Origin of the sequence: Neobacillus sp. OS1-32, assembly GCF_030915425.1 — a bacterium.
Taxonomy (GTDB): Bacteria; Bacillota; Bacilli; order Bacillales; family Cytobacillaceae; genus Neobacillus; species Neobacillus paridis.
Map to the genome: position 1 here is coordinate 3,458,854 of NZ_CP133263.1, position 57,671 is coordinate 3,516,524.

The window sequence follows — 57,671 nt, forward strand, 5'->3', positions numbered from 1 at the left end:
AACTATTCACTTGAACCGGGTTCTGTCAATAAATTATATCAAGAAGTTGGCATGGATTACCGTACCCGCGTGGTCGAGCCTGCTATTGCGGAAGCATTAAAAGCGATCACAGCTAAGTACACAGCCGAAGAATTGATTACGAAACGCCCCGAGGTTTCAAAGGAAGTAAAAGACTTGTTGACGACAAAGCTATCCAAGTATTATATGAAACTAGAGGATATCAATATTAAAGAATTTGCATTTAGCGAAGAGTTCAATAAAGCCATTGAATCGAAACAAACCGCCGAACAGAATGCTTTAAAGGCCAAAAGAGACTTAGAAAGAGTCAAAATTGAAGCACAGCAGCAAGTCACCCAAGCCAGTGCCGAAGCCGAAGCATTAAAGTTGAAAAAACAAGAAGTAACGCCAGAATTAATCAAATTAAAACAAATTGAAGTTCAACAAAAGGCTGTGGAAAAATGGGATGGCAAGCTGCCAAGTGTCACAGGCGGTGCAACACCATTCATCGACCTTAAAAAATAACGGTGCTAGGCACGCCTCAAATTTTGTCGAAGATGCCTAGAAAAACTGAAACGGAAAGTCCTGTGGAGCATGATTTTTCTACAGGGCTATTTCTTTTGCCCGCTAATTTCTCTTGATGTGTATGAAGATGGATGGGTTCTTATTTTGGGAGAATATGATAGAATGGAGGTAAAGTTATTTTTAAATAGTCTTCTGCATTTTTACTCTTCTGTTTTTCCGCATTTTTTCATCATGCTTTTCTTTATGATTTATTCCCATTTTCAATCAAAACATTCAGGATGAAGCAGCGTGAATGCTGTTCATTATAGTAAATACTGCTTTTTGGAGGTTGCCTTATGACTAAGAAGGTATCTAGTATTGGTTTAAAGGGCCTGGAAGGCTATCGAGTACAGGTTGAGGTAAAGATATCTCCTGGAACGGAGTCGATGATGATTGTGGGCTTGCCGGACGCATCTGTGAAGGAGTCAAGGGAACGGGTAATTGCTGCATTGAGTTATTTTGACATGGATGTTGCTGATCAAAAAGTGGTCGTCAACCTTTCCCCGGCTGAGCAAAAGAAAAATGGACCATTATTTGATCTGGCCATTGCAGTTGCCGCATTAAAGGAATTGAATGCAATTAAGGCGGAGATTCCCCTTGATACAGCCTTTATCGGGGCGTTGTCGCTTGATGGAGAGGTGGTGAAAGCTGAGGGGATGCTGCCGGCTTTAGTTTCTGCCCAATCATTAGGAATAAAGAAGGTGTATTTTCCTTATGATCCTTTGATACCGATTCATATGCTGCAAGGATTGGAGTGTATTGTTGTGCAACATATTGAGGAGGTAGTCCAGCATTTGGAAGGGCAAGAAAGCCTTCGTTTACAATCCCGCTTGACTACAGAAGAACAAAAGCCGATTTTTTCTGTACCACCACAAAAAAATTTCCGACATGTCATTGGCCACGAACAGGCAAAGCGGGCATTGGAAATTGCTGCTGCAGGCGAGCATAACGTCCTAATGAGTGGTCCTCCTGGCTGTGGAAAAAGCTTGCTGGCTGAAACCTTTCCCTCCATTTTACCGGCGCTGACCAATCAAGCCCAGCTCGAAGTGATGAGCCTCTACCAACTGGTAGGTGAGAAAAGAATTGCCCACCACAACGTTCCTTACCGACATCCCCATCATTCTGCATCCTCCGTTGCCATTATTGGCGGCGGTTCCACTCCAAGACCTGGTGAGATTTCCTTAGCACATCATGGGGTTCTGTTTTTAGATGAAATAGCAGAGTTTACCAAAAAGACATTGGATATGCTGAGGCAGCCATTGGAATCAGGGAAAGTGACGATTAGTAGAGCCCATTCAACGATAACTTACCCATCCTCATTTATTTTGATCGGCGCAATGAATCCCTGCCCGTGTGGTTATCTCGGCTCTAACGATCATTATTGCACATGTACACCAAAGCAAATACAAAGTTACCAAAATCGCTTGTCAGGGCCAGTTTACGACCGGATCGATATTCTTTTATCATTAAAATCTGTCAATCTCGGTCAACCAACCGACTGTCAAGAATCTTCAGAGGTAATCAGAAAGCGTGTTGAAGCGGCACGCAGAATGCAGTATCAACGATTTCAAGCAGAAATCACAAATGCTAAAGTACCATTTGAAATCATGACAGCATCCAGCCCCTTAACAAGTGAGCAGAAGAAAATGCTCATGACTGTTGCAGCAAAGCAAAACTGGAGCAATCGCGTTCAAATTAAAATTATTAGGCTGGCAAGAACAATCTCCGACTTGGTCGGAGAAAATAGGATCACAGATAAGGCAATTTGGGAAGCGATGACATTGCGACGCCGGGGAATTCATAAACAGCAAATGATAGCGAAGGAAAAGTTATAATGCCACGGCAAAAGAGGATTTGGGGGCCAAACCGCTATTATCACATTGTTTGCAGAGGAAACCGCCGTGATCCCCTTTTTCGAAATGCCAGCGATTTTCAAGCTTTCTTGCATATTCTTCAGCAACTCCATGCAAAGTTTCCCTTTCAGCTTGCCTCATATTGCTTAATGAATAATCATTACCACCTGCAGATCCGCTCAGAGGAAGTTTCGCTATCCAAATTGATGTCATTGATCAACAAGCGTTATGCTAATTACTATAATACGAAGCATCGCTTATCCGGTCATGTGTTTGAGAAACGCTTTTATGACAACCTCATTGAGGATAAAGAGCGAATGCTCGAGGTTAGTCGCTATATTCATTTAAACCCGGTAGAGGCCAAAATGACGAGAAAGCCGGAGCATTATCCTTGGAGCAGTTGTTATTTATATAAGTATCCCCACTCTGCAGCTCCTTGCTTTATGCATGTAGATAGCCTCTTGGGTTATTACGAAGGTACAAGAGAGCAAAGGAGTGAGAAGTATTGTAGGAGCTTAATGATTCAATAACCTGGTGCCGGACCATTTACTATTGGGTAGTGTCTGTGGCACCCATTTGCCCGCTAGCACGGTCAAGCGTGGGGCTGGCACTGTTCTACTGTTCTAAAACAAAAAGAAAAGCCAAGCAGAGATTTCTCTCCACAAGGCTTTTCCTGTATTTCTATAAGATTCAGTTCCATTCATCCCTCGTGAAACAACCCTGTGAAACAAGATTAATCCGGGAGTGCCAGGCACCCATCCTTTTGGTAAAGAAGTGTATCTCGTTGATTTCCTCCGAAACACTAAAGGCATTCAAGATGGTTTTGGTGTGTATGCAGATATAAAAAGCGGAAAAATTGTTGGTTATGGATAGAGTGATTAATTGAAATAAAGTAAAAACTCATTCTCAAAGAAAAAAGCACCTACAAAGGTGCTTTTTTGTACGCTAAAACAGTTGCTAATTTATACTCCAAAAATCTGTGATTTTGGTGTATTTTTATATTACTTTTTTAATTTTTCTACTTCATAACTGAACTGCTTACTATTTACGATGGCTTTTTTATGTCATATTAGGAAGAAAATGCGACGTAAGCGAAAGAAATTCCTAACGTATTTGATGCCTTGCAATGATCATCTTTGCTGCGCATAAGGCGGATTATGTGCAATATACAACTTCCAACAAAAGAATCTGTAATGAGAGGTGGGGTCTGACAACCAGATCTCTAATCTCTTAAAACCAAAAGAAAAAACTTGTAGAGATTTCTTTCCACAGAGCTTCCTTTAGCACTTTTCAGTGCTTGGGGATTGATCCCAAATCTTATCGACAAAATTAGGGGCGTGCCTGTGGATTGCGCCGTTCTACGCTGGCACCGTTCTATACAAAAAGAAAAGCCAAGCAGAGATTTCTCTCGACAAGGCTTTTCCTGTATTTCTATAAGATTCAGTCCCGTTCATCCCTTGTGGAACAACCCTGTGAAACAAGATTATTCGGGGAGTGACAGGCATCCATCATTTAGTATTTTTAACTGTAACACTGATAGGCTTTGTGTCAGCTGTTTTACCTGAATCGGTGTTAGTTACTGTAAATGTAAGGTTAGTTGTTCCATCTTTAACAACTTTACCAGCTGCATCAATTACTCCAGTATCAGAAGAGGATTTTAATTTAATTGTAAATCCATTTCCAACTGTCGGTAAAGTAATTGCGGTTCCAGCAGTTAATCCATCAACGTCTGCGAAAGAAGTGATTTTAGCAGCTTCATCATTAACTGCCTTTTGGTTAGCAGCATCAGTATCTGAAGTAGAATATCCACCAGTAACAGTTACTTTAACTGGTGCTGCGCTTACTGCTCCTAAAGATAAGACTGCATTAAATACAGAATCCTTTGGAAGTTCTGTAACTGTTGCTTTATTTGTTCCGTTACCTGTAAACACAAGGTTGCCAGAAACTTTTGATAAAGTTAATGTTGTTTGTGCTTGCGATACAACTGCAGTACCATCAGCAAATGTATCTTTGCCATCCGCACTAGTTAATTCAACTTGTGCACCATATTGGTCAGTTACAACTACATTTACATTCGCAAGGTAACTAGCAAGTGTAAACGGTTCAGCTTTAGCATAGTCAAATTTATCAACAACTTTACTAGATGTTCCAGCAATGAAAGCATCTGCATCTTCAACTACATCAATTTTTGTTACTTTTGGAGCTACTTTAGAAATTGTAACTTCTTGAGTAAGTTTCTGACCGGTTGCATTGATTGTGACAGTTAAAGGAAGTTTAATTTCATTATTGTCACCATAAGAAGTGTAGGCAGCTGCAACATCAATAGTACCATCTGCTACATCAGAATTAAACGTATCGTTTGTAGACGAAACAGTGTAATCTCCATCAGCTTTATTAAGCAACACTTTACTTCCATCCGATAAAACACCATATACTTTTACTACTTTGTCATACGCATCATTATCTGATTTCCCAGCAGCTACTTCATCATATACAGTACCAATTGGTGCTACTTCATATGAAACGTATTCAGAGCCATTTGTTACACGGATAGTAGCATCAGCTGTGCTTGCTGCGATTGGGTTTTTACCATCAGCATCTGCAAGTACAAATTGAATTGTTTCAGTACCATTCTTAGTACCAGCAGTTAATACTACTCCTGCATCATATTTTATTACATGGTTTGGTGAAGCAGCTACAGTTACGATATCAGAATCAGTATTATCCTTTACAAGAATTCCTTTCGAATTATCCTGTAAATATTTTGTTACATCAGCTGATTTCATAACACGACCGAATTGGTCTTCAACAACTAAATCAGAAACATTAATAGTTTTAGTTTTCTTAGCTACAAGTGTTAAAGGATCTTTTAATCCACGAACAGTAGTAGGAACAGCAGCCTTTTCAACTTTAATGGTTGCAGTAGCTACCTTAAATGTTGAAGATTGAGCTACTAACGGGAATACACCGTCAGCTGTGTTTGTACCAGCTGGAACTTTAATATAAAGATTTCCATCTTCACCTTTTACAAATGCATTTGAAACTTGAGTTGTTCCAAAAGTTACTTTAACACCTTTTTGGGCGTCGTTTAATACTTTTACATCTGTAATAGCTTTACCATCTTTATCGAGAACAGATGCAGGGACTAAAATATCTTCTTTAGCAACTGCTAGTGCCGGAGCTGAAAGATTAACAACATCGGTACGAGTAGCTTCAGCTACTGATACCTTATAAGAAGCACTTTTTCCAGTAGTAGTTGAAATTAAAGTAACTTGGTTTTCTCCGGCCTTTTGAAGGTTAGTTAATTTTAAGCCAAGTTGTTTTTTACCGTTAATAGTTAAATCAGTTAAAGTAACTTTATTTCCTGCACCTTCTGTTTGAATAACAGTAGGATTTGCTTCATACTTAACTAAACCAGCTGCAGCAACAGCTTTATCAGTAATTGCGTTACCATATTGGTCTTTTACGTCTACTAATAGATAGAATTCATTTGTTCCTAGAACAGTATCTTCATTTAGGTTTTTTCCATCTTTATTGTAAATGCCTGAAATTGCTACGTCAGCAACTGTAGATGCCGCAGATAAAGTAACTACTTGAGTAGCTGATTTTGCACTAGCAACATCAATAAGAGTGATTGGAAGTTTATCTCCAACTTTAGCGCCTGATGCTAAAGTAAGTGTAACAACACCGTTTGAAGCTACTATCGATGAACCATTAGTTTGTAAAGTTGTCGCTTTTGTAATGTCTTCACCATATTGGTTTTTTACTTGGTAAGAAACAGTTGCTGTTTTAGGACTAGCAGTATTATCTACAACTGCATCAGTAGACAAGATTTGAATAGACTCTACTCTTTCATCTTCTACAGAAACAGTTTTAGTTAAAGTTTCGTCAGTAAGACCTTTAACATTTACTGTGTAATCACCCTTAGTAAGTTTAGTAGAAAGTTCAAGTGCTACAGATTTACCATCTGAAGCCCATGTAGTTTTAGAAACGTTTTGTTTGATTGTAGATTTAACTACTTCAAGAGTTGCTTTAGTTGTATCTACAGCTTTGTTGAATTTAACTTCTAAAGTTTTAGCGTTAATCGCACTTACACGATTAGTATTTAATTCTCAACAATTTTGGACTTTTGTTTAACCGATGGGATCGGTTGTGGGCAGGAGGTTCTTGTTTTTTAAGTTGTATTAAAGCATCCTCTTTTGGTAATAAATTGCTAATGTATTTTATTGCAAATGGAGGTGATCACGATGAATGGAATCAATAAAAAAACAACAGGAGATGTGAAGATGAAGAAAAACATTCTTGGTAATTACTTGCGTAATCTTCGGGAACAACATGGATTAACGCAGCTGGTTTTAGCTGAACAACTTGAAGTCAGTCATGCGTTTATCAACTACATCGAGCTTGGGAAACGAATGCCTAGCATAGAGACACTTGAGAAAATTTCTAAGTTTTTCAAAGTGGACCTTCATCACTTGAGGGATTTATTAGAAAAACAAAAGCTGTTAAATAAACAGGCAGAGAATGAGACTGTACCGGTTGAATTACCTGAATCTGTTCAAAAACTGACAGAATTGCTGCTTAAAATCGATCAACCTTTGCTGGAAGGGATGGTTTTAAGTTTTATGAATCAAGTGAATGACCATTTAATTAAGATGACACCAAATTTCTCGCTGACTGATCTGCGGGATCAATATCAGAAAGTGTTGGCCTTTGAACATGATCATGGAGAACAGACTGGTTTAGAAGGCTTTCTCAAACTTCCTGAAAATAGACAAATGTTCTTCCAATTCATTCGATCGAATCATTCACTCACATTAAAAGTGCTACAATCCGATCGCAGCAAAATTGAATTATTTGAAAAATGGCTTGGCCCTCATGTTTACAGCAATCTGTGTGAACTTCGAGTACCACAAGTGCTGGAGCCGCAAAGAGGTGTCTCTTTTTGTTGGTTTTCACCAAGTATTACGATGAAGGAACAATATAACGATTTAGTACAAAAAAATCTGGATATGGATTCCGTTTTGGTGAATTCCAGCCAATTGGCTTGGTTCATTCAACAAAATGATCAAAAGCTAGAAACAGAGTATGATGCCGGATGATTTTTCAAATAAAGAATAACTTTGAAATTTACATTCAAAAGTTTCTGATGTATTTGTCCAGAAATGGATACTCAGACGAAACGATAAAAGGTTACTCGAAAGACTTGGAAAAATTTTTTCGGCACCTGGTCGGTACATACGGTGCGCAGGTAACGGTTTTGGATATCACCAAGGAAGACATTCTTGATTACCAAGATACTCTTACTCGAAATGGATATGCTAAGAATTCGATTGCCCGGCATATTTCAACGATTAAATCCTTTTCCAAATATCTGTTCAATGAGGTGGGATGTGGCGATGATCCCGGAAGTAAAGTAAAAACACCAAAGGTCTATACACCCTTAACAACGGTGCTGACAGAAGAACAGATGAAGCGGTTTCTAGAAGCTGCTAGGAGCTATTCGCCGTTCTATCATGTTTTGACCAGCTTCCTTTATTACACGGGTAGCCGGATTACACCTGTTGTTACGCTGTTAAAGGAACATGTTTATTTGCAAGAAAAAAAGGTGTATTTTCCAAAAATCAAGGGTGGGAAAGACTTGTATCTGCCCATACATGATCAGCTGCTGAATTTGTTGGACCAGCATATTTATGCATATCGCAAGGAATCAAGGTATGTGTTTCCCTCACCTAAATCATTAGATAAACCTGTAAGTACTGCCGATGTAAGATTTCATTTGAAAAAGATCCAAAAAGCAGCTGGAATACAAACGAAAATGACTCCGCATGTAATCCGCCACTGTACAGCCACCCACCTGACATTAAAGGGCGCCGACCAGAGATATTTAGCGGCGATCTTGGGCCACAGTGACTTACGATCCACGATGCGGTACCAGCATTTAAATGTCGATAATCTAAGGGATACCTTATCCATTTTGGATTAAAACATTTGGGCTCTGCCGAATGAAGCAGGGCTCTTTTTTTTTAAATAGTATCGACAAATGGGACAAGTTCTATACAAGAATTTCTTTGTCTTTTGTCAGCATTGTCTTTTTATGAGTTAACAACTTATAACCCGTGGAGTAACATATTGCTATTGAAAGAAAATCAAGCAATCCTCACCTGTACCACTTTATTTTGCTTAGCTATAAATTTTAAGGCGAATTTGTTGAAGATTATAAAAGTCAATGAAAATATATACATTTTTCATTGTTTTAGAATGTACAATTTTGACTAAAGGTTTGGTGCCAGGATTGCCTTGAATTTTATCGAAGGTTAATAGGTTCTTAGTTTAAGGAAAGTGGTAGAATAGAGTTGCAACTGCATATTGTAGGGTGGCTGGTTGTCACTCTTCTTTCCTCTATGGAGGGGAGGTGATAATACGAAGCATAGCTTAACTGCCATGTGTTTGAAAAACGCTTTTATGATAAACTCATTGAAGATAAAGAGGGAATGCTTGAGGTAAGCCGCTATATTCACTTAAATCCTGTAGAGGCGAAAATGACGAGAAGGCCAGAAAATTATCCGTGGAGCAGTTTTTACTTATATCGGTATCCTAATCTGTAGTACCTTGTTTTATGCATCTTGACAGCCTCCTAGATTTACTATGAAGGAACAAAGAATTGAGAAGTACTGTAGGAGTTTAATGAACAATTAAATATGGTTTAAGGTGCCAGATTTGCTGTCTAAACCCGTCACCTTTTTCAATTGGAATATTCTAGGTTATAATGGTTTTATAGTAAAAAAGAGAAGTGCTGCTAACACTTCTCCCTGCAGCTGCTACCGTCAAGGTAGTGGTTGTCGATGTATATTATTTATGAAAACCACCCTTTTGCTTTCGGCGGCACGTAGGGTGGTTTGACTTTTTGCTTTAAGACGTTTTTTCGAAGGAAAAAGCTGCGGTTTCCCGCGTAATACCCTTCAAAACCTCTCGTAGCAGTTCAAGGAATGCTCTCCAAAACGGAAAGAAGAGCGACAACCAACCTCACAATATCTATCAGCAATTCCGTTCAATCATTTCTCGCAAACTAAAAACCAATCAGCCTTCGACTTAATTCGAGGCGTGCCTGGCATCATACCTTAATGCTTTGGTTATATTTTTGTATAAAAAGGGAAAAATATCAGTTAGGTGTATTAACTATTGAAAGTTTGAAAGGGTTATGATAAATTTTAGCTAAAAGGAGGTGGCAAGATGGAAAGAAAAGTGATTGAACAAGTTGTCAAAGATTTGTTTTTTAGTAAGGAAGCAGCTGAATATTTAGGAATTAGTAGTCAACGTTTGAATCAGTTGGTGCACGCTGGTCAAGTAATACCGATTAAAAAAACTCCGGCCGGTTCTTTATTTTTAAGGCAAGATCTTGACGAACGAAAACGGAACTTAAAAACCATCGCTCCTGAACTTTCAACAGATAAGGATCATGAGAAAATTGATTTGAATACACCTTTTATGCACGAAGTCATGAATTATTACACGATACAATCGTTCTTTAATTACTCAGACAAAAAAACGGAACCTATTTTTAAGGAATTATCTGCTGAAATGGATATGCAGCAGAAATTTTCCAAGCTTATTGAGAAGGTAAGCGATAGGTTGAAGCTAAATGAAAATGATCTACAAAAGGCGTACAGAAAAGTTGTAAAGGGGTTTCAATCTCTTAGTAAGGGAGACATGATCATCAAAAAGGGTATGAAAGATTACCCAAAGTTATTAGCCATGACGGATGAGGCACCACCTTATTTGTTTTTGAGAGGAAATATTAGCTTACTTAAAGAGAAAATAGTATCGGTTGTAGGAAGCCGAGGTGCTTCCGAAGATGGATTAAAGAAGGCCCACCGCTTGGCACGCCATTTAGGAAATGCAGGAATCGTCGTCGCGTCAGGCTTGGCAAGAGGGGTAGATACGGCAGCTCATAGGGCGGCTATTGAATATCATTATCCAACTATTGCTGTGCTTGGAACACCCATTACCCGAGCTTATCCTAAAGAGAATGAGCAATTGCAGCGCATTATAAGTCAGGAAGGTTTGGTTGTCTCTCAATTCCCGCCATCTAGCCAAGTACAGAGATGGTTCTTCCCTATGCGGAATGCAGTTATGAGTGGCATCTCTCTGGCAACAGCTATTGTAGAAGCAGGAGAAACAAGTGGCGCTTTAAAACAGGCTGATTATGCCCTTAAACAAAAACGTCTTGTGTTTATCCCACAAAGTGCTCTCGATAATAAGAATATATCGTGGCCAAAAAAATATATTAAACGTGAAGGGGCTTCAAAATTTACACGTATTGAAGATTTGTTTGTTGCATTGGAGCAAGCGAAAATCATACCGACGATCGAAGAACAAATGAGTCTGATTGATGAAGGGACTGAAAAGGTCTATGTTCATCAGTTTAAATGAGTTGAAAGGACTTGTTGTCGATTTAGATTCTTTTCCAGAAGAATTTGATGATAATTGGGCAGATATTAATTCTTCCATTTCTATTTTGTTTTTAAGTAAAGATGAGAAAAGGTTTTCGAATATTATAAAGATTAATCGTGATTTTCTAACGCATAATGGAACTTTTGGTGGATTTTTAAATAAACGGAAAAGCCTAATTGAGGTTCTTCAAATGTTAGAAATAGAATCTTTTGAGATCGCAGTCCTTTCTCGTAATTTAGAGATTTTAAAATACCTTCAGGGAATGAATGTTTCAACCATTTACTTTTCCGAGGAAGATTATATCAATTATGAAGATGTCGGAAAACTACCCGATTTCTTAATTGGCTCAATAGAAGACATCAATCATATTATTAGTGGAGAGTTAAAGGGATTCTATTCAGAAGCGGCATCCATTATTTATAAAGGTAACCATATTGAGTTCAAACGGGGGATTGTCATTGTAACGGACAAAGAATATGACAATATAACCTCGACTGTTGTAAGTGGTGGAAGGTACTTTTCAACAAGTGATATCCGATATCCGGTACATCAACTTTCACAACGAATCATTAGGAATAAAGATTATTTTGAATCACAAGTAGGGTTATTTTCATCGATATATTCGGATTTAGTTCGATTTATAGAAGAACAGATTGAAAAAGTGGATGCTTTGACTCGAATTCCGCCAAGACCGTCCCAAGAAAAGGACCGTATGATCGATTGTGTCAATTATGTCTGCGGAAAGAAGCCACATATCAAGAATGCATCTACTTCATTGTTTTGTGTTAGAGATTATGAAAGCCAAAAATTTCTAAATCAAGAAGAAAGGCTCTCTAATATTCAAGGTGTATTTCAAGTAACTGACGATTTCAGAGGTATGCATGTGGTAATTTTAGATGACGTTATTTCCACAGGAGCTACTGTCCTCGAAGCTGCGAAGGAACTTTACAGAGCTGGAGCTAGGAAAGTCACGATTTTGGTGTTAGCTATTAATCAGTTTAAACGTTTCTTATCAATTGGTAATAAACCATTAGAGTGCCATTGTGGAGGAGAATTGAAGATGCGTTTTAATAGAGACAATAACTCTGCCTTTTTCGGTTGCAGTAATTTCCCTTCATGTAGAAATAAATCGGATTTCTTCGAAGGTGTCCAAGCCTATAATAATTTGAATAAAATTGAAGTGGATAGAGAGGAGCTGGAAGATTCGGAATGGTTTTAATATAGGTACTTTGCCATCAACCAATCATCACTTGTGATCTCCTGCATTGGTGAATAGTTGTTGTTTGAACACTTTTCTGTTATACCTCAAAGCAAATACCAGACCAAGCAGCCGCAACTGCTTGGTCTATGAATCTTTCCCGGGCCTTCACTTTGTGGGTGTATTTTTTTGCGTTTCTGTACGCGTTTAGTAATGAAATCCAATCGATCATGCTTTGGTTCGATCGTGAATGTGACCGGATTGTTTCTGAATTCTGTGGTAATCTTTTTTAATTGGTCGGCATTTTGCAGCTTCGTGTTAAAGGATGACAGCTTGTTGGGAACGAGGATGCTGCGTCCATTTCCTAATAGTACCAAAGTTTTTTGGCAACAGCACTTGGTTCTGATAATTTGATTGGGATTAAACCATATCGTGTCATCGTTCTTTGCTGACTTCGTTGGAAAGACACAAATTTGATGGATGGGATTGACCATGATCGGGCACATCTGAATATCACCAAGGAGCGATTTGGCGGTGGCAATCGCTCCTCTTAAATCAAACCCAATACGTCTAATACTATCTGCAAGAATTTCAATCGGTGAACGCTCAACAATCAATGTTCTATGTACTTCGTGAACAACCGAGAATCGGTTGCCGTATCGATCATAAAAACCTGCCATATACATAAACTCTGGTTTGATAAAATAAAATTTTTTACTGTTCAATTTATTCGCCTCTTAACATCATTTTGATTGTATTCAGTTTCGATCGATATATATACTAATAATTCGTTAGTTTAGGTTGAAATACTTAACCGAGAGCACTGTCTCAAACAGGACCGCAGCTCTTGGTTTTTTAGTAGCTCACAGCTTCATCACCACCCTTCCGTTGTCAATGATCTGTACAAGCGGTTACCAAGAAGTCGTTTTATAAAGAAGAACCAACTGTCACACGCTGGTACAACAAATCTCAGTGCTAAGTTATATGTGAAAATGTGAGCAATCTAGCCGCAAAAAATAGGTGACTGACTAGATGTGAAAAATGTATAAGCGAAATTTTTCTGACAAATAAAGAATATCATAAATAATGACTAATTTGGTAATCAAAAGGGATAAAATTATTAAATTTTTGTGAAAAAAGTACTAGAAAAACGTTAAAATTTAACATTTATTTCCTGTGCCTATTTTGTGCCTATTTAATGATAAGGAAGTTACTATTATCCTCCGAAAAGATAAAAAAATAGCGACTCAATCCTAATAGTATATTGCCAGATGGTCCTTTTGTTACAAAGCATGAAAAAAGGCTGGCAGAACTGTTGTTTCAGGTGGTGCCAGGGAATCGCTCCTTATTTTGCTATAAAAAGAGTTACATTCGAACAAAATTTTTCGAAAATTTGGTCTTTACATTATATTATTTCTTCTCTATAATCAGTTATGTATATATCACTTGTACACATAACCAAACAACTACATAAGAAACTGACGAATGGGGCTGTGTGGAAATGGAAACAAAATCGCTTGATAAAAATGATGTGGTTCCGCTCTATGTTCAATTACATAGAATCATAAAGGAGCTAATTTTAAAGGGGGAATACAAAGAAGGCGACCTACTTCCTTCCGAAACGACTATGATGAATACGTTCAATACTACAAGAGGTACAGTAAGAAAGGCGATCTCAGAGTTGGTTAAAGAAGGGCTGGTCTATCAAAATCAAGGAAAAGGAACTTTTGTTTGTATTAGACAGGTTAAATACAGTATTTGGAATTTCAGTGGATTTACAGATTATCTGAAAACTAAAAATGAAACACCTGTTTCCAAAGTTTTAGCACAAGAAAATGTTACGATTGATGGAAAAGATTATTTTAAATTGGTAAGAGCCAGAGGCGTAAAGAAAGATGGACAAGTCCTTTTTCTAACTATTGATACTTCTTTATTACCAATCAGTTTGTTTCCTAGTATTGAGAAATATAATTTTGCAACTGATTCGCTATATAGAATCATGCGTGAGGAATACAATATTTATCCAAGACACTCAGAAATTACCTTAAGTCCTGTTATGATAGACGACCGAACAAGGGAAATCCTTAGGGTTAAATCAGAAAATTCCATCTTAATGAAGGCTGAAGGAAAGGTATTAAATGAAGAAAATACCGAAATTGAAAAAGTATCCGTTATTTATGGAGATAATATTGAAATTAAAATAATGACAAATATTAATTAGGGGAGATAAGCCATGTTAAAAAAGTCTCTAGGATTGATAATAATTTTTATTTTATTAATTGTAAGCGCTTTTGGGTGTTCTTCTTCTAAAAATTCAACGGATAAAGGCAAAAAAGGATTGGTCATCGTAAATTGGAAAGACTATGGTTCAGATGATCCAGCTGTTGTTAAAGAATTTGAAAAAAAATATAACGTAAAAATCACCCACCAATATATGGCCTCGGAGGAAGAACTGCTTACAAAATTAAGAACGGGAGGGGTGGGAAAAATTGATTTAATCCTCCCTAATGCATCTATTCTTCCTGTTGCCATTAAAGAAAACTTACTTGAAGAAATTGACACAACCAAACTATCAAACTATCAATATATTTTTGACCAATTTAAAAAACTTCCTGAAAATCAGAAAGATAATAAAGTCTATGCGGTTCCATGGGTATGGGGGTCTACAGGCTTAGCCTATAATTCTAATGAAATTAAAGAAAATGTTGATACCGTAAATATCCTTTGGGATAAAAAATATAAGGGAAAAATAGCCTTTAGGGATGACTTCAATGATGCAGTGATGACAGCGGCACTAGCACTAGGACAAAATCCAAATAACCCATCGGATTTAAACGCAATTAAGAAAAAATTAGTTGAACAAAAACAATTGAATAGAACCTATTGGAAAACTGGTGATGAATTTTCAAAACTATTTGCTGGCAAACAAATTACAGTCGGGCTTATGTGGAGTGGACAAGCAGCTGCAATGAAAAAGAATGGCGAACCTATTAATTACGTAATACCAAAGGAAGGTGCCATAGGCTGGGTTGATAACTGGGCCATTGTAAAGGATTCAAAAAACTATGACCTCGCAGTAAAGTTTATTGACTATATGTTGAGCAAAAAGTTCCAGGAAGATTGGGTTAAAAAAGGTGGGCCCAACCCTGTTAATATTGAGGTTACGAAAAACTTAGATGCTGAATTTGTGAAACAAATGGGCATAAATGAGGAAACCATTGCTAAACTTCATTTTATTTCTTATCACTCCGATGCTGAAAAGAAACAATGGAATGAGATGTGGCAAGAGGTGAAATCACAATAATATTTAAAATGAGGGCAGCACGGGTGTCACTGCTGCCCTTAATTTAATGAAAGAAGGAGGGGAAATCTGAGTGAATAAAAAATTTTGGTTGGTGAGCCCACCTGTATTGTTATTAATTGCTTTCTGTGTCATTCCGTTATTTATCATGGTTTATTTTAGCTTTCTTAGCGATGGGGCCGATCCTCATTTAACCCTGTCGAACTATCTAGACTTTTTTCAAAAAGGGTTTTATTTAAAATTAACCTGGAAAACGATTTCAACCAGTCTAATCGTCACCATCATTTGTATTTTAATCGGCTATCCTATGGCTTATATTATGGCAAAAGTGATCAATAGCGGTAAAACCATCATATTAATCGCTATTATTATTCCCTTCTGGACCAGTCAGCTTGTTAGGGCTTATTCGTGGCAAAATCTGTTAAGAGATGGCGGCATTCTAGAAATGATTCTAAGAAAGTTTCATTTAATCGGTTCAGAACCTTTGGGGATTCTATTCACCCAGACAGCAGTTATTATTGCACTTGTACATATCTTTTTCCCCTACATGGTGATCACCATTTATATGTCTTTAGAAAAAATGGATCATTCCATCATTGAAGCTTCCAAAAGTTTAAATGCTGGACCGTTCACAACCTTTTGGAGAATCATATTACCTTTGAGTAAACCCGGGATTATCTCAGGGTCCATTCTCGTATTTGTTCCAAGCTTAGGCGTATTTGTAGAGCCAAGAATTTTGGGCGGAACGAAGGGGTCAGTGATTGGTACAGTCATTGAGGATCAATTTTTCGAAATATACGGTTGGAATTTTGGGGCAGCAATAGCCTTTATCCTATTAATGATTGTACTGATTTCCATAGCGATCTTGTCAAAATTTGCGAAGGAAGAGGTGTGATGATGATTAAAAAAGGGTTCGGCTGGCTGTATACAGGTATTATTTTTATATTTTTGTATGCTCCTATAGCGGTTTTAATGTTGATGTCTTTTAATAAGTCTCAATATAACTCTCTTCCTTTCCAATTTAGCATCCGCTGGTATAAGGACCTTGCCAATGATCAGACATTGATTGACGCTTTCTTGACCAGTATGTATATTGCTGCCGTAACGGCCATTTTCTGTGTCATTTTAGCTACTATGTTGATGCTATGGATTGTACAAACAAAATCAAAGTGGAAAAAATGGATAGATTCACTGGTTATCTTACCACTGACTATACCATGGTTAATACTCGGACTAGCATTATTATTGTTGTTAAACTTTTTGAAATTAGATAAAAACTATTTTGTACTACTCATTGGACATATTATTGTATCTCTTCCTTACACTGTTATGGTGATTAAGGCCCGATTACAGAGTCTGGATCTTACGATAAATGAAGCATCGGCCAGTCTAGGAGCAAATGAGTGGACTACATTTCGAAAAATCACTTTGCCTTTATTGTTTCCAGCCATGTTAGCTGGAGGTTTCCTGGCTTTTGTGATTTCATTTGATAATTTTATTTTGTCTTATTTTCTTATTCCTAGCGGGCATTCAACATTACCGATTGAAATCTACTCTTCTATTAAATTTGGATTTACCCCTGTCATCAATGCAGTGTCAACGATCATCCTGGCGGGTACAACGATTGTTATTCTTTTCATTATTATGGTGATGAAGGCTTCATTAAAATATTTATTCAAGTAGGAGGGGTAGTCATGGGATACTTGGCGATAAAAAATTTAAGCAAGTCTTTTCAAAATAACAAAGTACTTGATCGGATTAATCTTGATATAGAAAAAGGAACTTTCTTATCCTTACTGGGCCCTTCAGGCTGTGGAAAGACTACAACCCTTCGTTTAATAGCAGGGTTTGAACGCCAAGACGAAGGAACCATAAATATTGGAGGAAATATGATGGATCGATTACCTCCGTATAAAAGAAATATCGGATTAGTCTTTCAAAATTATGCACTATTCCCGCATATGACAGTCAGCCAGAATATTGCGTATGGGTTGGAGCAAAGAAATTTTACAAAAGGTGAAATCAAAAAAGAAGTTTCAAAAGCCTTGGAAATGGTACAGCTGACGGGATATGAAAATAGGAAACCGCGGCAGCTTTCCGGCGGACAGCAACAGAGAGTTGCACTCGCCAGAGCATTGGTCATTAAGCCCAGTCTTTTGCTGCTTGATGAGAGTTTAAGTGCATTAGATAAAAAATTACGGGTAGATATGCAAATAGAGCTAAGACAAATCCAGAAAAACATTGGCATTACGACCCTGTTTGTAACGCATGATCAAGAAGAGGCCATGACGCTGTCGGATCAGATAGCTGTTATGAAAGATGGAAAAATCATTCAAATGGATACACCACAAAAAATATATGAAAAACCGATTAATACATTTGTTGCCAGTTTTATTGGTCAGTCTAATTTCTTTTATGGAAAAATCAAAGATCACCTCCAATTTGAGTTACAGAACGGCCAGAGCTTTTTGCTGCCGCATGGCGATTACTCTTTGAATAAGGGACAAGACTATATCATTTCCATAAGGCCTGAGAAAATTCGCATGGACCGAAACCAGCCATCCCACCCGCATATTCAAGGTAAAGTAAAATTTATTACTTATGTCGGAAATCTTTCGATGTATCTCATTGAAGCTTTAGGGCTGGAAATTAGAGTCCAAAATCAAAATCACAATGATGGTGCTCGATTTGAAATAAATGACGAAATATTTTTAAGCTGGGATTCCGGGAATCAATCCATTCTATTTGAATAAGGAGAGTTGCATGAATCAGCATATTCTTTTATTAGGCGGTATTATCATTGATGAATATATAGTAGTAAATGAATTTCCCGCCAGAGGCGAAGATACCATCATCACAGATTCCTTTCACAAAGTTGGCGGCTGTGCGATAAATGTCGCAATGACATTGAAAAACCTAGGGTTGAAGCCTCAAATTGCCTCCGTTTTAGGTATGGATGAACGTGGGAAAGAAATAAATGATTATTTACTGGATCATGGACTGTCAAGAGCATGTATTCAAATGACCCCTAACAAAAAGACAGGCTATTGTATATCAATATTGGAAGACTCAGGTGAGCGGACCTTTCTCACATATAAAGGATGTGAGGCAGAGTTTAGCTTTGACATCATTCGTGAAGATATACTCAAGGAAACCTCCTTCCTTTTTGTAACTGGATATTATTTATTAGACGATAACTTCGCGGGAACCATTATTCAGTATATTCAAAAAGCAAAAGATCTAGGAATAAAAATTTTATTTGATCCCGGTTCCCTAGTTTCCAAGATTGATCGACACATCCTCTTATCGATGATGAATTTGGCAGATATGATTACCCCAAATGAAGGAGAGCTGGAAAAAATCATCGTGCTATTAAACATTAAAAAGGAGAATTTTTCAAGCTGGCTTTTCAAAAAAGGGGTTCGGTGGCTCGTTGAGAAAAAAGGAAAACTGGGTGTAAATTTATGGGACAATTCCAGCGGAAAACAGATGTTTATCCCCTCCTATAAGGTCTCATGTATAGATACCTCCGGTGCAGGAGATAGCTTTGCAGGGGGATTAATTTACGGATTGCTGCAAGGATATGATATGCCAAAATCCATTAAGTTGGCCAGTGCATGTGGGGCCTTTACCACTACCTTCATGGGCCCACATAAAAACTTTACGTTAAAGGACATTTTAAAAATTGTAGGTGAGAGTTGATGAATCCATTATTAGATAGAGCGTACGGCTGTCTTATTGCAACTGCCATTGGGGATGCCTTGGGAATGCCTGCCTCTTTTATGTCTATAAGTCAGATAAAACAAGAATATTCAAAGATTACAGATTTTGTAACTCCAAGTCGAGAACAAGTGGCCCATAGCAGTATTGTAGCAGGGGGAATTACGGATGATACTCAAGAAAGTTTAATTGTATCATCCGTACTCAAAGAAGCTGGAAAATTTGATACCGAGCTGTTTATTCTAAAAATGAAAGAATGGGCAGTCAAATATAACATCCTAGAATCCACAGTCATTGGTCCTAGTACAAGATTATTTTTGGAAACTATTATATCCGGCGGCAATTATCTAGAGGCTGGTAAAAAGGGTGACACAAATGGGGCCGCAATGAGAGTAGCTCCAATTGGCATCTTTCACCACCACGACTTTGAACTTGCAATTCAAGATGCCATTGCTTCTGCATTGCCTTCACATGGCAGTAAACCAGGTGTAGCCTCTGCCTGTGCCATCGCTGCGGCCGTTTCAAAGGCCATAGAAGGAAAAAGCTTACCAAGTGAAATAATGGTAGCTGCCATACTGGGGGCAATAAGAGGGGAAGAAAGTGGCTATGACATTCCTTCCCCTTCCGTAGCTGCCAGAATCCATCTTGCTATGGAAATAGTAGACCGAAATCAAGACAAGCCGCTAGAGGAAATCTGCTTACTTCTCTATAAATATATAGGTGCGGGAATGAAATCGTATGAGTCGATCCCATTATCGCTTGGCGTATTTTATGCCGCAAAGGGATCTGTTACGGATGGTTTAATAGCAGTGGTCAATTTAGGTGATGATGCTGATACGAATGGTGCCATTGTTGGTTCATTGTGTGGAGCCTATAGTGGGGCTTCTACTATAAACAAGTCTTGGATTGAAAAAATCGAAAAGGTCAATAGTATAAATTTTAAAGAAATTGCGCAAGACCTTTTAAAAACCTGTTCATAAAGAATTGTGCCACTAAAAAATGAAGAAACCTGCAGGACCATATAAAAATGGTGTAATTGTACTGGAGGTAAATGGGGGAGCCGATTCTAAAGATATGCTCGGGTATTTGTGATTGACTGAACCGTCAGGATTTTGTCCTTTGACGGTTTTCTTGAATTCATTCGTGAAATTTTGAAGGGCGTTGTGTGGGAAGCTGCTGCACATGTCATTTGAAAAAACGTTTTAGATCACAAGAAAACCACCCATCGCCGTACAAAGCAGAGTGGTCCCCAAAAAACGAACAAGCCTGCAGCGGAAATTTCCAACCCCCACTTTACTATCACCGATCACATGACAGAAATTTTCCTGCGGCAGGTCAACAAAAATAGGATTCAGAACTTCTGAACTTCATTTGAATCGTAATAATAACCTTTCCTGGTCCTCAAGATGCTGCGCCACTTTCTCAATATGATGCACCACAACTAATCCCGCAAACCTATGAATGAATGGGGATTAGCGGATTATAGGGAAAATACATCACCATTATTCGGGGAGTGACAGTGGCCATATTTTGTTCCCTATATATTTCCCCCGCCACCAATATTTGGCTTTACATCTTGGTCGAAAATCACCCCATCGATCACTTCAAAACTATCATTGTTAATATTTAAAATTCCAGTGTTTATATTAGCAAAGCCGTAAATCCCCCCCATATTTAAATTATATTTTCGGTTGGCATCCATACCATTGATCACCGTTTCACCAACATTGACATTTGAGTTCGGTTGAAGGGAATTTACATTTAATGAACCTAAATTAATAATTGAGGGCATATTTTTTCCTCCCATTTCCAATCCCCTTATCTAACCTATTATATGTACGTCTATAGGTCTTGTGAGGAATTTTGGGGTCTGAAAACACATTTTGGGGTCAGCCCCTCGCTCAGCTAAAGTTTAACGCAGTAAAGTACTGAGAAGGCATATAGGTGCTTTGTCGTGGAGTAAAAAGGGGATAGTCCACGCTTTGGATCGTATGTGGCGTGGCTATCCCTGCTTCACTTTTTAAACATGCTGTAATTTTCGTGATTCTCGTAATTCGATACTTCTGGCAGCATCATAGGCATCCCAGATGGCCTTCATTACGCTCTCCGGTTTGTCAGCGTCACCGATTAAATAAACATGATCTGCCTTTACTTGTTCATATAACTGATTGTCACTGATGTATCCGACGGAAACCACGATGTGATCGGCTTTAATTTGTGATTGCTGCGGAATTCCTTCAGCCCCGACAGCAAACATCATCTTCGCTCTGTTAGCAACGTTTGGATAGTTTTTAACCATGGTTGTAATATGGGCCATGCCATTTTCATACTTTGTCACGGAAGAAGATTTCATGACATTGATTTGATAATAATCCAGCATCTCCATCAGCATATTGTAGTTGGCTGCTGATAAGCCGAATGTATTCAAGATGGTATCAGCCGCTTCGACAACGGTTACTTTCTTGCCCTGTTTTCCTAATTCACAGGCGATTTCCACGCCTGTTAAGCCGCCGCCCACGACCACGATATTGTCACCGGTAATGTCTTTATGTAACAAGGCATCCACGGCATAGGTTACGTTTTCGGAATCAAAGCCTGGAATGGAGAGCTTCCGTTCTGTTGCCCCAGTGGCGATGAAGATATCATCGTATCGATGTTCGTTGATAAATTGTTTCGTGATTTCCGTATTCAAATGAATGTTAACACCTAAATCTTGCATTTGTTTGATATACCAATTCAGTAAACGCCGGTCGTCTTCTTTATATTCAAAGGCCGCCGCAGCGATAAAGGCACCGCCTAATTGCCCTGATTTTTCATATAAATCGACATCATGACCTTTTAACGCACAGACGCGGGCTGCTTCCATGCCGCCGATGCCACCACCGACAACAAGGACTTTTCTTTGTCGATCCGCTTTGCCAATGCCATAAGTAAGTTCTCTGCCGCAGGCCGGATTTACCGCACAGGAGATATCTTTGCCTTGGAAAATCGCAGAAAGACAGCCATTGTGGCAGCCGATGCAAGGCCGGATATTGTCTAAATCGCCCGATGCAAATTTATTGGCCATATCGGGATCCGCCAATAATGGACGTGCCATTCCCATCATGTCAATTTCACCGTTAGCAATCACTTCATTGGCCAGTTCCGGATCATCAAATTTACCGGCACAAATGACAGGAACGGATACATGTTTTTTCAGCATCTTCACATCTTCGAGATTGCAAGCTTTTGGCATGTATACTGGCGGATGCGGCCAGAACCAAGAATCATAGCTTCCATTATCGCAGTCTAGCATATCATAGCCTGCTTCAATCAGTTTTTGGGCAACTATGATACTTTCCTCATAATCACGGCCGAACTCCTTAAATTTTTCGCCGGGAAGTGCGCCGCGATTGTAGCCCTTCATATAGCTCTTCACGCTGTAGCGCAAGGAGACAGGATAATCTTTGCCACATACCGCTTTAATGGCTTGAACAATCTCAGATGGAAAACGGAGACGGTTTTCCAGGCTTCCGCCGTATTCATCGGTTCGGTGGTTGGCATATTCCATCGTAAATTGGTCTAACAAATAACCTTCATGAACGGCATGAACTTCGACGCCGTCAATCCCGGCCATTTTACATGCCAGGGCGGCATTGGCAAACATTTCAATATATTCGTGGATTTCCTGCTTGGTCATTTCTCTGTTTGTTTTGGTAGGGTCCCACACATTTGGCAGTGCACTAGGTGCCGGATCTTCGGAGTGAATACTGGAACGTCCGGATAAGGCCGTGATTTGAACCATCACCTTTGCGCCGTATTTGTGAATCCCCTCTGCTAAATACTTTTGCTGCTGGATATATTTATAAAAGCCCTCACCACGGTCACCAGGTCCCTGACCTTTAGGGAACCAGCTAACCGGGAGCAGTCCGGTAACGATTAAACCTGTACCGCCTTTTGCTCGTTCAATGTAATAATCGGCGCCATCCTTCGTATAAGCACCATTCGGACCCATAAGTCGAGGAGAGAACACCCCCATTGCCATCATGGCGATCCGGTTTTTTACTTCCATACTGCCAATTTTAATCGGGGAGAATAACGCAGGAAAACGATTGACCATAATAAACATCCCTTTCACAATGCAAAGTATTTTAACGGATTTCTTATGCTTAATTATAGTTCATGTGAGAAACTATTCATTACCATTGTTCACTTTTTCACAAATACTTCTTATCTATATTAAAACAGTGAAAAGGGGGAAAATCGGTCAGCAAAATGGGGGAATAGTATGGGTGTCCGCATTCCACAAGAGTAACCGGCTGGCATCACGGTTAATTTTTTTGAAAAAGTTTTCCTTCGAGCGGGAGGGAGTTAATACTCCCGGCCCCTCACACCACTATTTTTAACTAAGGACTTTTCTTACAATCGGAATTTTACTAATCAACAGTGAAAAAAGATAGGAAGCTATAACTGTCAATCCAAATAAAGCAATAATATAAAGAGACGGCTGTAAATCGAAAGCATTTAAGTATTGCTGGAAATATTTCGAAAAGATAATATGGACAAAATACATCGTAAAACTGACTTCAGAGATGCTTCTCGTGATTTTAAATATGTTTTTATTTGTATGAGAGATAAGGACTACGATGAAAATGGTATAAATTAAAACGTTAAACGACAAATATTTATAAAAATAGGGATGATATCTACCGAATGAAAGGGAACTAAGGTAGGTTCCGGTAAATGTCACAATTAAAGATAAAATACCTAAAGTGTAAATCATCCCCCGTTTATTTAAAAATAAATCCCTGTGAAAAATCAAATAACCTAAAATTAAATAAGAAACATAGCCAGAAAAACCAGAAAAATAAATTTTAGGACTAATATGTAAATAACTTGTACCGATGAGATAGCCGTTTTCCAATATAAAAGAAAGAATGACGTAATACAAAAGAATGTTAGTTGGTGTATTTTGAACCACCTTTCTTAAAACGGGAATAAATAAGTAAACAAAAACGATCAAATAAATATACCATAAATGATAATAAACATTTCCTGTAATAAATAGTTTTAAGAAATCTCTAATATAGAATTTTTCAAAATCGAGTGTAAACAGGATATTTCTTTTGTACAAATAATAAATAAAACTCCAAACTAAAAATGGAATTATAATTTTCGCAGCTCTCTTCTTTAAAAAAACGGATAGTGGTTCATCTTTATGTAACAAGAGGGCGCCGCTGATTAGTAGAAAAAGTGGCACAGCAAATCTTGATAAACTGTCGAGAACGTTTCCTGCAAGAAATTCATTTCCTATCGGTTTATAAAGAAATGGAGCTGTTGAATGTATCATAATAACAGCCAGTATTGCCCAAAACCTTAGCTTCATAATGTGTGTATTCATAATGATCGCCTCCGATGTCCAAACTATTTAAAAAACAATAAAAAACGGGGTTCTCCCTCGTTTCGAATTGTAGAAAAGCACCATTGCAGTCAGTTGCCTTCTACCTATTGAGACACTCAAGTTTTCCCCTTAGTCTGACACTCGTCTTCGTTTTCTGGTTACATCGACCGTTTTAGAAGTTTCTTATATGTCTATTATGTATCTTTGGCGCTGCTTTATCAATCCTTGCAAAGTTAAGGTGGTCTGGTCGGTTGCAGTCTTCCTTCCGTGGGACTACTGACGAATAAGCTGTAATTACTGTTAGATAGGTAGTTAAAGTTTAGCACGGTAAATCACTGAGAAAGCATATAGGTGCTTTGTCGTTAATTCGATCATCTTGGTTCGTAGAAGCAGTCTAGTTGCTTGAACCGAAGATATTATCAACGTTTCGGTCCAACTCCAAAAAAGAAATAACCGACAAAAAGTCCACATCAATCCCCCTGTATCTCAAATAAGGCCCATTTAACATAATTTTTTAAAAAATCCGAGTAAATAAATTTACCCCTGGGAAGACGGGAATACGATCAACATATCTTTCTTACTAATTCCTAAAATCTAGCTTTCATTTTTAACCCCTAACCTACTATAATAAATAGGTAAAATATAAAAATGGGGGTTAAACAATGAAAAGAATACTTGCAATTGGAAAAATTGTTTTGAGTTTGCTGCTTTTAGGTGCTGCTGTTTTTTCCTTTGAAAGCAGCACGAGTCAAGTTGAGGCAGCATCAGCTAAAGCTAAGGTCATCACGAAAATTTACAAAGGGAAAAAGTTCCTTAAGTATCCGCAGGTTTCAGGAGGCGTTAGCAAATCGGCTCAGGCCAAAATAAATAAGGTGCTATATAGCCATATCAAGCAATCCTATAAGGGATATACGGACTTGAAAAAGTCTATGGAAGAATTCCAGAGCGACCCTATTTGTAAGCAGTATCCGTCTAGCTGCAGCTATGAGTATAACGTTTCTTATAAGGTTCAATACAATATGAGCGGTAAGCTAAGCATTCGTATATCGGATTATCAGTTTTCCGGCGGTGCCCATGGCAATAGTGCTGTTACCGTTTACAACTTCAACTTAAAGAGCGGCAAACAATATAAGCTGACGGATGTTGTCAAAACGAAGGCCAAGCTTCAAAAGGTGTATAACTATACATATAACTATATGGCCAAACGCCCGAATCTATTTTTTGTAGAAGAATTAAAAGATAATCTAAAAATTAATAGTAAAACCCAGTTTTATTTTACTAGCGGGGGAATTATCCTAGTATTCCAGGAGTATGAAGTAGGTCCATACTCAAGTGGTACCCCGACGGTCAAAATTCCGAGCCAAGTATATAAATAAAGGCAGCCAATTTTTATAAAAAAATACCATGAACCTATGATAGGAAGCAACTGAAATGAAACGGAAATTAAGAGTTTGGGTGTAGTCTTCTAAAAGATTGTTGCTTTCTTCTCCTTGATTCATATGAATTTGCTGAGATTCTATCTTTTCGTATTCATCGACAATTTCGATCCTTGCATACACTACAAAAGCTATCGAAATATGGATTATTCAAAAAGTTCAGGGGGAAAATAGAAAAATATATTGATTCATCCAACTTTAGACCCTAAAATAAATCTATAACACCTATGATATCTTACCTACAACCATGGCAAACCCATTGAAAGATGGGGACGCAAAGCTACGAGCCTAAAGCAGTATTGCTATGGCAGTTGGGTTGCATAATAACTGATAGATTCTATATCGTTATCTTTGCCCTGCGGTCAAATAAGATTGCAGGGCTTTTTATATACTATTTTAGGAGGGGGACATGTGAGCTTGAAGGGAAAGTACTTCAAATTATTAGCAGCGATCTTCATTTGTATTTTGTCAGTGAGCAGTTTTTGCAATATACCTGTAGCTGCAAAGAGTAGTTCAAAAGTTTATCCGGCTTATGACTTCAACGGGGATGCGGGTAAATTTCCAAAGAAGCTGCCAAACAATCCATTATCGATGGTGGCGGACAGACTCAATTTACCGTTACCAGCAATCGTGATACGTTCCTTTCGTATTATTCCGGGGCAACTGGCGGGGAAATGACAACATTGGTTGGTGTCCATCAAAACGGGAAAGTATTTTTCAAAAAGAATTTTGGCAGTGGGGCAGGATTAGAGGTTAAGTTCCTCGCTTCAAATAAAGTGAAAGTGGCCATTGAAAGAGTAAAGAAAAATTGGGATCCATCCAGAGAGCCCAATGCAGCCAGACATTCAGGCATTTGGGATGTCAAGGAATATACCATTTCGACAACAGGACACCTGAAACTTGTGAAAAAGTACATAAAACATGGACTCTAAACGAACACGAATAAGGAGACTACAAGATTGAAAAAATATTATTTCCTTAAGATTTTCTTCTCGATTATAGTGACTTGAGGAGAGGTACTAGATTTTTTGGGGGATTTTTCCGTTCAACTTATTCATCAACAAAGACTGTATCATTACTATACTATCAATGGGGGAAAAAGCATGAACAAATTGGCTAAAAAAGTGGTATTTTTCTTGATTGCTTTCATCATCATCCTTCCTTCGATGACGTTCCAAAGCAATCAAGCTTCAGCAAGCACAACGCAGGACTTACCGTTTGGAACGAAAACGACCGGAAATATTACCGATTCTGACCCGGAACAAATGTATAAGATCGTCTTAAACGGCGCGGGCAGAATTACCGTCAACCTAGATTCTTATATGGATGAAACCTATCTTGATTTAATCGATGATCAAGGAAATTACGTCTGGCATAACGAAGATATCTACTATGGCCGTACGGATGACCCGAAAAAATGGTCGGGTTGGGAGGACTTAGAGCCAGGCACCTACTACATAAGAGTCCACCAATACAACAGTAGTACGGGAAAATACGATTTATCAGTTACCTATGACCAAGCCTATAATACGGATAAAGAGCCGAACAATGGCACCCTGCAAGCCCAAGAGCTCACCTTAAATACGCAAAAAGTAACTGGTTTTATCAGCTGGAATGACGATACCGACTATTATAAAATTCACCTGGATAAGGCTGGCAGGATTACTGTTAATCTGGACTCGTATATGGATGAAACCTATCTTGATTTAATCGATGATCAAGGAAATTACGTCTGGCATAACGAAGATATCTACTATGGCCGTACGGATGACCCGAAAAAATGGTCCGATTGGGAGGACCTGGAGCCAGGCACCTACTATATTAAGGTCCATCAGTATAGTAATTCAACCGGAAAATATGTGCTTTCTGCGGCCTTTAATCAAGCCAATAATACCGATAAAGAGCCCAACAACGGCACCCCGCAAGCGCAAGAGCTCAAATTAAATACGCAAAAAGTAACTGGTTTTATCAGCTGGAATGACGATGAGGATTACTATAAATTCACATTGCCGAAAGCCGGCACGATTACAGTCCGGATGGATTCCTATATCTATGATACTTATCTAGACCTGATCGATAATCATGGCAATAAGATATGGAGCAATAAGGATATCTACTACGGTGCTTTCAATAATCCGAAAAAATGGTTCGACACAGAAACCCTGTCTGCGGGCACCTACTATATTAGAGTCCACCAATATAGCAGCTCCACGGGGAAATACAGCTTACGTGTAGATGCGCCGTTCCTGCTGCCGGCTCTTAGCGTGAACACGGTTAGCAACAAAAGTACAACGGTAACTGGAAAAACAAGTAAAGACAGCACGGTTTATGTTAAAGTCGGTTCTAAAACCTACCATGCTTCCGTTAACAGTAAGGGCGAATACAAACAAACGATTGCGAAGCAACAAGCCGGGGCAAAAATTGAGGTCACAGCTGCCAACAAATACGGCAGTAAAAAGATGACGGTCACCGTTGTCGATCGAATCCCGCCAACGACGCCGGTTGTTTACTCAATTAACAGCAAATCAAAATATATTACCGGAAAAGCGGAACCATATTCAACCGTGGTCGCTACGATCGGTAATCATAAAATCGGCTCCGCCAAAGCAGATAAATACGGAAAATACAAAATAAAAATGACCCCAAGAAAGAAGGGTACCTTTATTAAGGTAGCCGCGCTCGATAAAGCCGGCAACAAAAGTTCATATAAAACCATAAAGGTTAAGTAGAAAGACAGGCATAGAGTCTGATGCTTCCTCAAGAAAATCCTCCGGCTTGTTATCAAGTGGGGGATTCCTTTGCATCTATAAACGGTGCCTGACACCGCGTGATTTCTCCTCAAGCATTAGAGTAATCCAACTTTGGGTCGTTTAGAGCGGTTCTACTTTCCCCAATCACCGGGGCAACCCAACCTTCCTTCGGTCACCTAGTACAGTTGAAATGATAGATTCTCCTTCATGGCAGCACAGTCGGGTTAACCTACTTCTTTATGTAATGGTTCGGGAATGAGGGTTGGACGTGTATAGGAAATTGTAAAAGCAAATGATTGTTCTTAAAACACAAAGCAGGTTGCGAAACCAATTTCGCACCCTGCTTGTATGTTATATTTTATTTAGTTTTATGTGCTTGCTGGTAAAATACTTACCTTTTATTGGTTATAGCTTTGGCATTGATATAGCCGATCCATTTCCCCTTGCCATCATAAAGAGATAGATATTTTGATCCGTTACTATGATAATAAACATACTTAGCAAGGTAGGTTTTATTGATTACTTTGACATTCTTTTTCTTCCAACTGAAGCTTTGATATACGTTGTAGTGCTTACTTTTTACAGTGACATACTTGCCGTACTTCAGCGGGTAGCCTTGCTTACCGTTACCTGCTTTAACAGCTTTGGCATTGATATAACCTACCCATTTGCCCTTGTCATCATAAAGCGAAAAATATTTTGATCCGTTACTATGATTGTAAACATACTTAGCAAGGTAGGTTTTATTGACTGCAGTGGCATTCTTCTTTTCCCAGCTGAAGTTTTTCCATACGGTATAGTTTTTGTTTGTTACAGTAACATACTTACCATATTTAACCGCATCCCCTTGTGGATTTGAGTCATACTTTACTGTGATAGTTTTAACACCCTCTGTATTTGGTTTGAGTGTATAGGTATATGACTTGGAAGAGGGGATGTAATACTTTACAGCTGGTAAAGTAACTTTCATTGTCTGACCAACAGTTCCCCTAACAATGGTATTAGTTGTAATTGATTTACCTGTCTTAGCATCAACATATTTAAACACTGTTGTTTGGGTTGAGCTCTCGCCAATAGAGTCCTTATAAAACTTCAGTGATTGTAAAGCATAACCGTGATTATCAAATAAGGTTTGGTTATCCCATGATGAACCACCCCAAGCAGGTTGACCATTCCAATACAATTTACTGTCTGGAAAATAACCGACGGCACCTGAACTTGCCCAACCGGTTCCGAACTTTTCAGCTATTTCTTTATTAGCTTTCCAATTGGTCCAACCAGGATAAACAGGAATCCAAGCTGGCTCCCAATAGAATGCACCCAGGCCGTTTGATTGACTCATCATTGTACTGTATAGACTTGTCATAGCATCTACTTGCCCCTGTGGTCCAACTGGGAAGGCATTCGTATTTTGCCAATCACTTTGTTCTTCACCGATTGAATTGGGTGTCCCATCGGAGTCTTTCAAGCTGTTAGTCCACGCTGTTTCCATAACAGCAAACAATTTTCCATAACTGGCAGCCAGTTTTTCCACTTTAGTTAAGGTATCAGGGGTATTGGACTTTGCCGTTACTGACCAATATGGGTAGTAAGAAGATCCAAGTACATCATAGTCGACCCCATCACGCTTCCAAGCATTCATAATATCTGTATACTTTTTAACATTAGGGGTTTCGATGTGTAAAGTTACTAAAGCATTTGGTGCCGTATCACGAACAGCCTTGACACCAGCCTTTAAATAACCATTAACACGTGCAGATTTTGTTTTATCGTTCCAAACACCAGCGTATGATTCCCCCTTATCACGGTTGGTCGTCACACCCATCATGCCATTGGTAATCTCATTACCAACTTGGACCATTCCAACATCGGCACCTACTGCTTGGAACTTTTTAATGGTGTCACTGGTAAAGTTGTAAACATCCTGTTGCAATTGTGAGTCGCTATGACCTTGCCAAGCCTTCGGCAATATTTGTTGTGCAGGGTCTGCCCAGAAATCTGAATAGTGGAAATCAAGTGATACTTTTATTCCATACTTGGCAGCTTCTTCGGCAATTTTTAGTTCATGCGCCACATCAGACTGTCCGCCACCATAGATTGCACCATCGGCATTTTTGGGATCATTCCAAATGCGTAATCTGATATAGTTAACACCATTATCATGAAGGATCTTTAACAGACTTTGCTCCTTACCTTCGTAATCGTAATATTTTACGCCCGCTTGCTTCAACGCTTCATATGATGAAATATCCACGCCACGAATGGTATCAGGGGACATGGTTGAAATCTTTTTAATTGTAACGGACTGATCCTTTAAGCCGGTATCAGCCCCAGTTTGATAAGGATCCGCTTGCGGAATATCATTATTTGTCTCGCTGCTATCGTTGTTATCTTCTGTACCGGACAACAATTGTTTAAATGTTGTTAGAGATTGGAGCGGATTCCCCAAGTCATCAAATAAGGCTTGGTTATCCACAGAACTGGCACCTGCCCATTGATCAGCACCATCTACATAGCCAGCAGCAGCCGTTGTTGCCCAACCGGTTCCATATTGCTCCGCTGCCGCTTTATTGGCTTGCCAATGGGCACCGCTATTGCCGGCATCTACAGCAATCCACACCGCATTGTCATAAAAGACACCAGCGTCGGCCGTATTGTTGCCGTCAGTTGTGATCGCACTGTAAAGTTTGCGCAGATATGTCGCTTGGCCTTGTGGACTTAGTGCCCCGATACCTTGGCTGACAATATCCCCGGCTGTTGAGCCATTACTTTGTCCATCTGAATCTTGATCGGTAAAAGGGTAGCTGACACTTAATATGGCAAACTTTTTACCAGCATTATTAGCCGCTTCCTTGGCCCCTTGTATATCCGGCATTTTATCCCATGCTGCATATACATTGGCCCCTAAAATATCATAATCGACATGGGCACTTTTAAGATTGTTTGCAATGGTTGTAAACCAGCCTGATCCGGGACCGGCATATCCTAATGCGATTTTGCTGCTGCTGTTGATGGTTCGAATTTCATGGGTAACAGCCGCCAGAATTTCATTACCAGTTGCTAAATCTTGGTTTAGGAAATTCTGAGCCATATTACTTCCAATTGTGATGATCTCAGGTGTAACGTTGTTGCCTTTCAATTCATTTAAGGCGTTATGAATATATTGAACGGCGGTCTGCTTCAAGTTATCGGTTGACCAATTTTTGGGCAGCTTTTGGTTGTCTTTAAATGTATAAAAGTCCGAGAATAAGAAGTTAATATTAACCTTTAATCCTGCAGCCTTGGCAGCTTTTGCCGTTTTAATAGCATTATCTAGAGTCGGATTTCCGCCGCCGTAGGATGCTCCTGAATCATTTTTAGGATTAACCGCAACCTTAAGATTGATATAATTGATGCCAGATTCTTTTAATAGATTCATAAACCCATTTTCATCCAGCGTTTGGCCGTTAAAATCTTTGTATTTAACACCGGCGGCCAATTCAGCTTGGTATGGTGTTAAATCTACACCACGAATCGTATCCTCTGTAACAGTGGATACTTTATTGATGGCAGCTGGTAATTTAGCAGCGCCAGTATCAGTACCGTTGCTATAAGCAGATGAGACAGTATCAGCGTATGCAAGCGGTACCGCTAAAGATGGGGCAAACGATCCCGTTAATAATGCTAACGTGGAGCCTGCCACCAGGAATGATTTAGTTATCTTATTCATGAAAGTTCCCCCTTCAAACATTTCTATATCTTTTTTATGGCGGAAAAATTTCCTTGTTGTTGATAGTTGATGACAACACCATTTCCCCACCGCATAACATGTGCTAATGCTGCTCGATTTTTCACCCCTTTTTTCCATAACAAATAGATTCTATTACCCTTAGGGTGAAAATAATAGCGGGAATTGCAGGAAATTAATTTCCAAAATAGCTTGTTTCGTTTGAAATATCTCTTCAATGTGGTTATGTTTCACTAATCTTTAAGAAATCACTTCTAGAAAGGTTGCTATTATTTTGGTAAAATTAGGAGGGTGGAGGTTTGTCAAAATTTATAGATTAATGTCATAGCATTACTATAGTAGAAAGGAATAATAGATTTTATCGGTGATGATGGCGAATGAGGGGTTAAAAGTCGATTAATCTTCATTGCCTGCATATTTGAAAAGCTTCGTTCAAAACCGCTATTAAAGCCTGAAAAGATAATATTCTATCAAATAAGGTTATATATTGGCAGATAAGTAGATGGTGTGGCAGAATCTATTACCTAACAGTCAAAATTTACGTTTAGTATCGAGGAGGAGAGGAAGTAAAATTGAAGAAGTTTTATTTGCTTGCAGTGTTATTGGGGATTAGTATTTTGGCCATGTTGGGTGTTCAGAATGCTGCATATGCGGACATGGCACCGGCCAATCCGGATAGTACGACGAAATGGGAGACGGACTCAAATGGAACAAGTCTCAGGACTCAATCATTATTACGTTCGTCCGTTGATGAGCCGGTAATTGCTGATATTTCGAAGTGGCAGGGAACGATCGACTGGAAAACGGCTAGTAACTATTTGGATTTAGTGATTATTCGCACGCAAGCTGGAAGCAGTTATGAGGATCCTCTGCATAAAGTGAACGAAAACGCCGCAATTCAATATAAAGTTCCATTTGGTGTTTATGCCTATAATAAGTCGATTTCATCCGCCGATGCCAAAGCGGAAGCGAAGGATTTTTACAACCGGGCCAATAAAAATACGCTATTTTATGTTGTCGATGTTGAAGAGAATACGAGTAAATCAGGAGAGAGTATGCGCACGATCATCAATTCGTATGTAACCGAATTACGGAAATATACAGATAAAAAAATTGGCGTATACATTGCCCATCATTTATACAAAAGTTTGAATATTGATACTTCAAAATTTGATTTTGTGTGGATTCCTAGATACAACAATACCAACACTCCTCCGAATTATGATTATGATCTATGGCAATATACCGATAAAGGAATCGTCAAAGGAATCAATACATATGTGGACTTAAACCGTCTCCATCCTGATGTAACACTCGAGTTTTTCACCGATGATAGTAATGATTCAGTAGATGCTGGCGATCCAAGTGATACCGGCGGCACAACTGATCTCGGTGATAAAACTAATCCTGGTGAAAAAACTGATGCCGGTGATAAAACTAGTCCTGGCGATAAAACTAATTCCGGTGAAAAAAACGATACCAGTGATCCAAATTATGCGGGGGAATTGCTGGATCTAGCAAAGTACTATACTGCTAATCCCAAAAAGGTAGTCATTTTAAAGACCATTTATCAGTATGCGAATCCGAATTTAACGCAAGATGCTAAAAAAACAGCCTTAACGGCCAATAGTATCGTGTCTGTAACAGGCGTAGCTTTCTCATCTAAAGGCACTCCTTGTTTAAGGCTATCTAATGGGTATTACATAAGTGCCGCTAAAGACTATGTTTTAAAGGTGACAGCGGATATTGGGAAGTACTATACAACGGCACCGAAAAAAGTGGTGGTGAAAAAGGGATTATATGAATACAGAAGTATGTTAAATATAACTGCGAACCGGATCAGGGCATTGCAGAAAAACACAGTTGTTCCGATTACCGGTATCGTTTATTCAGCAACAGGCACGCCGAAGCTAAAGACATCAAGAGGCACCTATATTACCGCTCATAAAGACTATGTTTTGAAGATGACAGCGAATATTGATCATTACTATACAACGGTACCCAAAAAAGTGAAGATTACAAAAGGATTGTATGAATACAAAAGCACAAACTGCACAACCGCGAACCGGATTAGAGCAGTGAAGAAAAACACAGTTGTTCCGATTACCGGTATTGTTTATACAGCGTCAGGCACGCCGATATTAAAGACATCAAAAGGTACCTATATTTCGGCTAATAAAAGCTACGTTCAGAAGCTTGCTTGATTGATACCACTCGGATTTTGTCGAAGTTTAACAGGAAATTAGGTTTGGAATGGCCCTGTGGAGAGGATTCTCCCCAGGGAATTTTTTTGGCCGAGAGAAGCTGCTTGGCCTAAGTGTACAAGGGAATATTTGTGAGACTAGGCAGCGCAGCCCAAAGTGATCCTTTTGGGGTGAACTACGCCACTGTCTTTGACCTTTACGGCTCGCCAATCAGCGGCTTTCCTATGTCGCATAAATTCAACTATCCCTATAAACTGCCCTAAAGGGCCCGCCAATCGCCGAGTTTTTTACAATAACCGGATAGGAATGTCTATTAAATAGGAAATTTGCCCTACTGGAAATGCCCCTCCCATATTGGTAGAATTAGGGGTGTAGGTTTGTCAAAATTCGTAGATAGATGTCATATTTATACTAAATTAATATGGGAAGAATAATAGATTTTGTAATAGCAGATAACGAAAGGAGGTATTGAAAGTCAATGGATCCTCATTGCCTGCCTATTTCGAACAGTTTTTCGACATTACTGGGTATGCCCCAAAGGAAATTATTCTATTGCTATGGCAGCTGAGTAGATGATTCGACAAAATCTATTGTTTAATAGCGTTTAGTGTCAAGGGAGGAGAGAAAGTAAAATTGAAAAAGTTTTATTTGCTTGCAGTATTATTGGGGATTAGTATTTTGGCCATATTGAGTGTTCAGGAGGCCGCATATGCAGACATGGCACCGGCCAATCCGGATAGTACGACGAAATGGGAGACGGACTCAAATGAAACAAATTTTAGCGCTCGATCATTATTACGTTCTTCCGTTGATGAACCGGTGATTGCTGATATTTCGAAGTGGCAAGGAACGATCGACTGGAAAACGGCTAGTAACTATTTGGATTTAGTGATTATTCGCACGCAAGATGGAAGCAGTTATGAGGATCCTTTACATAAGACCTACGAGAACGGTGCGATTCAATATAAGGTTCCATTTGGTGTATACGCCTATAACCGGTCGATTTCGACCACCGATGCCAAAACGGAAGCGAAGGATTTTTACAACCGGGCCAATAAAAATACGCTATTTTATGTTGTCGATGTTGAGGAAAAGACGAGTAAATCAGGAGAAAGTATGCGCGCGATTATCAATTCGTATGTAACCGAATTACGGAAATATACGGATAAAAAAATTGGCGTGTACATTGCCCATCATTTATATGAAGATCTGAATATTGATACATCTAAATTTGATTTTGTGTGGATTCCTAGATATAACAATACCAACACTCCCCCGAAGTATGATTATGATCTATGGCAATATACCGATAAAGGAATCGTCAAAGGAATCAATACATATGTGGACTTAAACCGTCTCCATCCTGATTTAACACTCGGGTTTTTCACCGATGATCCAAATGATAAGGGTAATCCAAATTATACGGAAGATTCCCTAATTAAAGCAAACTACTATACGGTCAATCCGAAAAAGGTAGTCATTTTAAAGAAAGTTTATCAGTACGAGAATCCGAATTGTACGCGGGATACTGTAAAAACCGCATTAACAGCCAATCACATCGTGTCCGTAACAGGTGTTGCTTATTCAACTAATGGTATCCCTCGTTTAAAGCTGTCTAATGGATATTATATTACCGCCAATAAAGACTATGTTTTGAAGGTAATTGCCACTATTGATCAGTACTATACCGCTGTACCCAAAAAGGTGGTCATTAAAAAAGGATTGTATGAATACAAAAGCACAAACTTCATAACCGCGAATCGGATTAGAGGTTTGCAGAAAAACAAAATCGTAACGATTAGCGGTATTGCTTATACAGCATCAGGCACCCCGAGATTAAAGACATCAAGCGGGACCTATATTACGGCTAGTAAAGACTACGTGTTGAAGGTAATTTCCACTATTGATCAGTACTATACCACTGCACCCAAAAAGGTGAAGATTACAAAAGGATTGTATGAATACAAAAGCACGAACTTCACAACCGCAAACCGGATCAGGGGATTAAAGAAAAACAAGGTCGTTACGATTAGCGGTATTGCTTACACGGCATCAGGTACTCCAAGATTAAAGACATCAAGCGGAACCTATATAACGGCTAGTAAAAGCTACGTCCAGAAGATTTCTTGATGAGGGTGGCTGTCCGTTGCGCCCCCCCAGGATAGGTGCAACTGGCCCGCCAGATTAATTTAGGTGCCAGGTACCGCTCGAATAAGAGGGATGTGAACTTCAGTATCCCATTGCTAAATTCAAATATCAATTATTAGGGGGCTGTCCCAAATGGTGCTTGACATCATAGCTTTTGGGACAGCCTCTTTTGTATTATACGGCTTAGTAGAGGCGGCCTGACTGAGTGAGGTATCCGCCCACCAATAGGAGAGGGTTTTCCGCCAATTGAGGTGCTGTTATCGCCAATAGGCGAGGGGTTTCCGCCAATAGGAGAGGGTTTTTCGCCAATTGGGGAGAGGTTATCGCCAATAGAAGTAGGGTTCCCGCCAATTGGGGAGAGTAGCCCGCCAATAGAAGCGGGTTTTTCGCCAATTGAGGAGAGGTTATCGCCAATAGGAGAGGGGTTTTCGCCAATAGGAGAAGGGACCCCGCTAATTGAAGGTGGTTACTCATCATTTTTAGAAGGTTCTCCGCTAATTATAACCGGTTACTATTTAGCTTAGAAGAAATGAAACTTTTTTTAAAATGAACCAGTATAATGTAGTGATGTATTTAGCGAGGAGTGCTAGTATGAGCATGATAGGAAGATTCCGGGAGATCATGGAACGTAACTTGAATGCCTTATTGGAGAAGGCCGATGATCCCGAGAAAATGATTGCCCTGTATTTACAAAAGTTGAAAAAGGATTTAGGAAGGATTAAGTCGGAAACAGCAACCGTGATGATGGAAGAGCAGCGCGCTAAGCGGGCGGTTGCTGAATGCGAGGAGACCATAGCCAAGATGGAACGCTATGCGGTCAAGGCAACGGAGTCCGGCAACGAAAGGGACGCTCGGCGGTTTTTGGAAAAGAAAACAGCTTTGTCTGCGCAATTAGCGGAACTGCAGGAAGCTTATCATTTGGCGGCTGCCAATTCCCAAAAAATGAAACAAATGCATGATAAACTGGCTGCTGAAATCAGCGAAGTGGAAGCAAGCCAAGACGGCTAGACGGCTGCCCTCAAAAGCAGAAAAATGAGTTTTAAGGGCAAATAGAAAGCGTCTATGCGCCCTTTAAAACAGAAAAAAAGAATTTAGAGGACAAGTAGAAAATGGCTACCTGCCCTCAAAAGCAGAAAAATCCAATTTTGAGGTCAAGTATTAGGCTGCTATCGAGGACTAATTTTACTATACTTATAGACCAGAGGGTGATGTAAAGATGATCCTTCATTATAAATGCCCAAGCTGTGGCAGTGACATGAGTTTTGATTCCGAAACCGGCGACCTGTCCTGTCCAAGCTGCGGCAGACATGAAAAAATCGAAAATTATCAGGAAGAGCTGCAGACATCTTCTACTAATGATGTTGAGACGAAAGAGTATCATTGTGAGAATTGCGGCGCCATTTTGCTGACAACCGCCGACACGACGGCGACAAACTGCAGTTTCTGCGGTGCGGGCGTCGTCATCGCCGACCGCTTGTCAGGGCAGCTCGCTCCGGCGAAGGTGATTCCGTTTACGATTAGTAAAGAAGAAGCAATTGATGCATTTAAAAAATGGTGCCGAAAAGGGTTGCTTACGCCAAGGGGCTTTATGAACGCCGACCGCATCAAAAGCATTACCGGGATGTATGTCCCCTTTTGGCTGTTCGATTTGAACAGCAAGGTGCAGGTGAGTGCCGAATGTACCAAGGTCCGGACCTATACGCAGGGAGATTACATTTACACTGAAACCAAGTATTATGATGCTTTCCGTGATATTAACCTTGATTATGTTAAAATCCCGGTCGATGCCTCGGAAAAAATGAATGACGAGCTGATGGATCGATTGGAGCCTTACCCGTACGACCAATTAAAGGATTTTAAAACTCCGTATTTGGCTGGCTTTTTGGCGGAGAAATACAATTATTCCGATGACGAGCTTTTGCCGCGGGCGAAGGATAAAATCAGCAGCTATATTGAGTCTTATATTAGCTCCACATTTGCAGGTTACCATTCTGTTTTTTATAAAAATAAACAGATTGATACGAAAAATGTGAACAGCAATTATGTCCTGCTGCCTGTTTGGATGGTCAGCTATGATTACAACCATTCGGAGCACACGTTTGCGATGAATGGCCAGACGGGAAAGGTTGTCGGCAAACCGCCAATCAGCATGGGGAAAGTGGCTGCCTGGTTTAGCGGTATTGCTGCCGGGACTTTCTTCGCTTTAAAATGTGTCTCCTTTATGTTAGGAGGTGGCTTTTGGTGATGGTCGAAAAATGGCTGCAAAATCAAAGTCTCTTTTGCTGTTTCTTCGTTTTCCTGCTGCTGCTGCCTTTCGGGACGGTAGCCAAGGGGCAAAGTTTTGACAGGAATCAGTATATTTATGATGAGGCCCAGTTGCTGACGGCAAAGGAAAAAGCTAACCTGCAATCGCAGGCGAGTCAGCTTGGCAAGAAAAGAAATACGGCATTTATTGTTGTGACGGTCAATGGAACCGATGGAAAAACGCTGAAGCGTTATGTCGAGGATTTCTATGATAAATATGCCCCGGGCTATGATCAGCCGCATGGGAATACGGCGATTCTGGCCATCGACATGCAGAAGCGGAATGTCTATTTGGCCGGTTTTCAAAAGGCGGAGAAGTATTTGGATGACAGCCGGCTGGATCAGATTCGCGAAAAAATCACCCCTGATCTGTCTGATGGCAACTATTTTCAAGCCTTTTCGGCATTTTTAAATACCTCCGATGAGTATATGAACTATAAACCAGGGGTCAATCCGGAAAATATCTTGTTTAAATGGTGGTTCCAATTGGCTGCAGCTCTTGTAGTGGCCGGTGTGGTTGTGGGGCTGATGGCCTATCGCTCCGGCGGCCGGGTAACTGTTAACGCGGGAACCTACCTGAATCACGATCAATCAAGAGTTTTGAGCCATTACGATAATTATATAAGAACCACCGTGACGAAGGTGAAAAAACCGTCCAATAATTCAAGCAGCGGCGGTGGAATCTCGAGCGGCGGCCACTCCCACAGCGGCAGCGGCGGCAAGTTTTAAAGCGCCGGGATTAGGCGGAATATTGCCGATCCGTACTATTATATCAGCGTATTTTAGCATTATATCAGCGATTTTTAAGTTTTATTAGCGAATCGCATGAATATATTAGCGATTTTTAATTTTTATCAGCGAATCAAAATGGAAGGGAGCAATTGAAGAATGTCTTTTTTTCGCAATCAATTTGCTAATGTGGTAGAGTGGCAGGAATTCAGAGATGACATGATTTTTTATAAATGGAGCAATCGTGAAATCAAAAAGGGAAGCCGGTTGATTATTCGCCCGGGGCAGGATGCGATTTTTTTAAACAATGGAAAAATTGAAGGGGTGTTTCGCGACGAAGGTGATTATGATATCGAGTCGCAGATTATTCCGTTCCTGTCGACGTTAAAGGGATTTAAGTTTGGCTTTAACAGCGGCATGCGGGTCGAAGTGCTGTTCGTCAACACGAAGGATTTCGTTGTCAAATGGGGCACGAAAAATGCGATTAATATTCCGGCGCCGGGGCTTCCAGGGGGAATGCCGGTTCGCGCTAATGGAACGTTTACCTTTAAAGTCGATGATTACATTGCCTTGATTGACCAAATTGCTGGTGTGCGTGACGAATATTTTGTCGATGATGTGAAAATTCGGATTACCGCTGTCCTCGACCAGCTCCTGATGAAATGGATTACGAAGGAAGGAAAAGATATGTTCAATCTGCAGGCCAACTCCTTCGACATTTCCAAAGGGATTCAAGAGGATTTAGATATGCAAATGATGAATAGCGGCATTTCCATTACCGGGTTTAATGTCATGAGTTTCAGCTATCCAAAGGAAATTCAAGAACATGATTAACAAAAATGCTTCCCATGGAATGGTAAGCGATATCGGCCGCTACCAGCAAATTGAGCTGACCGATGGCATGGCCTCAGGAAAAATGACTGGCGGCGGAGCGGCGTCCGATATGGCCGGAATGATGATGGGAATGAATATCGCCAATCAAATGATGAAACAAATGAATCAATCAACACCAAACCAGGGGGCGGCTGACCAGTCTGCATCTGGCCAGCCGGCACCAAATCAGCCGGCACCAAATCAGTCTCAACCCAACCAGCCGGCGCCAGCCCAATCCAAACCGAACTTCTGCCCAAATTGCGGCACAAAAACCACTGGAGGAAACTTTTGCTCCAACTGCGGACAAAAACTTGTATAAGAAAGCGCGGCTTCTGCCGCGCTTTTCTATTGGGCGGGAAGCTATAGTTGTTAATGCCGATTTACTTACGGATGGAGCAGTGTTACTTGCGAACAGAGTGGCGTTACTTGTGGATAACACTCACATACTTGCGAATAACCTTTCACTAAAGCAAATCAATTGGCGGAAAGGTGTCTTCAACTGGCGAAAACTCCACTCCAACTGGCGGCAACCCTGCTTCAATTGGCGAAAACCCCACTCTAACTGGCGCTATCCCCGCTCCAACTGGCGGCATCCCCCAATTGGCGCCATCCCCGCTCCAACTGGCGAAAACCCCGCTCCAATTGGCGGCAACCCCGCTCCAACTGGCGAAAACCCCGCTCCAATTGGCGGCAACCCCGCTCCAACTGGCGAAAACCCCCCTCCAATTGGCGAAAACCCCCCTCTAACTGGCGGTCCCCCCGCTCCAATTGGCGAAAACTCCACTCCAACTGGCGGCAACCCTGCTCCAACTGGCGAAAACCCCGCTCCAACTGGCGGAACCCCCCTCCCGCTCCAATTGCCGAATCAACGTCCCCTGTCAGTCGCGCTCCCCCAATAACAGGATGCAGTTTCCATTTTTAACATTGGTTTTCCTAGAATAAGAGTCTATAATAGTCATAGATTGGCAAATAAATAGATAAGGAGACTCTTTTTGTAATGCAGGGGAGATTTTTGAAAGGTTTTTGGTTTATTTTTGTGCTGATGTTGTTGGGTTTTGTATGTATGGCGATCAAGCCGGTCCAAGCTGCCACGTCGATTAAACAAGAATTTAAAGCATCGGCGGGGGTGACGTACCAGGATTATCGAATTAATACATCTGCCCGCAATCAGGCCGTTCGTGTGTTAAAGGCGAATTTGAGCGACCCTTATACACAAATTAAGGTGGGTATTCCCGATCCGTTAAATAAATTATCCAAGACCATTGCTAGAGCGTTGACGTATTATGCGCCGAGGCATCAAGTTGTTGGTACCATTAATGCTTCCTTTTTTGGGCCGACAGGGCTGCCTGTGTATTTGATTGCTGAAAATAACCAGCTCATTAATGCCGGAAAGCTTCCGGTTGGAAAAACGGAATATGCGAATGAGCCGATTGCTTTTGGGATGAAGGACGGGAAAGGGATCATTGCTCATTATAATTTAGACCTACATTTTGTACATAACGGCAAGTCAACCCCAATTACGGCTTCCAATAAGGCGAGAGCGACAAATCAGCTGATTCTCTATACTGCCAAAAATCCAAGCAAATATACGGATACAAGCGAGAAAGGAATCGAAGTTGTCGTTGAGAAGCTCGATGCCCCGCTTGATCTTACTTTCGGTTCAACGGTTACAGGAATGGTTACCAAGATTCGCGATTATGGGGACAAAACGAAAACGCAGATTCCGAAGGATGGCTTTGTTTTATCAGCGACAGGAACAAGTAAGGCTGCCTTAAAGAACATTCAAATAGGCGATTCAATTTCTCTAGCGGTAGATATCGATACCCTTTGGCAAGGTGCAGATTTTATGTTAGGCAGCGGGCCAATGCTTGTCAATAAAGGAAAAGTGGACTTATCGATGGATCCAAAAAGTCCCAATGCCATCACAAGGGCACCGCATACGGCTGTGGCTGTTGATAAGACCGGCCGAAATGTATTCTTTGTGACGGTTGATGGTAGACAGCCGGGCTATAGCACTGGTATGAATTTAACGGAGTTCGCGCAGTTCCTTGTCAGTATCGGTGCCTACCAGGCGCTGAATCTCGATGGCGGGGGATCGACGGCAATGGGCGTCAGGTATCCCGGTGATTCCGTTGTGAAACTGGCCAATTCCCCGGCAGACGGCTTCGAAAGATATATTTCTACCACGTTAATGGCGGTCTCAACAGCGCCTAATGGGCAGCCAACATACATAAAAGCACATAAATCGAATACTAGTGTTCTTTTAAAAGGATCGTCGATTAAGATTTTACTAGATTACGTGCTGGATCAATATTATAATCCGGTAAAAGCCTCCACGAAAAATTTGTCGATAACGAGTAAATTGGGGACGGCAAAAGGAACGGCGTTTACCGCAGCTAAGGCAGGAAAAGGGACGCTTACTGTAAAATATAGCCAGGCAGCCACCTCTCTCCCTGTCGAAATCGTTGATCAGCTTGCTAAACTGACGATCTCCAAGAGCAATTTGCTGATGCGCAACGGGGATACGGTGAAGCTATCGGTCAAAGGCTACGACCGTAAGGGGAGAACCGTCCTGATGGCGCCACATGCGATCCAGTGGTCGGTCACTGGAAAACTGGGGACCATTTCCAAAGACGGCACCTTTACCGTAACGGGGACAAAGGGCAGCGGACAAATCACGGCAGCCTATGGAAAAACAAAGGCAGTTGTCGCGGTTAACATCGGCCCTGACCAAGAGGTGTTGGACACTTTTGATCAATTAACGAATTGGACAGTTTCCAGCATTCGAGCGACGGCATTTAGCCAGAGCAGTACGAAAAAGGAGCCGGTTAAAGAAGGTAAAGCCGCTTTGAAATTCAACTATGACTTCACCGTAAGCAAATCAAATACATCCGCCGCTTATTTAAACGCAGCAAAAAGCCTTGTGTTTACAAGCAGGCCGAATGCTATTGGCGTGTATGTGTATGGTGACGGGAAGAACAACTGGTTAAGGGCCACTTTAACCGATGGAAAAGGGAAAAGCCGGACAATTGATTTTACAAAAGATATGGGTCTATCGTGGCAGGGCTGGAAGTTTGTTAAAGCAGCCATTCCGAAGGATGTGGCTTTACCAATTAAACTCAAACAAATCTACGTGGTTCAACCGCACCAGGAATTAAAAAGCAAAGGGACGCTGTACTTTGACCAGCTGCAAGTATTCTATGGATTGAAGTGAGCAGGGCTTCCATGCCGCCCTTTTAGTGATAGGAAAAGAAAAACTCTGCCGAGAGAAGTCTCAGCAGAGTTTTTACGTAGCAGATCTTCCGGATGGCAGCTGCCCGCTTAGTTAGTTTCTTTTGAGCAACTTCATTTGTATCTACTTGGAAGTATTTGTTAATCGATTCCGTGATCCGCTTAATCGCAGTTTCCGCGGTGGTAACCCGCTCTTCAACCGATTTGGCATATTTTGTTTTGATGATAACAACTTTCTTTTCAACTTTTTTCGAAATTACTTGTCGAAAAAGTCTCGGGATTACGCGCGCAGGAATGGATGAAGGGTAAAATTTGGACTTTGCCACTCCTGCCATCTATTAAAAATCGGTCCATCTGTCACTCTATTAAGCTTGCAAGCTACTGCTAATAATGGCTTCCTGTTATCGGGAATCCATGATATAATTGGTGATAAAACCAAATGTCCCCAACTTAGAAACCTCTTTCCAACCCCTTCTTAGCGCATACGTGCACAAAGGAAAGCTTCGTTAGTTTAGGCCATGCCGTTCAAAAGTTATGCTTTTGGGCGAACTGCGCCTCTGTCTTCACCTTTTGGGGATCGCCAGCCGCTTTTTGATACTCTGGGAAAATCTGCTCATTTAAAAAGTTAGAATGAATATACATAAAGCGCCAAGTCTTTTTTCATAAATTTGAACGCTAGGAAATAAAGTGGTTATCCTGCGGCCTGCGACTGGTAATGTGTCAGCATATCAATTGTCGACTGGTCAAATTCCTTATTTAGAATCAGTTGTTTTCAAAATAGAGATTTCCAACTAAAAAAATGATGGGGAGATGGAAAATGAAGAAAAAACCGCTATTGTTGTTGCTTGTTGCTTTTTTCGTATTGGCCTCGTGGATTCCGCAGTCCGGAGCCCGTGCCGCCGGTGAAATGCTGTATTGGTCCGAGGAAGATAAGGGCGTGTATGAACCACTGCTTGCATACACATTGGAATGGTCCGGGGATGTCTTAAAGTATGGCGGATTTGACCTCGATACGATGACCGTAACGACAGATAAAAATACCGCAGATGTTGTCATTAATCAGTATGGCGATATTGGGGCAAGAAGGATTGCCGAGCTTCCTCAGCAAGCGTTAACAGATCCGGTGAACTTAGACAAGATTACCTTTCCAACAGATGGGCTTGGTTACCCGTTACTATCCCTCAAATTAAAAGCCAATGGTCTCTATTTAATTGAAATGGATAATGGTCAGTATGCCAAGTTAAGAATTGATCAGTCTTCGTCGACGAAGGTAACATTCAGCTTTGTTTTACAAACAGCGGAGCCGCCGGAGGACGATGACGAGACCCCGCCGCCAACCGACGGGACGCAACCGCCAAAGGGCACTGTAACGATAATTGATTTAACCGCGCCACAACAAAACATCTCTGTAAAGACGGGAGCGGCTAGATCTGTTTTGCTTATCGCGCTATATTCCAATAAAACAAAGAAAGATGTTACCGCTGAGGCAAACTGGAAATCCCAGTATCCGCATGTTGCAACAGTCTCGAAGGGGAAAATTCAAGGGATTTCACCGGGGGAAGCCGTGATAACCGCTGAATATCGAGGTCTGAAGAAAACTTTTTGGGTCAATGTGACCGGTACTATGAAACCGGTAAAGCCAATCAAAGGGATAACTGGAACGGCGATTGCCGCAGGCTCTGACCATACGCTTGTACTGAAGAGGAACGGAACCGTATGGAGTTTTGGCTGGAATCAAACAGGACAATTAGGGAATGGAAATACCATCAATCAATCCAAACCTGTTCAAGTGATAGGGTTAAAAAATGTAAAAGCGATTGCCGCCGGGTATAATTTTTCCCTTGCTTTAAAGAAGGATGGAACGGTATGGATGTGGGGCAGTCCCTTCGCCTTAATTGACGGACCGCGACCGTTTCCTTACCAAATTCAATCGTTGAAAAACATTGTCGCAATCGCCGCCGGAGAGGAACATATGATGGCGCTGCGCAAGGATGGAACGGTTTGGAGCTGGGGAAATAATTCCTATGGCCAGGGGGGAATTGGCAGGACATCCCCGGCAACCATTGAAAGGCCCGTGAAAGTGCTGGGATTAACGAAGGTAGTCTCGATCGGTGCCGGACGCTTCCACTCGTTAGCCGTAAGGAGCGATGGCTCGGTGTATGCATGGGGAAATAACGAAAGGGGCCAGATCGGCAACGGGAAAAGCGGCTTTGATCTCATGGACAATGTCCTCAAGCCGTATAAAATTCCTTTGATCACGAAGGTAAAAAAAGTTACTGGAGGAACTTACTACAGCCTTGCAGTTAAAGCAGACGGGACGGCTTGGTCCTGGGGGCATAATGATCAACGACAATTGGGCCTTCCTTATAATAACATGATTCAAAATAGACCCGCCCAAATTAGAGGAGAAAACGGCGGGGGCTATCTGCAGCAAATGAAACAGATTGATGGCGGATACCGTCATACGGTGGCAGTGGCAAACAATGGAACAACCTATGCATGGGGTGAAAACCGTTACGGGAAATTAGGAAATAATAAAGCAACGAACGCACCCTACCCTGTCAAGGTTCCGATTACAAAAGTAGTCGCGGTTGAAGCTGGCACCGACCACACTGTTGCATTAAGGTCGGATGGAACAGTCTTGGCATGGGGCTCAAACGGATATGGTCAATTGGGAATTGGAAGTAAATACCGCCAAAGGAATGCACCGGTTAAAGTTATGAATGCAAAATAACAATGGTGTTTTAGTGTCAGGCGCTGCCTTATGGTAGTGCCTGACGTCTTTTCAGACAGCCATTCCGCCAATTGGGGAGGGTTTAGCGCCAATAGGAGAGGGTTTCCCGCCAGTAGGAGGACGCTTTTCGCCAATAGAAGAGGGTTTCCCGCCAATAGGAGAGGGCTTAACGCCAATTGAAGCTACTGATTCGCCAATTGAAAAGTGCCTTCTGCCAATTGGAGTCCATTATCCGACAACGTAGCAAAGACATATAGGGCTTTTTTCCTCATTTTATCTAGCAATCTATTTTTTTTAAATTGGTGATAAATTTTGACAAAATATTCAGATATCTCGTGCTATTTTAGTAGTAACTACTAAATTGGAGAGATTGATATGAAGAAATTATCTGCTATTTTTGTTGTCTTATTTGGACTATTTTTCTTTGCTGGTCATTCAGAAGCGAGCGGGAGCGGTACATCGCAATTATTGATTATTAATAAGAAGATTAATACCTTGGCTTTTTATGATAGCGGTAAGCTGGTGCGGACATTTAAAGTTGCCACAGGGCGGACGAGGGATTTAACTCCTGAAGGAAAATTTATGATTGTGACGAAGATTGTCAATCGCCCTTATTACAAAGAAAAAATCCCCGGGGGAGACCCGCGTAACCCTTTGGGCAACCGTTGGATGGGATTGAACGCACGAGGTACATATGGGGACACTTATGCGATTCATGGCAATAGCAATGAATATTCAATCGGCCGCTATGTCAGCGGCGGCTGCATCCGGATGCATAATGCAGAGGTGCGCTGGCTGTTTAGCCAAGTAAAAAATTACACTCCTGTTGTGATTACCTATTCCAGCAACAGCTTTGAGGCGATTGCCAAAGCCCATTTAAACGGCTGGCAGGAATTTAGCGGCGAGAAGTATTATTTAGCTAATGGCGTGAAGAAGACCGGCTTGCAGACTATCAATGGAAAAAAATATTTCTTTAACGAAGCAGGGGTTATGCAGACTGGCTGGCAAGAGAGCGGTGGTAAAAAATATTATTTTGATTCAAATGGCGTGGCCAAAACCGGGTGGTTGAACTATCAGGGCAAACGTTATTACTTTGACCAAACAGGAGCGGCTAAAACCGGCTGGTTGGCCGATGGAGGCAAACGCTATTATTTTGCCAAGGACGGAGTGATGAAAAAGGGCTGGTTGGAGGAGGATGGCAAAAAGTACTTTTTCGATCAAACCGGAGCGATGAAAACCGGCTGGCTGGAGAAGGAAAATAAATGGCACTATTTTGCTGTAAACGGCGAAATGCAGACTGGCTGGATCAATTCTGAAGGAAAATGGTACTACCTAAAGGCAGACGGGTTTATTGAAAATACCTGGTTCAGCACGAATAATCGCCCAGGTTTAGCAGAAAAGAATGACGCGGTGAAAACCGGCTGGTTAACCCTATCCGGTGATAGATATTACCTCGACAGTCAATCGGCGACAGTGACAAGCTGGTTAAAATATGAGGATAAATGGTACTATCTTGCAGTGAGTAAAGATATGGAAACGATCGCAAAACTGGATCGCGGCAGCATGACGACGATTGCGATTGCCTCCTCATAGCGATAAAAGCCGCGGAAGCTGACCGCGGCTTGTTCTTGGCTGATAGGAAAAACTTTCCTATCAGTCCCACCGTGCAACGCAAAATCAGCGCTGCACCACAAAGAATGAAAACAGTTATACTTTCTTCATGGTAGGCATAAGTGTAACTACGCCTCTGTCTTCGCCTTAAAGGTTCGCCAATCGGGGAGTTTTCTCTATTCTAATAGGAGTATAAAATTCTACCCCCTTTTATGCTTCCCTGTTGTATAAACTCAACAACGCCTTATGAACCGCTCTAACGGACTTACCAATCGGAGAGTTTTCATTTAATGTTCTTTATTCGGTAATCTTTTACTTGGGGCATTGTCGCCCTGTCTATGCTGATTTTTTCTGTTCTTTTCTTGCTTTTCATGCAATTTTTCGACAAACTCATGTGTGCTTCCTTGTTCCATCATATCAGCCCTCCTTTACCAGTCATAGTGTTACCATCCAGGCAAAAAAAATCTCCCTTTTGGGGAGATTTTTACAAACGAATGCAATGACCATGGCGTCAATGCTGATTTAAATTAACCCTTGTGCAATCATGACATCGGCAACTTTTACAAATCCGGCAATATTGGCTCCAACGACTAAGTTGCCTGGGAAGCCATACTCTTCAGCGGCATTGATACTGTTGCGGTAAATGTTAACCATGATCTCATGAAGCTTGCGGTCAACCTTTTCAAATGACCAAGCGAGTCTGGCGCTGTTTTGTGCCATTTCTAAAGCAGAAACAGCGACACCGCCGGCATTGGCTGCTTTTCCAGGAGCAAAGAGAATTTCGTTATTTAAGAACACATCAACCGCCTCAAGGGTGGATGGCATATTTGCGCCTTCCCCAACCGCTTTAACTCCGTTGGCTACCAGCAATTTGGCTGCTGCTTCGTCAATTTCATTTTGCGTCGCGCAAGGAAGGGCGATATCACAAGGGATTGACCAAATAGCGGAGCAACCCTCAAAATATTGTGCCCGTGGATGATAATCGACATATTCGTAAATTCTTTTTCGTTCTACTTCTTTCAGCTTTTTAACCGTCTCCAGTTTAATACCGTCCTCGTCATAAATGTATCCGTTGGAATCGCTGCAAGCAACAACCTTTGCCCCCAGCTGCTGTGCTTTTTCAATCGCGTAAATGGCGACATTTCCTGAACCGGAAACAACGACAGTGCTTCCTTCAAAGCTCATGCCCTTATCCTTCAGCATTTCCTCGACAAAATAAACGGTCCCATAACCGGTTGCTTCGGTTCTCGCAAGGCTGCCGCCATAATTGAGCCCTTTTCCCGTCAATACACCAGGTTCAAAATTGCCGCGCAGCTTCTTATACATTCCAAACAGGTAGCCAATTTCTCTGCCGCCTACGCCGATATCACCGGCGGGAACATCGGTATCCGGACCGATATGGCGGTAAAGCTCCTGCATAAAGCTTTGGCAGAAGCGCATCACTTCAGCGTCGGATTTTCCTTTCGGGTCAAAGTCTGATCCGCCTTTGGCACCGCCGATCGGCTGGCCAGTTAACGAATTCTTTAAAATTTGCTCAAACCCAAGGAACTTAATGATGCTGGCATTAACCGACGGGTGGAAGCGCAAGCCCCCTTTATACGGTCCGATGGCACTGTTGAACTGGATGCGGAAGCCGCGGTTTACTTGAATTTTGCCGCTGTCATCGACCCAAGGAACGCGGAAGGTAATTGCTCTTTCCGGCTCGACAATTCGTTCTAAAATCCCCTGCTCGATGTATTTTGGATGTTTCTCCAAAACCGGTACGAGAGAGTTGAAAATTTCTTCTACTGCTTGGTGAAATTCATATTCAAAAGGGTTGCGGCGTTTTACCGTTTCGAAAACCTCATTGACATAATCCCTCACCGCTTGGGTTCCTGATTGTTTTACATCTTCAATTGTTTGCATAGGAATCAACCCCTTTGTAAAAAATTTTGATTAAATGTTTACTGAAAATTCTTTTTATTGGCGTCGATTTATTTTATAATGGATGAATAATCTAAGCAATATGAATAATAGATAGGTTTAATGCCGAAATGAGATAAGTGATAACTCGCCGATTGGCGAGTCCGTTAGGGTGGTTCATAAGGCGTAGTGGAATGGATCTGACGTTGGTAAAATTTTTTCCTTTTTTGTAGTCCACCATGCAGCGCAAAAATCAACGCTGCATCACATCATAAGGAATGAAAACATTTTGTTTCAAGCTAGCTTAAAGGAACCGAGGGTTATTTTCCAGAAAGGAGTGGCGGGCAGATGGAGTTGAGACAGATTCAATATTTCATAGAGGTGGCCAAAAGAGAGCATGTAACCGAGGCTGCCCATGCCCTGCATGTTGCACAATCTGCTGTCAGCAGGCAAATTTTTAATTTGGAAGAAGAGCTGGGGGTCAGCTTGTTTTTCCGCGAAGGAAGGAATGTTAAGCTAACCCCGATTGGGGAAATGTTTTTAGGACAGATGGAGCAGGCCATGAAGCTGATTGAAAATGCCAAACGGGAAGTGGAGGAACAGATTGATCCCGAAAAAGGGACGATCCGTGTGGGCTTCCCAAGCAGTCTTGCCGCTTATACCTTGCCCACCGCCATTTCGGCCTTTCGTGAACGCTACCCTCAGGTTAAATTTAAGCTGAACCAGAGCTCTTACGCCAACTTAATTGCTGGTGTGGCTAGAGGTGATTTCAATTTGGCGCTCCTTGGCCCGGTGCCGAAAAGGGAAAAAAAGATTAAAGGCCGAACCCTGTTTACGGAAAAAATGGTCGCTCTGCTGCCGCAGTCTCACCCTCTTGCCGATAAGCGGCTCCTGAAGTTAAACGAATTGCGGGACGCCGCCTTTGTGTTATTTCCGGACGGCTATATTTTGCGGGAAATAATCGTCGATGCCTGCGCCCAGCTGGGGTTTGCCCCACAGGTTGCCTTTGAGGGAGAAGATATTGATGCAATTAAAGGATTAGTCTCGGCTGGTCTCGGGGTGACGCTGATCCCTGAAATTACGCTGATTGACGGTCTGCCGCGCTCGACCGTCAAAATTCCGATTACCGAGCCTGATGTCAGCCGCACGGTCGGGGTGATTATTCCGGCAGACCGCTCCCTGCTGCCGGCAGAAATGTTATTTTATGAGTTTCTTAAAGAATTCTTTAGCATTCTCGACCGCTATAAAAATTAGTTTTTTGATTGATGCTGGCTTTTAAAAAGCAGGTTTTTTGAAAAAGGGATTGACGACCGCTTTTAAAAATTACTGGCAATGAAGAAAGGGGTCGATCCGCAAAAAAATTACTGGCTTGAAGGAAGGATTCGGTTCGCAAAAAAAATTACTGGCTTGAAGATAGGTTTTGACTGCATTAAAATTTGCTGCTTGAGGATATAAACCTTTCCAACATACATATGTATGAAAGGAGGGTTATCACCCTTCTATCTTTGTCGGCTCTTGAAACCTCACGAAAAGGGGGAGTTTGTATGATCTTGATGAATTTAAAACGCTGCGAAGGCGGCCCGCAGTTACATGGGGTTGCTATCTGGGCGGTTTCCCCTGCCGGCGCTTTGGCGGAGGCTTGCGGTGATGACTGAGAGTGGGACCGAGCGGCTGCCAGCGGCAATTGTACTAGAAGATGGTACTTTGAATAGGGGACTGATTGCCGGAAGAGAAATCCTTTACCGCGGCAACAACGGCCGCTCGGTGGAAAGGTTTTTTATGCCTGCAGGGGAATCGTACATCTTTAAACCGTTAACGAACAATGCACAATTAGGTCGGGAAGTGTGGGTGTATGAACAGATTCTCCCCCATTTTCCCGTCGTTTTTCCTAAAATGATTGCCTATCGGATTAGCGATAACCCTCAGTACAGCTGGTTAATTCTCGAGGACCTCGGTCCGCTGTCTCATGAGTTTCGCGAGGAAAGCTTGCTGGCTGCGGTGCGGTCGGCCGCACTGTGGCACTCGCTTTCTTTGGATGGCTTTCCGGATATTCCGGTAACCGGGATAAAGCCGGGAATTGAAGAAATGGCCGTGGAAGTCTGGGCGAGCCGGAAGTTGTTTTCCCAAAAGCAGCTCCGGCTCATTGATGATTTCGAGTTTACCATGAAGCCGGTGGTATCCCACGGGGACCTGCATCAAGGCAATTTTGCCCTTGCCGGCGGTCGCTTGATCGTGCTTGACTGGGAGCATGCCCATGTGAACCTGCCTTATTGGGATCTATTTCATGTCATCGATATGGCGCACCCTGTTTTTTCGAAAAAGATGACCTGCAAACTGCGGGAAGCGGCCCTCGATTGTTATCTTGATCAGCTTGATCAGCCGGTTGACAGGGAGGTTTTTAAAAAGGAATATTACCTGTTCGCCGCAGTGTTTTCATTATGGATGCTGTTATTGATTGGGCGTGATCTGCAGGCCGATGCGGGAAACTGGTCCAAAGAACAGCTGGAAAGGCAGCGATTGGAGACCATTGGATGTTTAGAACAGCTGTGTCAGCGTGCATGTTAAAAAGCTAACCTGAGTTGCAGGTTAGCTTTTTGCTGCTGCGCTTAGTTTGCTCTTTGTTCAAATAGTTTGATAATTTCAATGATAGTTTGAGTGGCTTTGATCATATTTTCGACGGAAGCAAATTCATATTTACCGTGGAAATTTTCCCCGCCGGTGAAGATATTCGGTGTCGGCAGCCCCATGAATGATAATTGTGAGCCGTCCGTACCGCCGCGGATTGGCTGAATGATTGGCTTGATATCAAGGTTTTCCATTGCCTGCTGCGCGATTTCAACGATTTCCTTTACCGGTTCGATTTTTTCACGCATGTTGTAATATTGATCTTTCAGTTCAAGCTGAATATTGTCAGCACCATATTTTTTCCTTAAATCATTGACGATGTTTTCGATCGTTACTTTTCTATTGTTAAAATTCTCGCGGTCATGGTCGCGGATAATATAATAAAGCTTTGTCTGTTCGACATCGCCGTTGAATGAAATCAGGTGGTAGAAGCCTTCATAATTTTCCGTATGCTCTGGCGCCTCTTGTTCTGGCAGTTGGCTGTGTAGCTCCATTCCAATTTTCATCGAGTTCACCATTTTATCCTTGGCTGAACCCGGGTGAATATTGTTTCCCTTGATGGTGATTTTTGCCGCTGCCGCGTTAAAGCTTTCATATTCCAGCTCCCCGAGCGGTCCGCCGTCAACCGTATAGGCAAACTTGGCATTGAACGCTGCAACGTCAAACTTATGCGGCCCGCGGCCAATTTCCTCATCCGGCGTGAAGGCCACGCGCACCTTGCCGTGCTTGATTTCCGGGTGCTGAATCAGATAGTGCATCGCGGTCATGATTTCCGTTACCCCAGCCTTGTTATCCGCGCCCAGTAGCGTCGTGCCGTCAGTTGTGATCAGCGTATGACCTTTGTAGTTTTTAAGGTTCGGAAAATCCTTTGGTGACAGGATGACATTTAATCCCTCGTTTAAGGTAATGTCGCCGCCATCGTAATTTTCATGAATTTGCGGGTTGACATTTTTTCCAGTGAAGTCGGTCGCCGTGTCAACATGGGCGAGGAAGCCGATGGTGGGCACGTTTCTGTCCGTGTTCGCTGGCAAGGTCGCCATCACATAACCGTTGTCGTCAATCGTCACCTCTTCCATGCCAATTTCCTTTAATTCATCCACCAGCATCCGAAGCAGCGTCCACTGGCCCTCGGTTGACGGACAAGTTTCACTGTCTTCATTAGACTGCGTATCCACCTTCACATACGAGGTAAATCTTTTGATCAGTTCATCTTTCAATGTGCAGCACTCCCTTACTAAGTTATGTACATGATTATCATATCACTTTAAGGGAGTGGATACACATTTTTTGGAATACGTGTTGACACAGGGGCGCGTGTTATCAATTGGCGAGAAAGCATTATCAACTGGCGGAAGAGGCCCTTCAATTGGCGGGAAGTAAATCAACTGGTGCAAAGCGGGCTCCAACTGGCGCAAAGTCCTCTCCAACTGGCGAGAAAGCATCATCAATTAGCGAAAGTCGCCCTCCAATTGGCGGGAAGTAAATCAACTGGCGCAAAGTGGGCTCCAACTGGCGCAAATCCCTCTCCAACTGGCGAGAAAGCATCATCAATTGGCGAAAGTCGCCCTCCAATTGGCGGGAAGTAAATCAACTGGCGCAAAGTGGGCTCCAATTGGCGCAAATCCCTCTCCAACTGGCGAGAAAGTATCATCAATTGGCGAAAGCTGCCCTCCAATTGGCGCGAAGTAAATCAATTGGCGCAAAGCGGGCTCCAACTGGCGAGAAAGCATCATCAATTGGCGAAAGTCGCCCTCCAATTGGCGCGAAGTAAATCAATTGGCGGGAAGTGGGCTCCAACTGGCGCAAATCCCTCTCCAACTGGCGAGAAAGTATCATCAATTGGCGAAAGCTGCCCTCCAATTGGCGGGAAGTAAATCAACTGGCGAGACCCCCTCCAATTGGCGCAGCTAATTTTTATCAATCAAATAGGTTAAAGTTTTTGATATTCATAATATACTTCCGGTAACGATAATCCCCCTCACTTTTAAAGCTCATATTTTGCAAAATCCGTTTTGCTATATGAATATCATTCACATGCAAAAACTCCCGGCACTCGCGATTGGTGATCGTTCTCTTAAAAATCAAATACCATTCGAGCAAGGCTCGTTGATGTGCCAGGGGATCGGTTGCCTGGCAAAAAGGGCATACCCATGTTCTCGGCTGCTTAATCATTCCCAGCCTGCCGCACGTTATACATCCTACGCCTGTTCGAAAGTCGCTCCAACGAAGTTTATAGGTTTCACAAATAGGCTTGGGAAGATAGCGTTGATGACTCTTAAGCAGCTCGGCAGACAGCCAGTTAAACGTTTCGGGAGTTAATTGTTGCCCCTGCTGCGGGATCGATTTTAGATAAGTGGGAATCATGTTGGGGAATAACAGTTTCGTCCGGGGTGGGGCAGTTTTCACAATTTGTTTCGGGTATGCAAGGACGACTGCGCCATAAATCGGGAGTTGGATGCCACGGTGCAAAAACCATTCACGTAAAAACTCGCAATTGCGTTGTAATTGACTAACGGGGCTTTCGTAGCCATATTGACAGCCATCCTCCTTGGTACTGATTAATTGCGGTGGATTTTCGTTAAATTCCAGAATCCCGCTGATATTTTTCACCTCTAACACCAAGCCATACCATGGGGTTAAACAATGTGTGTCCGTTTGGAATTTTTCATCGGCTGAAGGGGATAAATCGTGAAAAATGTGGATGTCGAAGGGAAATGAAAATTGGGACAAGACCTCTGCCACCCGATCCTCGCCGCCGATCCCGGCTTCCATGGCCGCTTGCTTTGCTGCTAACACGGGCAGAATCGGATGCTCGGCGGATAAGCGGTGTCGCGCGGCAGCTAACCCTGCTAATTTTAAGGAAAAATCGCGATTTTTAATAATAATGTCAATCACCTCCACCTTGCATCGTAGCATATTCCCGAAGTCTAAACTATATCGTTCATGATTTTGTAAAAAATATCCTTAACTATCTATTGACCAGTGGAGTCAATCGAGAATATACTACAATTGACCGTTGTGGTCAAAGGAGGAGTGCCGAGGTGTTTTCGAAATTTCTCAACTTAGATAAGGAAAAACAAGACCGCATCATTAACGCGGCGATTAAGGAGTTTGCCCAGAAAGGATATGATAGTGCCTCGACGAATGAAATTGTCAAAGAAGCGGGGATCTCAAAAGGGCTCTTGTTTCACTATTTTCAGAACAAAAAGCAATTATATTTATTTCTGTTTGACTATTGCTATGAGCTGATTGCTACGGAGTTTTATCAAAAAATTGATTTATCCGAGACTGATTTTTTCAAAAGAATGCGCGCGGCGGTAACCATTAAAATGGAGCTGCTCTCTGTTTATCCGGCTCTTTTCCATTTTCTCCAAGCGGTCTATATAGAGGATTCCCGTGAAATTAAAGCGGAGTTTGCCGAAAAGTATCAGCAACTGCTGGAAACCAACTTCGCCAAAATGTACGAAAATATTGATATCACGAAATTCCGCGATGATATTGATTTGGAAAAAATCTTAAAAATCATTACCTGGACGTTTGAAAAATTAAGTGATGAGGAGCTAAACAAAGCCAAGTTTTTACCAACGCATGAAATTGATTATCAACAGGTCAGCATGAAGGCAGAACAGTATTTTGAAGTATTAATTAAAGTTTTCTATAAATAAGGGGGGCTCCCGGCGATGAATGTGATTGAGTTAAATAATCTGACAAAAACGTATGGCAAGGCAAGAGGGATTTCCAACATCAGCTTTACGGTGGAGGAAGGCGAGATTTTTGGTTTTATCGGCCCGAATGGCGCTGGCAAGTCAACGACGATCCGCACGATGCTGTCGCTGATTTATCCGACAAGCGGCAGCGCAACGATTTTTGGCAAGGACTCGGTCAAGTTTGCCCCGGAAATCAAAAAGGAAATCGGCTACCTGCCGTCGGAAGTGTTCTATTATGACAACATGAAAGTTAAGGACCTGCTGAAATATTCAGGCAGTTTTTATAAAAAGGATTGCAGTCAGCGGATCAAACAATTGGCGGAGCTGCTCGACCTTGACCTCAACAAAAAAATTGACGACCTGTCGTTTGGCAACAAGAAGAAAGTGGGTATCGTTCAAGGACTGCTCCATGAGCCGAAGCTGATCATTCTTGATGAGCCGACGAGCGGTCTCGACCCGCTGATGCAGCAGAAATTTTTCGATCTGTTAAAAGAGGAAAATAAGAAAGGGACGACGATTCTCTTTTCCTCCCATATCTTAAGCGAGGTGCAGAAAATGTGCGACCGCGTGGCGATTATTAAGGAAGGCGAACTCGTCAAGGTCGAAAAAATCAGTACATTAAAGGAAAACAACCATAAACGCTTTAAGCTGGAGACGAAGGCGCCCATGCCGCAGGGCTTTTTACAAATTGCTGGGGTGCAGAATTTGGAAATTGATGGCCTGCACGTAAGCTTTCTTTACAGCGGCAATATCAATTTAATGCTGCAAAAATTGGCGCAGCTGGAGCTGTTAAACCTGTGGATTGAGGAACCGGATTTAGAGGAGATTTTCATGCATTACTATGAAAAGGGGAATTGAGCGATGAATATATTTCTCCATGAATTAAAGGATAATCGCAAGTCGACGATCATTTGGACGCTGTCATTAGTGGCGGTTGTCGTCCTGTTTATGGCTCTGTTTCCGTCCATCGCCAAGGATTCGGAGGCGTTTAAAAAGGTGCTGGAAAACTATCCAGAATCCTTGCGCAAAGCCATCGGGATGTCACTTGATTCGATCACCTCACTGTTAGGATTTTACTCGTATGTTTTCACCTATGTGGTGTTATGCGGTGCGATTCAGGCAATGAATCTGGGAGTCTCGATGCTATCCAAAGAAACCCGTGAGAAAACGGCGGATTTCCTGCTAACCAAGCCGGTCACGCGAACGCAAATTGTTACCGCGAA

The 57,671-nt window shown here is 41.4% G+C and carries 46 protein-coding genes, 1 pseudogene and 1 riboswitch (2 of these 48 only partly in view); of the genes and pseudogenes, 36 read left to right on the top strand and 11 right to left on the bottom strand.

The window, feature by feature from the left end:
- The 3 genes from RCG24_RS17210 to RCG24_RS17220 form a co-directional block, all read left to right on the top strand.
- On the top strand, positions 1–522 hold the 3' portion of the coding sequence (locus tag RCG24_RS17210) for a prohibitin family protein (RefSeq protein ID WP_308077562.1). The gene continues 270 nt to the left of window position 1, outside the view; 522 of the gene's 792 nt are visible here — the last part of the coding sequence; the start codon falls outside the window, past its left edge; its stop codon occupies positions 520–522.
- Positions 523–857: 335 nt separating this feature from the next.
- Positions 858–2,396, top strand: coding sequence for a YifB family Mg chelatase-like AAA ATPase (locus RCG24_RS17215; RefSeq protein WP_308077563.1), 1,539 nt, complete (start codon positions 858–860; stop codon positions 2,394–2,396).
- Positions 2,396–2,944: an REP-associated tyrosine transposase gene (locus RCG24_RS17220; RefSeq protein ID WP_308077564.1), complete on the top strand. Its 549-nt coding sequence runs from the start codon at positions 2,396–2,398 to the stop codon at positions 2,942–2,944. Before RCG24_RS17215 ends, RCG24_RS17220 begins: the two co-directional genes overlap by 1 nt.
- Before the next feature lie 978 nt (positions 2,945–3,922).
- On the opposite strand, the gene RCG24_RS17225 is transcribed toward RCG24_RS17220, so the two are convergent.
- Entirely contained in the window at positions 3,923–6,244 is a 2,322-nt protein-coding gene (locus RCG24_RS17225; protein WP_308077565.1) for a hypothetical protein, read from the bottom strand.
- Positions 6,245–6,661: 417 nt separating this feature from the next.
- On the opposite strand from RCG24_RS17225, the gene RCG24_RS17230 reads away from it, so the two are divergent.
- The 4 genes from RCG24_RS17230 (at position 6,662) to RCG24_RS17250 (ending at position 12,087) form a co-directional block, all read left to right on the top strand.
- Complete coding sequence (locus RCG24_RS17230) at positions 6,662–7,516, top strand: helix-turn-helix domain-containing protein (protein ID WP_308077566.1); 855 nt, start codon at positions 6,662–6,664, stop codon at positions 7,514–7,516.
- Positions 7,513–8,400, top strand: a complete 888-nt coding sequence (locus RCG24_RS17235) for a tyrosine-type recombinase/integrase (RefSeq protein WP_308077567.1) — start codon at positions 7,513–7,515, stop codon at positions 8,398–8,400. Before RCG24_RS17230 ends, RCG24_RS17235 begins: the two co-directional genes overlap by 4 nt.
- Positions 8,401–9,647: 1,247 nt before the next feature.
- On the top strand, positions 9,648–10,847 hold the full coding sequence (locus RCG24_RS17245; RefSeq protein ID WP_308077568.1) for a DNA-processing protein DprA: 1,200 nt from the start codon (positions 9,648–9,650) through the stop codon (positions 10,845–10,847).
- Positions 10,807–12,087: a phosphoribosyltransferase family protein gene (locus RCG24_RS17250; RefSeq protein ID WP_308077569.1), complete on the top strand. Its 1,281-nt coding sequence runs from the start codon at positions 10,807–10,809 to the stop codon at positions 12,085–12,087. The genes RCG24_RS17245 and RCG24_RS17250 overlap by 41 nt, the downstream gene beginning before the upstream one ends.
- Before the next feature lie 86 nt (positions 12,088–12,173).
- Here RCG24_RS17250 and RCG24_RS17255 read toward each other — a convergent pair whose 3' ends face one another.
- Entirely contained in the window at positions 12,174–12,791 is a 618-nt protein-coding gene (locus tag RCG24_RS17255) for a competence protein ComK (protein WP_308077570.1), read from the bottom strand.
- A 776-nt stretch (positions 12,792–13,567) separates the two neighbouring features.
- On the opposite strand from RCG24_RS17255, the gene RCG24_RS17260 reads away from it, so the two are divergent.
- The 7 genes from RCG24_RS17260 to RCG24_RS17290 all read left to right on the top strand — a co-directional run bounded on the left by RCG24_RS17260 (position 13,568) and on the right by RCG24_RS17290 (position 20,067).
- A complete protein-coding gene (locus tag RCG24_RS17260) occupies positions 13,568–14,287 on the top strand; it encodes a GntR family transcriptional regulator (RefSeq protein WP_202654524.1) in 720 nt (239 codons plus the stop codon).
- A 12-nt stretch (positions 14,288–14,299) separates the two neighbouring features.
- Positions 14,300–15,370, top strand: coding sequence for an ABC transporter substrate-binding protein (locus RCG24_RS17265; RefSeq protein ID WP_308077571.1), 1,071 nt, complete (start codon positions 14,300–14,302; stop codon positions 15,368–15,370).
- Positions 15,371–15,440: 70 nt separating this feature from the next.
- Complete coding sequence (locus RCG24_RS17270; protein ID WP_202654522.1) at positions 15,441–16,262, top strand: ABC transporter permease; 822 nt, start codon at positions 15,441–15,443, stop codon at positions 16,260–16,262.
- A complete protein-coding gene (locus RCG24_RS17275; RefSeq protein ID WP_308077572.1) occupies positions 16,262–17,050 on the top strand; it encodes an ABC transporter permease in 789 nt (262 codons plus the stop codon). Before RCG24_RS17270 ends, RCG24_RS17275 begins: the two co-directional genes overlap by 1 nt.
- Before the next feature lie 11 nt (positions 17,051–17,061).
- Positions 17,062–18,120, top strand: coding sequence for an ABC transporter ATP-binding protein (locus RCG24_RS17280; RefSeq protein WP_308077573.1), 1,059 nt, complete (start codon positions 17,062–17,064; stop codon positions 18,118–18,120).
- 10 nt (positions 18,121–18,130) lie between these two features.
- On the top strand, positions 18,131–19,069 hold the full coding sequence (locus tag RCG24_RS17285; RefSeq protein ID WP_308077574.1) for a carbohydrate kinase family protein: 939 nt from the start codon (positions 18,131–18,133) through the stop codon (positions 19,067–19,069).
- The gene (locus tag RCG24_RS17290; protein WP_202654519.1) at positions 19,069–20,067 is read left to right on the top strand and encodes an ADP-ribosylglycohydrolase family protein; all 999 of its coding nucleotides are present in this window, start codon (positions 19,069–19,071) and stop codon (positions 20,065–20,067) included. The genes RCG24_RS17285 and RCG24_RS17290 overlap by 1 nt, the downstream gene beginning before the upstream one ends.
- A gap of 557 nt (positions 20,068–20,624) precedes the next feature.
- On the opposite strand, the gene RCG24_RS17295 is transcribed toward RCG24_RS17290, so the two are convergent.
- The 3 genes from RCG24_RS17295 to RCG24_RS17305 form a co-directional block, all read right to left on the bottom strand.
- Positions 20,625–20,894 carry a hypothetical protein gene (locus RCG24_RS17295; protein ID WP_235888097.1) on the bottom strand — a complete coding sequence of 90 codons (270 nt, stop codon included), beginning with the start codon at positions 20,892–20,894 and terminating at the stop codon, positions 20,625–20,627.
- A 213-nt stretch (positions 20,895–21,107) separates the two neighbouring features.
- Positions 21,108–23,186 carry an FAD-dependent oxidoreductase gene (locus RCG24_RS17300; protein WP_308077575.1) on the bottom strand — a complete coding sequence of 693 codons (2,079 nt, stop codon included), beginning with the start codon at positions 23,184–23,186 and terminating at the stop codon, positions 21,108–21,110.
- A 282-nt stretch (positions 23,187–23,468) separates the two neighbouring features.
- Entirely contained in the window at positions 23,469–24,467 is a 999-nt protein-coding gene (locus RCG24_RS17305; RefSeq protein WP_308077576.1) for an acyltransferase, read from the bottom strand.
- Positions 24,468–25,129: 662 nt separating this feature from the next.
- Here RCG24_RS17305 and RCG24_RS17310 point away from each other — a divergent pair.
- The 4 genes from RCG24_RS17310 to RCG24_RS17325 all read left to right on the top strand — a co-directional run bounded on the left by RCG24_RS17310 (position 25,130) and on the right by RCG24_RS17325 (position 28,632).
- A complete protein-coding gene (locus tag RCG24_RS17310; protein ID WP_308077577.1) occupies positions 25,130–25,843 on the top strand; it encodes a DUF3298 and DUF4163 domain-containing protein in 714 nt (237 codons plus the stop codon).
- 299 nt (positions 25,844–26,142) lie between these two features.
- A riboswitch (cyclic di-GMP riboswitch) is annotated at positions 26,143–26,227 on the top strand.
- A gap of 87 nt (positions 26,228–26,314) precedes the next feature.
- Positions 26,315–26,581: a hypothetical protein gene (locus RCG24_RS17315; protein ID WP_308077578.1), complete on the top strand. Its 267-nt coding sequence runs from the start codon at positions 26,315–26,317 to the stop codon at positions 26,579–26,581.
- Positions 26,578–26,835: a hypothetical protein gene (locus RCG24_RS17320; protein WP_308077579.1), complete on the top strand. Its 258-nt coding sequence runs from the start codon at positions 26,578–26,580 to the stop codon at positions 26,833–26,835. Before RCG24_RS17315 ends, RCG24_RS17320 begins: the two co-directional genes overlap by 4 nt.
- A gap of 171 nt (positions 26,836–27,006) precedes the next feature.
- The gene (locus RCG24_RS17325; protein ID WP_308077580.1) at positions 27,007–28,632 is read left to right on the top strand and encodes a DVUA0089 family protein; all 1,626 of its coding nucleotides are present in this window, start codon (positions 27,007–27,009) and stop codon (positions 28,630–28,632) included.
- A gap of 412 nt (positions 28,633–29,044) precedes the next feature.
- On the opposite strand, the gene RCG24_RS17330 is transcribed toward RCG24_RS17325, so the two are convergent.
- Complete coding sequence (locus tag RCG24_RS17330; RefSeq protein WP_308077581.1) at positions 29,045–32,362, bottom strand: glycosyl hydrolase 53 family protein; 3,318 nt, start codon at positions 32,360–32,362, stop codon at positions 29,045–29,047.
- Positions 32,363–32,952: 590 nt separating this feature from the next.
- On the opposite strand from RCG24_RS17330, the gene RCG24_RS17335 reads away from it, so the two are divergent.
- The 9 genes and pseudogenes from RCG24_RS17335 (at position 32,953) to RCG24_RS17375 (ending at position 43,852) form a co-directional block, all read left to right on the top strand.
- Positions 32,953–34,584: a DUF5776 domain-containing protein gene (locus RCG24_RS17335; RefSeq protein ID WP_308077582.1), complete on the top strand. Its 1,632-nt coding sequence runs from the start codon at positions 32,953–32,955 to the stop codon at positions 34,582–34,584.
- Positions 34,585–35,217: 633 nt separating this feature from the next.
- Positions 35,218–36,714 (top strand): DUF5776 domain-containing protein, encoded by a 1,497-nt coding sequence (locus RCG24_RS17340; protein ID WP_308077583.1) that lies wholly within the window; start codon positions 35,218–35,220, stop codon positions 36,712–36,714.
- 269 nt (positions 36,715–36,983) lie between these two features.
- Positions 36,984–37,256 carry a hypothetical protein gene (locus RCG24_RS17345; protein WP_308077584.1) on the top strand — a complete coding sequence of 91 codons (273 nt, stop codon included), beginning with the start codon at positions 36,984–36,986 and terminating at the stop codon, positions 37,254–37,256.
- A gap of 67 nt (positions 37,257–37,323) precedes the next feature.
- On the top strand, positions 37,324–37,740 hold the full coding sequence (locus RCG24_RS17350) for a PspA/IM30 family protein (protein WP_308077585.1): 417 nt from the start codon (positions 37,324–37,326) through the stop codon (positions 37,738–37,740).
- Between the two features lie 208 nt (positions 37,741–37,948).
- Entirely contained in the window at positions 37,949–38,977 is a 1,029-nt protein-coding gene (locus tag RCG24_RS17355) for a TFIIB-type zinc ribbon-containing protein (protein ID WP_308077586.1), read from the top strand.
- On the top strand, positions 38,977–39,765 hold the full coding sequence (locus RCG24_RS17360) for a TPM domain-containing protein (protein WP_308079204.1): 789 nt from the start codon (positions 38,977–38,979) through the stop codon (positions 39,763–39,765). Before RCG24_RS17355 ends, RCG24_RS17360 begins: the two co-directional genes overlap by 1 nt.
- Positions 39,766–39,924: 159 nt before the next feature.
- Positions 39,925–40,957 (top strand): annotated as a pseudogene (locus RCG24_RS17365) (SPFH domain-containing protein).
- Positions 40,950–41,537: a hypothetical protein gene (locus tag RCG24_RS17370; protein WP_308077587.1), complete on the top strand. Its 588-nt coding sequence runs from the start codon at positions 40,950–40,952 to the stop codon at positions 41,535–41,537. Before RCG24_RS17365 ends, RCG24_RS17370 begins: the two are co-directional and overlap by 8 nt.
- A gap of 98 nt (positions 41,538–41,635) precedes the next feature.
- Positions 41,636–43,852, top strand: coding sequence for a phosphodiester glycosidase family protein (locus RCG24_RS17375; RefSeq protein WP_308077588.1), 2,217 nt, complete (start codon positions 41,636–41,638; stop codon positions 43,850–43,852).
- Positions 43,853–43,874: 22 nt separating this feature from the next.
- On the opposite strand, the gene RCG24_RS17380 is transcribed toward RCG24_RS17375, so the two are convergent.
- Complete coding sequence (locus tag RCG24_RS17380; RefSeq protein ID WP_202654506.1) at positions 43,875–44,195, bottom strand: hypothetical protein; 321 nt, start codon at positions 44,193–44,195, stop codon at positions 43,875–43,877.
- 491 nt (positions 44,196–44,686) lie between these two features.
- On the opposite strand from RCG24_RS17380, the gene RCG24_RS17385 reads away from it, so the two are divergent.
- The gene (locus RCG24_RS17385; RefSeq protein WP_308077589.1) at positions 44,687–46,603 is read left to right on the top strand and encodes an RCC1 domain-containing protein; all 1,917 of its coding nucleotides are present in this window, start codon (positions 44,687–44,689) and stop codon (positions 46,601–46,603) included.
- Between the two features lie 375 nt (positions 46,604–46,978).
- Entirely contained in the window at positions 46,979–48,196 is a 1,218-nt protein-coding gene (locus RCG24_RS17390; RefSeq protein ID WP_308077590.1) for an N-acetylmuramoyl-L-alanine amidase family protein, read from the top strand.
- A gap of 305 nt (positions 48,197–48,501) precedes the next feature.
- Here RCG24_RS17390 and RCG24_RS17395 read toward each other — a convergent pair whose 3' ends face one another.
- The gene (locus RCG24_RS17395) at positions 48,502–48,630 is read right to left on the bottom strand and encodes a DUF4023 domain-containing protein (protein WP_202654503.1); all 129 of its coding nucleotides are present in this window, start codon (positions 48,628–48,630) and stop codon (positions 48,502–48,504) included.
- A gap of 106 nt (positions 48,631–48,736) precedes the next feature.
- Complete coding sequence (gene gdhA / locus RCG24_RS17400; protein WP_202654502.1) at positions 48,737–50,119, bottom strand: NADP-specific glutamate dehydrogenase; 1,383 nt, start codon at positions 50,117–50,119, stop codon at positions 48,737–48,739.
- Between the two features lie 345 nt (positions 50,120–50,464).
- On the opposite strand from gdhA, the gene RCG24_RS17405 reads away from it, so the two are divergent.
- Positions 50,465–51,370: a glutamate biosynthesis transcriptional regulator GltC gene (locus tag RCG24_RS17405; RefSeq protein WP_202654501.1), complete on the top strand. Its 906-nt coding sequence runs from the start codon at positions 50,465–50,467 to the stop codon at positions 51,368–51,370.
- 393 nt (positions 51,371–51,763) lie between these two features.
- On the top strand, positions 51,764–52,681 hold the full coding sequence (locus RCG24_RS17410) for a phosphotransferase (protein WP_202654500.1): 918 nt from the start codon (positions 51,764–51,766) through the stop codon (positions 52,679–52,681).
- Between the two features lie 41 nt (positions 52,682–52,722).
- Here the strand turns inward: RCG24_RS17410 and pepT are convergent, their stop codons facing one another.
- Complete coding sequence (pepT, locus tag RCG24_RS17415; RefSeq protein ID WP_202654499.1) at positions 52,723–53,958, bottom strand: peptidase T; 1,236 nt, start codon at positions 53,956–53,958, stop codon at positions 52,723–52,725.
- 107 nt (positions 53,959–54,065) lie between these two features.
- Between pepT and RCG24_RS17420 the strand changes: the two genes are divergently transcribed.
- Positions 54,066–54,224: a hypothetical protein gene (locus RCG24_RS17420; RefSeq protein ID WP_308077591.1), complete on the top strand. Its 159-nt coding sequence runs from the start codon at positions 54,066–54,068 to the stop codon at positions 54,222–54,224.
- Between the two features lie 118 nt (positions 54,225–54,342).
- A complete protein-coding gene (locus tag RCG24_RS17425) occupies positions 54,343–54,615 on the top strand; it encodes a hypothetical protein (protein WP_308077592.1) in 273 nt (90 codons plus the stop codon).
- A 43-nt stretch (positions 54,616–54,658) separates the two neighbouring features.
- On the opposite strand, the gene RCG24_RS17430 is transcribed toward RCG24_RS17425, so the two are convergent.
- The gene (locus RCG24_RS17430) at positions 54,659–55,636 is read right to left on the bottom strand and encodes a nuclease-related domain-containing protein (RefSeq protein ID WP_308077593.1); all 978 of its coding nucleotides are present in this window, start codon (positions 55,634–55,636) and stop codon (positions 54,659–54,661) included.
- Between the two features lie 146 nt (positions 55,637–55,782).
- Between RCG24_RS17430 and RCG24_RS17435 the strand changes: the two genes are divergently transcribed.
- The 3 genes in view from RCG24_RS17435 to RCG24_RS17445 are tightly spaced (at most 15 nt apart) and all read left to right on the top strand, a layout consistent with a single transcriptional unit that may run on beyond the window.
- Positions 55,783–56,406 carry a TetR/AcrR family transcriptional regulator gene (locus RCG24_RS17435; RefSeq protein ID WP_202654496.1) on the top strand — a complete coding sequence of 208 codons (624 nt, stop codon included), beginning with the start codon at positions 55,783–55,785 and terminating at the stop codon, positions 56,404–56,406.
- A gap of 15 nt (positions 56,407–56,421) precedes the next feature.
- Positions 56,422–57,306, top strand: a complete 885-nt coding sequence (locus RCG24_RS17440; protein ID WP_202654495.1) for an ABC transporter ATP-binding protein — start codon at positions 56,422–56,424, stop codon at positions 57,304–57,306.
- Positions 57,307–57,309: 3 nt separating this feature from the next.
- Positions 57,310–57,671, top strand: the beginning of a protein-coding gene (locus RCG24_RS17445) for an ABC transporter permease subunit (RefSeq protein WP_202654494.1). 436 nt of this gene lie beyond the right edge of the window; 362 of the gene's 798 nt are visible here — the first part of the coding sequence; it begins with the start codon at positions 57,310–57,312; the stop codon falls past the right edge of the window.

What these genes read in the sequence shown, in the direction of transcription:
- RCG24_RS17245 (WP_308077568.1), top strand. Translation starts at nt 9,648, where the DNA reads ATGGAAAGAAAAGTGATTGAACAAGTTGTCAAAGATTTGTTTTTTAGT.
- RCG24_RS17290 (WP_202654519.1), top strand. Translation starts at nt 19,069, where the DNA reads ATGAATCCATTATTAGATAGAGCGTACGGCTGTCTTATTGCAACTGCC.
- RCG24_RS17440 (WP_202654495.1), top strand. Translation starts at nt 56,422, where the DNA reads ATGAATGTGATTGAGTTAAATAATCTGACAAAAACGTATGGCAAGGCA.
- RCG24_RS17285 (WP_308077574.1), top strand. Translation starts at nt 18,131, where the DNA reads ATGAATCAGCATATTCTTTTATTAGGCGGTATTATCATTGATGAATAT.
- RCG24_RS17350 (WP_308077585.1), top strand. Translation starts at nt 37,324, where the DNA reads ATGAGCATGATAGGAAGATTCCGGGAGATCATGGAACGTAACTTGAAT.
- RCG24_RS17260 (WP_202654524.1), top strand. Translation starts at nt 13,568, where the DNA reads ATGGAAACAAAATCGCTTGATAAAAATGATGTGGTTCCGCTCTATGTT.
- RCG24_RS17250 (WP_308077569.1), top strand. Translation starts at nt 10,807, where the DNA reads ATGAAGGGACTGAAAAGGTCTATGTTCATCAGTTTAAATGAGTTGAAA.
- RCG24_RS17300 (WP_308077575.1), bottom strand. Translation starts at nt 23,186, where the DNA reads ATGGTCAATCGTTTTCCTGCGTTATTCTCCCCGATTAAAATTGGCAGT.
- RCG24_RS17220 (WP_308077564.1), top strand. Translation starts at nt 2,396, where the DNA reads ATGCCACGGCAAAAGAGGATTTGGGGGCCAAACCGCTATTATCACATT.
- RCG24_RS17265 (WP_308077571.1), top strand. Translation starts at nt 14,300, where the DNA reads ATGTTAAAAAAGTCTCTAGGATTGATAATAATTTTTATTTTATTAATT.
- RCG24_RS17325 (WP_308077580.1), top strand. Translation starts at nt 27,007, where the DNA reads ATGAACAAATTGGCTAAAAAAGTGGTATTTTTCTTGATTGCTTTCATC.
- gdhA (WP_202654502.1), bottom strand. Translation starts at nt 50,119, where the DNA reads ATGCAAACAATTGAAGATGTAAAACAATCAGGAACCCAAGCGGTGAGG.
- RCG24_RS17385 (WP_308077589.1), top strand. Translation starts at nt 44,687, where the DNA reads ATGAAGAAAAAACCGCTATTGTTGTTGCTTGTTGCTTTTTTCGTATTG.
- RCG24_RS17305 (WP_308077576.1), bottom strand. Translation starts at nt 24,467, where the DNA reads ATGAATACACACATTATGAAGCTAAGGTTTTGGGCAATACTGGCTGTT.
- RCG24_RS17375 (WP_308077588.1), top strand. Translation starts at nt 41,636, where the DNA reads ATGCAGGGGAGATTTTTGAAAGGTTTTTGGTTTATTTTTGTGCTGATG.
- RCG24_RS17295 (WP_235888097.1), bottom strand. Translation starts at nt 20,894, where the DNA reads ATGGGAGGAAAAAATATGCCCTCAATTATTAATTTAGGTTCATTAAAT.
- RCG24_RS17230 (WP_308077566.1), top strand. Translation starts at nt 6,662, where the DNA reads ATGAATGGAATCAATAAAAAAACAACAGGAGATGTGAAGATGAAGAAA.
- RCG24_RS17405 (WP_202654501.1), top strand. Translation starts at nt 50,465, where the DNA reads ATGGAGTTGAGACAGATTCAATATTTCATAGAGGTGGCCAAAAGAGAG.
- RCG24_RS17235 (WP_308077567.1), top strand. Translation starts at nt 7,513, where the DNA reads ATGATTTTTCAAATAAAGAATAACTTTGAAATTTACATTCAAAAGTTT.
- RCG24_RS17395 (WP_202654503.1), bottom strand. Translation starts at nt 48,630, where the DNA reads ATGATGGAACAAGGAAGCACACATGAGTTTGTCGAAAAATTGCATGAA.
- RCG24_RS17390 (WP_308077590.1), top strand. Translation starts at nt 46,979, where the DNA reads ATGAAGAAATTATCTGCTATTTTTGTTGTCTTATTTGGACTATTTTTC.
- RCG24_RS17330 (WP_308077581.1), bottom strand. Translation starts at nt 32,362, where the DNA reads ATGAATAAGATAACTAAATCATTCCTGGTGGCAGGCTCCACGTTAGCA.
- RCG24_RS17275 (WP_308077572.1), top strand. Translation starts at nt 16,262, where the DNA reads ATGATGATTAAAAAAGGGTTCGGCTGGCTGTATACAGGTATTATTTTT.
- RCG24_RS17280 (WP_308077573.1), top strand. Translation starts at nt 17,062, where the DNA reads ATGGGATACTTGGCGATAAAAAATTTAAGCAAGTCTTTTCAAAATAAC.
- RCG24_RS17355 (WP_308077586.1), top strand. Translation starts at nt 37,949, where the DNA reads ATGATCCTTCATTATAAATGCCCAAGCTGTGGCAGTGACATGAGTTTT.
- RCG24_RS17215 (WP_308077563.1), top strand. Translation starts at nt 858, where the DNA reads ATGACTAAGAAGGTATCTAGTATTGGTTTAAAGGGCCTGGAAGGCTAT.
- RCG24_RS17410 (WP_202654500.1), top strand. Translation starts at nt 51,764, where the DNA reads ATGACTGAGAGTGGGACCGAGCGGCTGCCAGCGGCAATTGTACTAGAA.
- RCG24_RS17310 (WP_308077577.1), top strand. Translation starts at nt 25,130, where the DNA reads ATGAAAAGAATACTTGCAATTGGAAAAATTGTTTTGAGTTTGCTGCTT.
- RCG24_RS17360 (WP_308079204.1), top strand. Translation starts at nt 38,977, where the DNA reads ATGGTCGAAAAATGGCTGCAAAATCAAAGTCTCTTTTGCTGTTTCTTC.
- RCG24_RS17320 (WP_308077579.1), top strand. Translation starts at nt 26,578, where the DNA reads ATGACAACATTGGTTGGTGTCCATCAAAACGGGAAAGTATTTTTCAAA.